Raw genomic sequence first — 45,176 nt, forward strand, 5'->3', positions numbered from 1 at the left:
CCCGCCTCACCGATGCGCAGCGACGCGTACGCGGTGCCGCTGCGGGCGGGGTCGGTGCTCAGCAGGGCGAAGGGGGCGCCGGGGCGCAGGAGCCGGCGGATCTCGGTGAAGACGGCGAGGACCGCCTCCCGCGTGGGCAGCGAGGCCAGGACGTGGTTGCACATGACGGCGTCGGCGCAGCCGTCCGCGAGGGCGGTGACCCGGCCGTCCTCCACGAGGTGGAACTCGGCGACGGCCCGCGCCCCGTCGCGGGCCAGGTCGAGCATCTCGGGCGAGGTGTCGACCCCGATGACGTACGCGCCGAGCCGGCGGGCCGCGCGGTCGGCGACCTTGCCGGGGCCGCAGCCGTAGTCCACGAGGACCGAGCCGGCGCCGATCCGGTCGGACAGGGCCCGGAAGACGAAGGGGTAGCCGAGGAGCCAGTCCGTGGCCGCCTCCACCGCCGCGAAGGCCTGCGCGCCCTCGCTCCCGGACCAGGCCGCGCCGCCGCCGTCACCGGCCGGGCCGGGTCCCTCCGCGCTCTCGCTCACCGCCCCACTATCGGCCCCGGGCGAGGTCGCGGAGGTGTTACGACACGGCGGAACCCGGTGCTCGGGGCGGTGGTGCCGCTGCTCAGGGCAGCGGTACCCCGCGGGCCGTGACCCAGAGCTCGTACCACTCCTCGTGGGTGAGGTCGGGCTCGCGCCGGGCCGCGTCGCGGCAGGCGCGGATGCGGTCCGGGCGGGCGCTGCCGATGACCGGGGCGATGCCGGCGGGGTGCCGCATCAGCCACCACAGCAGGACCGTCTCGGGCGTGGTGCCCTTGCGGTGGGCGAGGTTGGCCAGGAGGTCGGCCGTGGCCCGTTCGGCGGGGGTCTCCTGGCGGCCGGTGAAGCGGCCCTGGGCCAGCGCGCCCCAGGCCTGGAGGCGGATGCCGTGGTCGGCGCAGTGCTCCAGCGTGCCGAAGGGGAAGCCGTTGGCGGCGGCCCGGGGGGTGTTGAGCAGCACCCCGGCCTCGACCCAGTCGCGGCTGTGCAGGCTCATCTCCAGCTGGTTCGCCACGAGCGGCAGGCCGAGCCCCGCCTGGAGCCGGGCGATCTGCGCGGCCCCCATGTTGGACACGCCGAAGGCGCGTACGAGGCCCTGCCGGTGCAGGGACGTCAGGGCCCGCGCGATGTCGTCGGGGTCGGCGAGGGGGTCGGGGCGGTGCAGGAGCAGGACGTCGACCGCGTCGGTCCGCAGCCGGGTCAGGCTCTCCTCGACCCGCCGCGTGATGCTCTCGCCGCGCAGGTCGTAGCGGCCCGGGCCGGTGCCGTCCGCGAGGCGGATCCCGCACTTGGTCTGGAGGGTGATGCGTTCGCGCAGTCCGGGCGTCCGCGCGAGGACCTCGCCGAAGACCGCCTCGGACTTGCCGTGGCGGTAGATGTCGGCGTGGTCGAAGGCCGTGATGCCGCTGTCGAGGGCCGCCTCGACGGCCGCCTCGGCGGCGTCGATGTCCGCGGGCCCGTACGGCGCCGGATCCCAGCTCCCGCCCAGCCCCATGCACCCGTACAGCACCCGGTACCCGCTCGCGCCCGTGTTCGGTTTCGTCACGACGCCACCCTAGGCGGTGTCCCGGCGTGACGTACCGGGCCCCGGATCGTTGAACAGGCGGTCAAGCGAAGTGACCGTACGAGGCCCCGGGGCCGCGACGCCCCGGGGCCTCGTGCTGTTCGGCGGGCGCGGGCCGCGGCGCGAACGGCCGCCGGGGGGGCGGCGGCGGGCGGGTCAGCCCTGGGCCTTGATGTGGTCCACGACCTCGGTGAACTCCCGCGTCGGGGAGAAGTCGACGTACTCACAGTCCTCCAGGGCCACGGGGGCGTGGCCGGCCGGCCAGTAGAAGGCCTGACCCGCCTCGTAGACCTCCTCGCCGTCCTTCGTCACCATCTTCAGCCGGCCCTTGAGCAGGTAGCCCCAGTGCGGGCAGGGGCAGAGGTCGTCCGGCATGCCCTTGAGGGCGGGAGCCATGTCGGTCCCCGCGGGGAACCGCACGAAGGCGACGGACAGGCCGCCGCCGATCTCCCGGGTGCGCAGCTCGACGCCGCCGCCCTCGATCTCCACCGGTGTGTTCTCGCGCGTCGTCGCCGTCATGGATCGTCCCTCGCTCACCTCGGTCAGTGGTGCGTACGTCCCCCTTCCACCCTGGACCCGGCGGGCCCGCGGCGCACCTCCCCGTCCCGTCAGGGCGCGCGGCGGACGCGGGCCAGGACCAGGACCGTGTCGTCGGCGGCCGGGTCGGGCAGCAGGTTGGCCAGGATGCGGTCGGCGGTCGTCTCCAGCGTGTCCTGCGGGCCGCCCGGGCGGCCGAGTTCGGCGCGCAGCGCGTCGAGCCCGGCCTCGATGTCCCGGCCGCGCGCCTCGACGAGTCCGTCGGTGTACAGGGCGAGGACCGCCCGCTCGGGGAGTTCGATCTCCGTCGTGCGGAAGGGGAAGCCTCCGACGCCGAGCGGCACGCCGAGGACCTCGTCGACGGTCCGTACCGTGCCGTCGGGGTGGAGGACCAGGAGCGGGGGGTGGCCGGCGCTGGCGATGCGGGCGCGTCCGGTCGTCGCGTCGTAGACGAGGTAGAGGCAGGTGGCCAGCTCGATGCCGGCCTCCCGCGCGAGCGCGTCGAGCTCGCCGAGCATGGCGGCCGGTTCGACCTCTCGCCGGGCCAGGGCCTTGGTGGTGATGCGGAGCCGGCCCATGGCCGCGGCGGCCGGGACCCCGTGCCCCATCACGTCGCCGACCACCAGGGCGACCCGGTGGCCGGGCAGTTCGATCACGTCGTACCAGTCTCCGCCGACCTCGGTGACGCGGCCGCCGGGGACGTAGCGGTGCGCCACCTCCGCGTAGGGGCTGGTCGCCTGCGCGCTGGGCAGCAGGGCTCGCTGGAGGGTGAGGGAGATGTCCTGGACGCGGCTGTACAGGCGGGCGTTGTCCAGGCAGATCGCGGCGCGGGAGGCCAGCTCCCCGGCCAGGGCGAGGTCGTCCCCGGTGAACGCCGGGCGGCCGCCGGAACGGCCGAACACAGCGATGCCCTGGACGGTGCCCCGGGCGATGAGGGGTGCGACGAGGACGCAGGCCACCCCGCTCTCGGCCATGAGGCGCGCGCGGGACTCGATGGAGACGGTGCGGGTCAGGAAGTCCTCGTCGACGGTGGCGGAGACGGGCCGGCCGGTGCGCAGCATGTCGTGGATGACGGAGCCGGGCGGGCAGCGCACCCGCTCCACTCCGCTGACGAGTTCGGTGGCGGGCGGCGGCAGGACCGTCCCGGAGGCGATGCGGCGGGTGAGGAGCGGGCGGTCGGGGTCGAAGAGCTCGGTCTCGTCCATCCACTCCACGACTTCGACCACGGCGCCGTCGCAGAACTCGGGCATCGCCACGTCGACCAGCTCCTGGGCGGTCCGCCCCACGTCCAGGGTGGTGCCGATGGTGGTGGAGGCGCGGTCCAGCAGGGCGAGGCGGCGGCGTCCCGCGGCCGCTTCCAGGATGGCCCGTTCCCGGTCGGTGACGTCCAGGATCAGTCCGCCGAGCCCGGGCCGCGTGCCGACGGCGCCGCTGAGGGGGAAGAAGCTCACCGAGCGCACCTGGTCACGGTCCGGATGGCCGAGGGGGTGCAGGCCGGTCAGCACCCCGACGGCGGGTGCGCCCTCGTCGGCCACTGCGTGGAGCATGCTCCGGAACTCGTCCCCGTCGGTCACGATCATGACCTCGTCGATGCGGCGGCCGAGGTGTTCCGCGATGGGCAGGCCGTCCATGTCGGCGAGGGCCTGGTTGAGGTGGACGTAGCGGAGGTCCTGGTCGAGCATGACCAGGCCGATGGGGCAGGTTTCGAAGAGCGCGTCGAGGAAGGCCAGGTTGCCCTTGACCCGGTCGAGCTCCTCGCTGCGGCTGGCCAGGCCCATGACCACCGAGCGGCCGCCGGTGCCGGTCACGGGGAAGACCCGGAATCCGCAGGCGAAGGCGGTGCCGTCGCGGTGGCGTGCCGTGAGCCGGCCCCGCCAGTAGCCCTCGGTCCTGGCCCGCTCCACCAGCCGGGAGGCCGCCGCGGGGCCCTCGGCGAGGAGGAGCCCGCCGGGCCGCGCGAGGATCTCGCCCGCGTGGTGGCCGAAGAGGTCGTGGGCGCCGGGGCCCCAGTAGCAGACGAGTCCCTGGTCGTCGATGCCGAAGACGGCCACGGAGACGTGTTCGAGCAGGGTTCCGGGCTCGGACCGGAAGGGGCCCTGAGCCTGCTCGCCCCCCGGTCGCACCGATGGCACGGGACGTCCCCTTCCGCCTGCCGTTCCTCCACTCACTATGCGGACGGCGGACCGTTCCGGCGAGGCGGGGCACCCGCCGTTCGGATGTACGTTCGACAGCCGGCCGGGGTTCAGCGGGCGAGGCGCCACTCCTGGTCCGCCCTGCCCACGCACGGGAGCTGGACGACGGCGGCCGTCGCCTCCGTACTGCCCTCACGGACGGTGCATCATCCGGGCCGGGATCCTTCCGTCGGGGGCGGGACGACGACCAGGGAGGCCGGCGGGTAGGCCGGCCCGGGCGGCAGGCGCAGCGGGCCCCGGCCCGGGGTGAGGGAGCCGAGGATCCGGGGACCGCGGGCGCCGGTGCACGCGGGGGCGTTGCCGGGGAGCCCGTGCAGGGCCAGGAACCCGAGGACGGCGAAGGCGTACGCCTCCTTCGCGCCGGCGGGCAGGCCGAGCACGCCGGAGTCCAGCAGGGCGGTGTCCGCGGGCAGCTCCTCCCGGAGCGCGGCCATGAGCACCGGGTTGCGGGTGCCGCCGCCGGAGGCGAAGACCTCGGTGACGCCGAGCGGGCCCAGCCCGTCGGCGACGGTCCGCGCGGTGAGCCGGGTGAGCGTGGCCATGACGTCCTGCGGCGGCAGGCCGCCGAAGCCCGCGAGGGCCGCGTCCAGGTGTCCGGGGTGGAAGAGCTCCTTGCCGGTGGTCTTGGGTGCGGGCAGCCGGTAGTACGGCTCGGCCAGCAGGCGCCGCAGCAGCGGCGCGTGGACCCGTCCGGTGGCCGCGAGGGCGCCGCCCTCGTCGAACCCCGGCCCGCCGGGGGCGAGTCGGCGCGCGGCCGCGTCCAGCAGGGCGTTGCCGGGCCCGGTGTCGAAGGCCAGCGGCGGTCCGGACGCGGGCAGGGCGGTGACGTTGGCGATCCCGCCGATGTTGAGGGCGGCCGGCGCGCCGGGGCGGCCGCGCAGGAGCATCAGGTCGATCAGGCTGACCAGCGGGGCGCCCTGGCCGCCCGCCGCGACGTCGCCCGGGCGGAAGTCGGCGACGACGGGGCGGCCGGTGGCCTCGGCGATCCAGGCGGGACGGCCGAGCTGGAGCGTCCCGTGCACGGTTCCGCCGGATGCCCAGTGGTAGACGGTCTGCCCGTGCGAGGCGATCAACTCGGCCTGGCTACCGCACAGTTCGCGGTCGGCGCGGACGGCCAGTGCCGCGAAGGCCTGCCCGATGCGGGTGTCGAGCGCGCACACGTCGGCCAGGGTGGTGGCCGTGGGGGGCAGGGCCGCGGCGAGCGCGGTCCGCAGGGTGTCCTCGTAGGGGGCGCTGATCATGCCCAGCGGGACCAGCCGCAGGGCGTCGCCCCCGTCGGTGAACGCGAGGTCCGCGGCGGCGGCGTCGATCGCGTCGTAGGAGGTGCCCGACATCAGGCCGACGACCCTCATCGCAGGGGCCGCAGGTGGTCGTCGCGGCGCAGGCCCGCCAGGGCGAGGGCGCTGAGGGCGCAGGCGCCGGCGGCGTAGTAGGCGGGGACGTCGGTGTCGCCCGTCGCGGCGGTCAGGGCCGTGACGGCGAGGCCCGCGCAGCCGGAGAAGACGGCGTTGGCGAGGGAGTAGGCCAGCCCGAGCCCGGTGCAGCGCACGGACGCGGGGAACATCTCCGCGAGCATGGCGGGCCCGGGGCCGGCGAGCAGGCCGACGGCGGCGCCCGCGCCGAGTACGGCGGCCGCCTTGGCCGTCGCGGAGGCGGCCGGGTCCTGGAGGAGGTGCAGGAGCGGGAGGGCGAAGAGGGTGACGCACAGGGCGCCGCAGAGCATGACGGGGCGGCGGCCGACGCGGTCGCTGAGGATGCCGGCGGGCAGGATCGCGGCGGCGAAGCCGAGGTTGGCGACGGTGGTGGCGATCAGGGCCTCCCGGAAGGTCGCGCCGAGGGTGGACTGGAGGTAGGAGGGGAGCACGACGAGGAAGGTGTACCCGGCCGCCGACCAGCCCATGATCCGGCCGATGCCGAGCGCGACGGCGCGGGCGGTGCCGGGGGCCGCGGGCGCCGCGGCGGCGGGATCCGGCGGGGGCGGCGCGGGGGCCCGGGGCGGGGGCGGTGGCTCCGTCAGGCCGGTGCGCAGCCACAGCGCCACCGCGCCGAGGGGCAGGGCGAGCAGGAACGGGATCCGCCAGCCCCAGTCGTACAGGGCCGCCGAGGAGAGCAGGGAGGCGGCCGTGGCGGCCGTGGCGGCGCCCGCGAGGAGGCCGAGGGCGACGGTGAAGGACTGCCACGCGCCGTAGCGGCCGCGCCGCCCGGCGGGCGCGTACTCGGTCATCAGGGCGACCGCCCCGCCGAACTCCCCTCCCGCGGAGAGGCCTTGGAGGGCGCGCAGCAGGGTGAGCAGCCAGGGGGCGGCGTCGCCGGCCGTGGCCCGGGTGGGCAGCAGGCCGATGAGGGCGGTGGCGGCCGTCATGAGGCAGATGACGAGGACGAGGGTGGGGCGGCGGCCGACGCGGTCCCCGAGCCGGCCGAACAGCAGGGCTCCCGCGGGGCGGAAGAAGAAGGCCACGGCGAAGGAGGCGTAGGTGGCGATGAGCGGTCCGGCGCCGGCCGGGCCCGTCGCGGGGTCCGGGGTGAAGAACCGGGCGGCGATGACCGTGGCGAAGCAGCCGTAGACGCCGAACTCGTACCACTCGACGAAGTTGCCCGCCGCGCCGGCGACCAGGGCCCGGCGCGGGCGGGTGACGGCCTGCGGTGCGGGGCTGCGCAGCTGGAGAGGGGTCACCGGTGGTGGGTGCCCGGTGCGCGGGGCGGGGATGCCTCGGGGCCGTGCGGTTCAGCACATCGGCCCCGGCCCGGCGGGCGCCGGCCGCCCCGGCCGCCCCGGCGGCCGACGGCGGGTCAGGCGGCCGGCGGCGGGTCAGGTCGTCGGGTGGAGGCGGGACGCGCGGAGCGGGGCGGGGTCCCGTGGGGGTGCGGCGGCGAGGGCGCTGCCCGACAGCCAGGTGCGCCAGTCCAGGTTCCAGTCGCCGATGCCGTTGCTGAAGGGGGGCATCTCGTCGCCGCCGCTGTTGACCACCTCCACGATGTCGCCCTCGCGGACCGTCTCGAAGAACCAGGCGGCGTCCTCGGTGCTCATGCCCGTGCAGCCGTGGCTGACGTTCTCCTCGCCCTGCGCCTCGACCGACCAGGGGGCGGCGTGGACGTACTCGCCGCTCCAGGTGACGCGGGTCGCGTAGAGGACGGGCAGGTCGTAGAACTCCTTGGTGCCGCGCTGGATCCCGACGGAGTCGCCGCGCATGCGGACCTTGCGCTCCTTGCCGAGGACGACCTTGATGCCGCTGCGGGTCAGGAAGCCCGCCTTGCCGGTGGTGACGGGGATGGTCCTGATGACCCGTCCGTTGCGGCGTACGGTCATCTCGTGGGCGGCGGAGTCGGTGACGGCCTCGATCCGGTCGCCGACGGTGAACCGGAGGGGCTCGGAGGGCCCCCCGTACCCCTGGTCGCCGAGTTCGACCCCGTCGAGTCCGCTGCTGACGCGGACGACGGTGTGGGCGGGCCAGTAGGTGCGGGGCCGGAAGTGCAGGGTGGAGTCGTCGACCCAGTGCCAGGCGCCCTCGACGTGCGGCTCCGAGGTCACCTGGAGCGCCTGCTCCAGCCGGACGCGGGCTTCGGTGTCGGTCGCGGGCACCGGGCGGCTGAGTTCGGCCGTGACGATCTCGCCCGCGCCGTACGTGCCGGGCAGGGGGCCGAACTCGGCGGTGAGGCGGCCCCCGTCGGCGGGCGGCGAGGTCCTGAAGGCCATGGTCGCGCCGACCGGTGCGCCGGACCCGTCCTGGGCGCCGACCCGCACGGTGTAGCTCTCGCCCGCCCGCAGCGGTTCGGTGTTGCGCCAGCGGCCGGTGCCGGGGAGCAGTTCGCCGGCCAGGTGCCGGCCGTGGGCGTCGTGGACGCTCACGTCGGTGAGGCGGCCCGCGGACTCGGCGGCGATCTCCAGGGGGCCGTCGGGGTCGGTGGGCAGGACGTCCCCCGCGACCGCGTACGGGCCGCGCAGGACGGCTCCGTCGCCCCGGGCGGTCGCCAGCACCCGCTGTTCGCGCCAGGCACCGCACAGGCCGGCCCGGTAGGTCCCCGCGGCGCACCGCACCCCGCCGGACCCGCGGCCGACGTCGAGCGCGCGGGCGACCAGCAGGGTCACGGCCGCCCCGGGGGGCGTACCCGCGCCGCGGCGCGGGACGTCCGCGCCGGGGGCCCGGCCCGGCGCGGCGGCCACGACCAGCACGGCGCCCGTCACCGCGGCCACGACACTCCAGGCCCTCGTCCGTTTCGTCCGCGGCATCGCCACGCAGCCCTCCCAGATATCGCACGGCCGGATGGCAGCATCAAAACGATCGGGAGCCAAAACGATGATCACAAACTCGGCCCTGGGGCCGAACGGGTCCCCGAAGAGAACCCGGACGGAGCACTTCCGCTTGCGGGGGCGGGCCGTTCGCGGCAGCCGGGGCCCCCGCGGCGTCCCGCGCGACGGCGGCCGAACGGCGGGTTCCGGTCCCGTAGGCTCGGCGGATGGCGAAGTACTTCGACGTGCACCCCGAGAATCCTCAGCGGCGCACCATCAGCAGCGTGGCCGACAGCATCCGCTCCGGGGCGCTCATCGCGTACCCGACCGACTCCTGTTTCGCTCTCGGATGCCAGCTGGGCAACCGGGAGGCCCTCGGCCGGATCCGGTCGATCCGCGACCTCGACGACCGGCACCACTTCACCCTCGTGTGCCAGAACTTCGCACAGCTGGGCCAGTTCGCGCACGTGGACAACGACGTGTTCCGCGCGATCAAGGCCGCGACCCCCGGCCCGTACACCTTCATCCTCCGCGCGACCTCCGAGGTGCCGCGCCAGCTGCTGCACCCGAAGAAGAAGACCGTCGGTGTCCGGATTCCCGATCACCTCGTGACGCAGACGCTGCTCGCGGAACTCGGCGAACCGCTGGTTTCCAGCACCCTGCTCCTGCCCGACGAGGAGGAACCGATGACGCAGGGATGGGAGATCAAGGAGCGGCTCGACCACGAAGTGGACGCCGTCCTCGACTCGGGCGACTGCGGTACCCGGCCGACGACCGTCATCGATTTCTCGAGCGGCGAGGCCGAAATCGTTCGCCGGGGCGCGGGCGACACCGCACGGTTCGAGTAACCCGCCCTCCCCCGCCGCCATCAGGGCGGATTCCGGTTGTCGAGGTCGGAATCCGCCGGGCGGAGCGCTGCAATCCGGTCGTGGTGGAGATGCGACGGCGCGGATTTCTCCATTAGGACTCAAGCGATCCGGCCATCGGAACTCGTTTAGCTATGAACAGTCTTGGCGGGTCGACAGTAACTCCGCGAGGCGTCGGGGTGACTGAGAGGAGAAGTCCGAACGGTGGGTTCGAATTGAGCCAGCCGACGACTCGACTTTCACAAGATCCGTTATGTAGTGTTCCAGTCATTCACCGTCCAACGGGGGGCGGCGGGCATCCTCGGGCACTGGTCCGGACTATTTCCGGAGTGTGTCGGGGGCGGGGCTCGGCAGACCACCGCCCCCGTCACGCCCATCTCGACAGTCATGTGACCCGACACGGGGGACCATCATGCGGTTCCAGCTATTGGGGCCCCTGAGCATCGCGCACGGCCCCGAGACCGTAGTTCTCAAACCGTCCAAGCCGACCAGCCTGCTGGCCGCTCTTCTCCTCCATCCCGGCACGGTCGTTTCCACCGACTATCTGCTCCGCGCGGTATGGGACGAGGAACCGCCCGCCACGGCCCGGGCGGCCCTCCAGACGTGCGTGCTGCGACTGCGGAGGCTATTCGCTAAATACGGCATATCCGCGACCACCATCGAGGCCGTGCCGGGCGGATACCGGATGCTCAACGACACCGGGACGCTCGACCTCGTGCTCTTCCGCTTACTCGCGGCCAAGGCGCGGGCCGCCGCCGGTACGGACGAGGAGCTCTACCGGCTCCGCGAGTCCCTCTCGCTCTGGCAGGGCCAGCCGCTGGCCAACGTCGCCTCGCGCATGCTCCAGCGGGACGCGGTCCCCGCGCTCGAACAGGAGCGGCTGCGCGTGCTGGAGCGGGTCTGCGATCTCGAACTCGCCGCCGGGAACTGCCACCAGGTGCTCGTCGACCTCTACGACAGCGGGCGCCGGCACCCCGTCCGGGAACGGTTCACCGAGCAGCTGATCGAGGCGCTCTACCGCACCGGCCGGCAGGCCGAGGCGCTGGCCGAGTACCGCACGGTGCGCGACCGCCTCCGCGACGAGCTCGGGGTCGACCCCGGTCCCGGCCTGCGGCGCCTGGAGCTGGCGATCCTGCGGTCCGAGGAGCTGGGGCCCGCCCGGCCCGGGGAGCAGGCCCCGCCCGCGCCCGCGACGGCGCCCGCGCTGCCCTCCGTACGGCCCGCCGAGCCCGGCGGGATACCGCCCGTGCCCGGCTTCGCCGGGCGCGCGACGGACCTGCGGACCATGGCGCTGCGGCTCGCCGACCCCGACGGGCCCCGGCTGCTCGTCGTCTCCGGAGCCCCCGGGATCGGCAAGTCGGCCCTCGCCCGCCAGTGCGCGCACCAGGTCCAGGACGCCTTCCCCGGCGGGGTGTTCAGCATCGACCTGTCCGGCCCCGACGGCAGCGGCGTGCCGACAGGGGAGGCCCGCGGGCTGCTGCCCGCGCCCGGCGCCGGGCGAAGGCTGCTGATCCTCGACAACGCCGCCGGCGCGGGCCAGGTACTGCCGCTGCTGCCCGCGTCCGGTGACGCGTCGGTGCTCGTGACCAGCCGGCGCGGGCTCGCGGCGGTCGTCGCCACGCACGGCGGCGCGGTCCACCGCCTCGACGTCCTCGGCCCGTCCGAAGCCCACGGGCTGCTCGCCGGGCTCGTCGGCGCCGAACGGATCGCCGCCGAGGAGCGGGCGGCCCGCGAACTGGCCGCCGTCTGCGGGTACTTCCCGCTCGCCCTGCGGATCGCCGCCGGGCGGCTGCTGACCCGGCCGGGGCTGTCCGTCGCGGACTGCGCCGCCTGGCTGTCGCAGGACACCCCCGGGCGGCTCGCGCTGGCCGAGGACCCCCGGCTCTCCGTCCCGGAGGTGTTCGGGCAGGCCCTCAGCGCCCTCGCCCCCGAACTCCGGGAGACCTTCCTGCGGTTCGGCTCCCTGGAGCCGGGCCCCGGCCCCTGCGCCGCGGGCACCGGGCCGGTGCTCGAACAGCTGGTGGAGGCCGGGCTGCTGGAGGACGGCCCGCCCGGCCAGCCGTACCGGATCCACGCCTTCCTCCGGGTCTACGCGCGGTGGCTGGCCCGGGAGCACGACGGCGCGGCCGTGGCACCCCTGGCCCACTGAGCACCCTCCACACCCCTGCCCCGCCCCCGCACACCCTTCACCGGCATTTCCCACCTCACGTCACCGTCCCACCCAGACCGCAATCAGAGGTGTTCCATGTCCCAAGCCAGTTACGAAGCCGTCGCCACCTCCCGGCCCCGGATCCGCCGGGACGTGCTCTTCACGCAGACGCCCGAGGGAGTGCTGTTCCACAACTCCGACGGCGGTTTCCGCCTCAACGCCAAGACGGCGTACCGCTTCGCCACGCTGATCGTGCCGCACCTCACCGGCGAGCACTCCGTGGCCGAGCTCTGTCAGGGGCTGGGCGAACCCCAGCGCGCGATGGTCGGCGAACTCGTCAAGACCCTGTACGAGCGGGACTTCGCGAGATCCGTCGCCGAGCCGGAACCGGCGGCGGGCGCCGCCGCCGCGGACCCCCACGTCGCCCGCCGGTTCTCCCCGCAGATCGCCTACGCCGACCACTACGCCGACGACGCCGAGGCCCGCTTCCTGCGCTTCCGCGGCACCCGGGTCGCCGTCCTCGGCGAGGACCGGGTCGCCCTCTGGTGCGCGCTGAGCCTGGTCCGCAACGGCTGCGCGGAGATCGGCCTGCTGCCAGGACTGGAGCGCGCCGAGGTGCTCGCGGAGGCCGAGGAGGCCCGGGCCGACGGCGCCCCGGTACGGATCCACACCCTGCCCGACCCCGAAGGAGCCCTCGACTGGGGCAAGCTGACGGGCTTCGACTTCGTCGTGGTGACCGGTGGGACGGCCGCTCCCGGCCGGCTCTTCCCGCTGCTGCGCGCCGGGATACCCGAGGGGCGCAGCCTGCTGCCGGCCTGGACGTACGGGAGTGACGCGGTCGTCGGGCCGCTGATGACGCGGGGCACCGCCGGATGCTGGGCCTGCGCGGCGCTGCGCCTCGGTGCGGCCCGCGGCGGCGCCGGGGCCGCCGAGCTGTGGAGCTCCCTGGCGCTGCCGGACGCCGGGCCGGCGGCGGGGCCCGTGCCGGGGCGGCCGCTGGCCGCGATGATCGGCAACCTGCTCGGGTACGAGGTGTTCCGCGCGACATCGGGGGCGCTGCCCGCCGAGACCGCCGGCCGGCTGCTCGTCCAGGACATGGCCTCGCTGGACGTGACGGCCGAGCCGCTGTTCCCGCACCCGCGCTGCCCGTTCTGCGCGGACGCGGAACCGGGCGCGCCGGTCGACCTCGCCGCGGCCGGGACCACGGACACCCCCGCACTGCCGACCCTGGAGACGGCCCGCGACGCGGACGCCCTGGTCGAGGAGCTGAACCGGCGCTCGGCCCTGGTCCGCCCGGCCGCCGGGGTGTTCACCCGGTACGCCGACGAGGAACTGACGCAGCTCCCGCTGAAGCTCGGCGTCGTGGAACTGGGCATCGGGCACGCGGGGCCCCGCTCGGTGGCCGCCTTCGACATCCACCACGTCGCCGGGGCCCGGATGCGCGCCCTGGACGCGGCCGCCCTCGTCTACGCGGAGCACGTCGTGCCCGCGCGCGGGCTGCTGACCGACACCGGGCGGGAAACCCCCGTGGCGCCCTCGGCGCTCGCGACGTCCAGCGGGATCCCCGGCGGAGCCGGTGCGCACCAGCGGGCGTTCTCCCTGCTGACGAAGGAGCCCGTACTGGTTCCGGCGGGCGCGGTGCGGCCGTTCGGCCCGCACAACGCCGAGCGGCTCTTCGAGCGGTCCCGGGCCGGGGCGGGCGCGGGCCCCTCCCCCGCCGACGCCGCCGCGGCGGGCCTGCTGTCCGCGCTCGGGCACGCCGCGCTGCTGCGGGCCGTACGGGGTGCGGCGGCGGCCGCGGTGCCGCTGCCGGCGCCGGACGGCGAGGACGCGGAACTCGGCTTCCTCGTACGGTCGGCGGAGCGGCTCGGCATGCGGCCGGAGCTGCTGGACCTCGGCGAGGGTGCGCGCAGCGGAGCGGCGGTGCTGCTGGCGCGTTCCGGCGGCCGGTGGGCGCTCGGTGCGGGACTGGACCGGCGTACGGCGGCGGTCGCGGCCCTGCGGGAGCTGCTGGGCGCGGCGCAGTACGAGGCGGACGAAGCGGGCGGCGGCGGGCCGGCCGACACCGGGGACCCGCTGCTGGCGGACCTCGACGCGCGGGCGCTGGCCGTGTCGGGTGCGGCCGGGCCGCTGGGCGCGGAGCCGGCGGCCTCGTGGGACGGGGTACTGGAGCGGCTCGCCGCCTCGGGGCTCGACGCGTACGTCGCGGAGACCGGGTCCCGGGAGCTGGCGGGCGCCGGGATCCACACGGTGCGGGTGCTGCTCACGGCGGTCCGGGAGCCGGGCGATGACGCGTAACGGCCTCGCCGCGCCGCTGGTGCGGGCCGGGGCGGCCGTCGCCGACGGACTCGGCGCCGAAGCGGCGCGGCGGTTCGCGGACCTGCTGGAGCGGGCCCTGTCGGTACTCGGCGGGCCGCCGGTGGCCCTGACCGCCCTCGGGCTGCGCGACGCCTTCGCGGCTCCGGCCGAGGAGGCGGGTGCCGGGGCCGTTCCGGTGAGCCTGTACGGGTACCAGGCCGTGGTCGGGCCGGTCGCCGCGGCGGCGGGCGGGGCCGGGTGCGCGCGGTGTCTGGAGCGGCGCTGGCAGGCCGTGCGGTCCGTGGCGCTGCGGGACGCGCTGGAGCTGGGCGGCGGGACGCTGGCGGCGGGCGAGTGGCCGTACGCGCACGCCTTCGCCGCCGACGCGCTGGCCGCGCTGGTCGTGGCGCTGACCGGTCCGGGCGCGCCCGGGGGCGCCGGTGCGGATCGCGGGGTGTTCCCCGAGGTGCGGCTGCTGGACCTGCGCAGCGGCGTGGTGCGGCACTACCCGCTGGTGCCCGACCCGGAGTGCCCGGTGTGCGGTACGCCCACGGTGGACGCGCCGGGCGAGCTCGTGGCCGGGGCGGCGCCCAAGTACCGGCCGGGGAGCTTCCGTACGCGGCCCGTGGAGGCGTACGGCATCGAGGTCGCGGCGTTCGCGAACCCGCTGTGCGGGGCGCTGGGGCCCTCGCTGGTCCAGGACGTCTCCTCCACCTCCACCTCCGCGACCATCGGGTGCTTCTCGATGCGCTCGGGCGAGTACCTGCGCGAGACGTTCTGGGGCGGCCACACGGACACCTTCGACCGCAGCGCGCGGGTCGGGGTGCTGGAGGGGCTGGAGCGGTACGCGGGCATGCGGGCGCGGTCCCGTACGACCAGTGTCACCGGTTCGCTGCGGGAGTTCGGCGACGGGGCCGTCGATCCGCGCCGGGTGGGCCTGTACAGCGAGGCGTTCTACCGGGACAACCCGAGGGTGCGTCCCTTCGACCCGGACCGGACGATCCCGTGGGTGTGGGGGTGGTCGCTGCGCGACCGCGAGCCGCGGCTGGTCCCGGAGGTGCTGACGTACTACCACGCGCCGGGTCTGGAGAACCGGTTCGTGCAGGAGAGCTCCAACGGGTGCGCCTCGGGCGGGAGTCTGGCCGAGGCCTGCTACTTCGGGCTGATGGAGGTCGTCGAGCGCGACGCCTTCCTGCTCGCCTGGTACGGGCGCCAGCCGCTGCCGGAGATCGACCCGGCGACCAGTTCCCGGGCGTCGACGCGGGCCATGGTCGACCGGCTCGCGCTGTACGGGTACCGGGCCCGGTTCTTCGACACCCGGATCAGCTTCCCGGTCCCGGTGGTGACGGGCGTGGCGGAGCGGTTCGACGGCGGGCCGGGGCGGATGTGCTTCGGGGCCGGGGCCGGGCTGGACCCGGAGTCGGCGCTGGACTCGGCGCTGTGCGAGATCGCCACGGACGCCGTGAACCTGCCCGGGCGCACCGAACGGGACGAGGTGCGGCTGCGGGCCATGGCCGCCGACTTCGACCTTGTCACCGCGCTGCACGACCACCCCCTGGTGTACGGGGTGCCGGAGATGGGCCGGCACGCGGACTTCCTGCTGCGCGGCGGTACGGGTGAACCGCTGCGGCCCGTCTCGGCGCTGGCGCCGCCCGGGGGCGTGGCGTCCGACGTCCGCGAGGACCTCGACCGGTGCGTGGAGGCCGTCGCCGCCGAGGGGTTCGACGTGGTCGTGGTCGACCAGACGCTGCCGGAGCAGCGGGCGCTGGGCCTGCACACCGTGAGCGTGCTGGTGCCGGGTCTGCTGCCGATCGACTTCGGCTGGTCGCGGCAGCGGGCGCTCGGGATGCCGCGGCTGCGGACCGCGCTGCGCGAGGCGGGGCTGCGCGAGCGGGATCTGGAGCCCGCCGACCTGAACCCGGCCCCGCACCCCTTCCCCTGACCCGGCAGCCGTCGTGTCCGACATGAACCGAGGAGGACTTGTGGGCTACGCCCATGACTACGCCAGTGCCATCATGCACCGGGGCCGGGTTCCGATGGAGCCCGTGGACTTCGTGCCCGACTGGGCCGACCGCCCCCGCAAGGCCAAGTACTACCCGGAGGCGGAGACCCTGCCGCTGCCGGAGCCCGCCGCGGCGGCGGGCCCGGCGCCGGCCGGCGGGTTCACCCTTCCCCTGCTGTCCGGGATGCTCCAGGACTCGTACGGGCTGACCGGGCGCCGGCTGGGCGTGCAGGCCAACACCGACCTGTCGGCGCTCCCCCACTACACGCAGGCCAACTGGTCGCGGGGCACCGCCTCGGGCGGCGGGCTCTATCCGGTGGGGGTGTACTGGGCGGCCGGGCCGGGCGGGCCGCTGACGCCCGGGGTGTACCACTACGCGCCGCACCAGCACGGGCTGCGCCGGCTGCTGACGGGCGATGTGACCGGTGACGTGCGCGAGGCGCTCGGCGGGGTGGCGGACGGCGCGTCGCAGTACCTGGTGCTCAGCGTCAAGTACTGGCAGAACGCCTTCAAGTACAACAGCTTCTCCTTCCACGCCGTGAGCATGGACATCGGCGCGGTCCTCCAGACCTGGCGGCTGTGGGCGCGGGAGTACGGTCTGCGGATCGCGCCCGTGCTCTGGTTCGACGAGGAGCGGCTGGCCCGGCTGCTCGGCGTGGCCCCCGAGGAGGAGGGCGTCTTCGCGGTCGTCCCGCTGGAGTGGGAGGACGCGGCGCCGGTGGCGCGGGGCGGCGGCCCGGAGGCGCGGGGCGGGGTCCCGGCCGAGCGGCCGCGGGTGCGTCACCGGGACTGCGAACGTTCCCGTGAGGTGCTCGCCTTCGAGACGCTGCGCCGGATCCACGAGGCGACCCTCGGCCGCGCCGCCGACCGTCCGGCTCCCGGCGCCCTGGACGCGGCGGCCGCGCACCCGCCCCGGGGCGCGGACCCGGTGGCCCTGCCCGCGCCGGCCCCGGCCCCGCTGGGCGCGGCGGACGCGCTGCGGGCCCGGCGCAGCAGCTTCGGCCGGTTCGAGGCGAACCGGCCCGTCCCGGCGGAGCAACTGGCGGCCGCCCTCGCCGACTGCGCCGCCACCTCGGTGGGCTGCGAGGCCGAGGGCCCCGACGGGCCGCGGCTCACCTCCCTGTACGCCTTCGTCAACCACGTGGAGGGGATCGCGCCGGGCAGCTACGCCTACGACCCGCGGGCCCACGCGCTGCGGCTCGTGGTTCCCGGTCCGCCCGGGCCCTTCCTCCAGAGCAACTACTTCCTGTCCAACTACAACCTGGAGCAGGCGGGAGCGGTGCTCGTGCCCACCGTGCGGACCACCGCCGTCCTCGACGCCGTCGGCGACCGCGGCTACCGGCTGGTGGGGGCCGCCGTCGGCGCCGTCGCGCAGACCTTCTACACCACCGCCTCCGCCCACGGTCTCGGCGCGGGCGTGGCGCTCGGCTTCGACAACGTCTCGTACCGCGAGCGGCTCGGGCTGACCGGCACCGACGAGGCACCGCTGCTGATCATGCTGCTCGGTCACGAGCGGCCGCGGCCCGCCGACTTCCGCCACGAGATCGCCTGAGCGGGCGACGAGAGAAGCAGGAAGACCAGGATGAACACCACCACTCGATGGCACGCCGGCGACCGTTTCATGCTGCGCGTGGCCGGGCTGCCCCTCTCCGCGGCCGACGCGCTGCGCTGTCCCGACGCCGGCCGCTGGGCGGCCGACGTCCTCGCGGCGGAGGAGGTCCTGCGCACCGACGCGCAGTGGCTGAGCGAGGTACTGCACCGGGCGGTCGGCGCGACCGATCCGGAACCGGGCGGGCCGGGCGCGGCCCTGCGCCGGGACCTGTTGAAGCTGCGCCGCCAGATCCACAACGGCAGGCTGCCGGCCGATCCGGACGCCGCGCTGCGGACGGTCGCGGCCCTGGACGGCCCTGATGCCGCCGGCCGTGCCGGTGACGGTGGCCGTGCCGGTGACGGTGCCCGAGCCCGTGCCGGTGCCGAGGCGGTCGGCGAGCGGCTGGCCGGATGGCTGAACCGGCTGCGCGAACTGGAGAAGCTGCTGGCCGAGGGCGAACCGCTGCTCGCGGCCGACCTGGCACGGGGCCGGGAGGCACTGCGCGGGCTCCTCGGCGACGAACGGCTGCGGCACGGTCTGCTGCTCGCCTCCCCGGTCCTGGAGGGACAGCTCGACGCCTACGCCGCGGCCACCGCCGGGGACCGGGTTCCGGGGGGCCGGGCGCGCAAGGCGGAACGTTCGGTGCTCTCGTACCTCTACCGCACCGCCTGCAAGACCAGCCCCTTCAGCACTTTCACCGGGGTGGCGACGGGCACGTTCGTCGACCCGGACACCGGTGGGGACACCCCCGGCGGGATCCGGGTCGAGGACCGGTGGAACAGTCACGTCCGCCTCAACGTGGTGGTGCTGGCGCGGCTCGCGGAGCTGATCCTCGCCGACCCGGTGCGCCGCCGGGACCTGCCGCTGCGGCCGGCCTCGGGCTGGGGCCGCGAGGACGACCGGATCCGCTACGTGCGCCGCCAGGTCACGGCCGGGGACGACGCCGCCGCGGTCACCTTCGACGCCGTCAAGGACCGGCTGTTCTTCCTGCGCCGCAGCGGCACCCTGGACCGGCTGCTGGCCCTGTTCGCCGAGCGGGCGCAGCGCCCGGGCGGGGGCGACCTGCGCCACCGGGAGCTCGCCGACTGGCTGGCGGCGGAGCACGGCGCGGACCCGGCCGAGTGCGAGGCGTACATCGGCGCCCTGCTCCAGCTCGGCATGGTCCGGGTGCCCTGTCTGGACACCGAGGTGCACGGCGGCGATCCGGTGCGTGCGTTCCAGCGCTCGCTCACGGGGCTGGAGCGGCCCTGGGCCGACCACCTCGCCGGGCTGCTGGAGGAGCCCGCCCGGGTACTGGAGCGGTATCCGGCGGCGGACCGGGACGAGCGCGCACGGCTGCTGGTGGCCCTGCGCGCCGGACTGCGCCGGGTGCAGGCGGAGCTGGGCGCGGCGCCGGACACCCCGCTGCCGCAGACGCTGGTGTACGAGGACGTGAGCGCGGGCCGTGACCTGACGGCCGCCCGCCCCGCGTGGGCGGCTTCGGGAGGCGGTGCGCTGCGCTCGGTGGAGCGGATCCTGCCGGCCTTCGACCTCACCCTCGCCCAGCGGATCACCTTCGAGGGCTTCTTCACGGCCCGGTACGGGCAGGGCGGCCGCTGCGACGACCTGCTGGGTCTGGTCCACGACTTCCACGAGGACTTCTTCGACCAGTACCTGTCGTTCTCGGCGCGGCGCACCCCCTTCGACGCGCAGGGCGAGTACGTGCCGGAGGAGAACTGGCTGGGTCTGCCGGGCATCCGGGCCCTGGACGCGGCGCGGCGGTCCTTCGTCGGCCGGATGCGGGCGCACTGGGCGGCGTACGAGGAACACGGCGGCACCGAACTGCAGCTGGACGAGGCCGACTTGGTGGCCGTGGCCGGTGAACTGGATTCGGTGGTGCCGGGGTTCGCCCCGCGCTGTCACCACCTCCAGTTCGCCCGCGACCCGGAGACCGGCGGGCCGCTGACGGTGCTGAACCGCTCCTACGGCGGGCTGTCCTTCCCCTTCAGCCGCTTCACCCACGTGTACGAGGAACAGGGCGGGCAGGACGCCCTCGACGGGCAGCTGCGGGCCACGGCCGCCGAAGTCACCCCGCCGGGCGCGGTGTTCGCGGAGGTCACCGGAGGTCCGGTCACCACCAACCTGAACCTGCACGGGCGACTGACCGACTACGAGATCGTGTGCCCGGGCGAGAGCGGCACCCTGCCGGAGGACCGGCTGCTGCGGCTCGACGACCTGTACGCGGAGCACGTGCCGGAGACCGGCCGCGTGGTGCTGCGCTCGCGGCGGCTCGGCACGGAGGTGATCCCGGTCTACCTGGGCTACCTGGTGCCCCTGGCGCTGCCCGCGGTACCGCGGACCCTGCTGCTCCTGTCGCCGTCCTCGATGTCCCCGCTCGACGTGTGGGCGGGGGTGCCGGAGGCGGTGTCGCACGGCGGAGTGACGACACGGCCGCGGGTCGTGCACGGGGACCTGGTGCTCAGCCGCCGCAGCTGGACCACGACGGCGGGCGAACTGCCCGCGCGGGGAGCGCAGGAGGCGGCGCACTTCCTGGAGTGGCAGCGCTGGCGGCTGGCGCACGGACTGCCGGAGCGGGTCTTCGCGACGGTGTCGGCGGGCCCGTCCGCGCTCGGCGCCAAACCGCAGTACGTGGACTTCGCGAGCCTGCTGTCACTGGCCGCCCTGGAACCGCTGCTGCGCGAGCCCGGCCACCGGGTCGTGTTCCGCGAGATGCTCCCGGACCCCGGGGGCCTGCACACCCGCTCGGAGCGCGGCGCGCACGTCTCCGAGCTCGCCGTGGAGACCTTCACGACGACCACGAACTCCAACACCCCGAGCCCGGAGGGCGGACCCCGATGTCAGAGATGACCCCGACGCACGGCGCGTGGCAGGCCATGCACGTCTTCTACGCCGCCAACCCGCAGCCGCTGCTGGTCAACTGCGTGCGCCCGCTGATCGCCTCGCTCACCGAGGACGGCCTGCTGGCCGGCCACTTCTTCATCAACTACTGGCTGGAGGGTCCGCACGTACGGCTGCGGCTGCGTCCCGCCGGCCCGGAGGCGGAACCGGAGGTCCGGCGCCGTGCCGAGGAGGCGGTGTCGGCGTTCCTCAAGGCCCGCCCGGCCCTGTACGAGGTGGACTCGGGCTTCCTCAACGAGTTCTACAACACCCTGTTCGACATCGAGTTCCCCGAGGGCGACCGCGCCGCCTTCATGGGCCCCGACGGCAGGATGAACCTGCGGCCCAACAACTCGTACAGCTACGAGCCCTACGAGCCGGAGTACGGCAAGTACGGCGGCCCGGCCGGGATCGAGCTGGCCGAATGGCACTTCACGCACTCCAGCGACCTCGTCATGGAGGCGCTGGCCGGGATGAACCTGCACGTACGGACCGTGCTGCTGGGGACCGCGGCCCAGCTGATGATGGTGACGGCCGGGGTGTTCCTGCCCGACCGGGAGGAGCTGGGCGGCTACCTCGACCGCTATTACCAGTTCTGGCACCAGGCCTTCCCCGGCACCGGGTTCATCGGATCGGCCGAGTACGACCGCACCTACGCGCAGACCGGCCCGGGGCTCGGGCGCCGCTTCGCCGCCGTCCTGGAGGCCGTCGGCTCCGGCGAGACCGGGCGGCTGCCCGGCTTCCTCGCCGGCTGGGCCGAGCACTGCCGGGAGCTGCGCCGGCGCGCCGAGGCCCTCGCGCTCTCGGGCGAGCTGGTCTTCCGGTCCTGGGACGGCACCCGGGACGAGAAGGTGACGGATCCGGCGGTGGCGCTGCCGCTGCTGCTCTCCCCGTACATGCACATGACCAACAACCGGCTGCACGTGACCATCCGCGACGAGGCCTACCTGGCGCACCTGCTCGGCCGGGTCCTGCGCGAGGGCGCGGCCGCCGGAGCGGACCCCGCCGGGGGTACGGCGGCCGGTACGGCCGGGGTGGTCGGGCCGTGACCCCACCCGCGCCGTCCGGGATGCCGGAGCACCGGCCCGCGCTGCGCCCGGGGATCCTGCTGTCGCCGCCCCTGCTGAACGGCGCCGCCGTCGTGCACCTGGTCAAGGACCCCGCGTCGGGGGCCGCGTTCGAGATCGGCCCGAAGGAGTACTTCCTGGTCTCACGGCTGGACGGGTCCCGCAGCCTCGCCGAGATCGGCGAGGCGTACGGGCGGACCTTCGGGCGGCGGCTCGGCGAGCGCAACTGGCAGCAGTTGCTCGGGCTGCTCGGGAGCCGGCGGCTGCTCGCGGGCGGCCCGGCCCCGGAACCCGCGGCCGGGCCGGGGCCGCAGCGCACCGGAACCCTGCTGAAGGGCACCCTGCGGCTGGTCGCGGACGCCGACGCGACCACGGCCCGGCTGCACGCGTTCCTGCGGCCGGTGCTGCGGCCGGCCGTGCTGGGCGTACTGCTGCTGGTGTGCCTGGCCATGGAGGGGCTGCTGGCCGCCTCCGCCGGGCGGCTCCTCGGCGACCTGTGGTGGCTGCTGTCCCGTCCGGTGCCCTTGGTCGCGGTGGCCACGCTGCTGTGGCTGAGCACCGCCCTGCACGAGTTCGCGCACGGGATAGCGGCCCGGCACGTCGGGGGCACAGTCGGGGAGATCGGGCTGCGCTGGCGGCTGCCGGTCGCGATCATGTACTGCACCGTCGACAACTACCGCTACCTGCGGCGCCGTCGGGACCAGCTGGCCGTGGCCGGGGCGGGCGCCTTCGCCAACCTCCTCTTCCTGCTGCCGTTCCTCGGCTGGTGGGCGGCGCTGCCCGAGGGCGACGCCACCGGCCGGGTGCTGGGCGCGCTCCTGCTGCTCGGCAGCGCGCAGGCCCTGGTCAACCTGGTTCCGCTGCCTCCCCTCGACGGGTACTCGATCCTCGGGCACGCGCTGCGCGTGACCCGGCTGGCCCCCGCCAGTTCGGCGTACCTGCGGCTGCGGGTGCGCGACCGGGCCGCGGCGGCCGCGTACCCGGCGCGGGCCCGGCGGCTCTACCTGGGCTACGGGATCGGCTCGGCCGTGCTCGTCCTCCTCCTCGCCGCGGCGGCGGTCACCGCCGTGCTCCTCGCCGTCGGCCGCGCCGGCCCCTGAACCCGTACCCGCCCGCCCGCCCGCCATCGACCCAGACCCCGACCCCGACCCCGACTGCGACCCACCACCTCCCGCCCGAAACACCTTCCGACACCGAGGGAACCGCACCGCCCATGACAACTGACAGCACCCCACCGCCCGAAACCCCCGCCGTCTCCGTCCAGGAGGTACGCAAGCGCTACGGCGACCGCCAGGCCGTGGACGGGATCTCCCTCGACGTTCGCCGCGGCGAGTTCTTCGGCCTGCTCGGCCCCAACGGCGCGGGGAAGACCACCCTCATCGAGATCGTCGAGGGCCTGCGCCAGGCCGACTCCGGCACCGTCCGGGTGCTCGGACAGAGCCCCTGGCCCCGCAACACCGCCCTGCTGCCGCGCATCGGCGTCCAGACCCAGGCCTCGGCGTTCTTCGTCCGGCAGTCGGCGCGCGAGCACCTGGCCACCGTCGCCGGGCTCTACCGCAAGGACTCGGCCGCCGCCGACCGCACGCTGGAGACGGTCGGGCTGACCGAGCAGCGGAACGTCATGGTGGAGAACCTCTCCGGCGGCCAGCGCCAGCGGCTCGCCATCGCCTCGGCCTTGGTCCACGACCCGGAGCTGATCTTCCTCGACGAGCCTACGGCCGCGCTCGACCCGCAGGCCCGCCGCGACCTGTGGGAGGTGCTGCGCGCCCTCAAGGGCGAGGGCCGCACCATCGTCTACACCACCCACCACCTCGACGAGGCCGAGGCGCTGTGCGACCGGGTGGCCATCCTCGTCGCCGGCCGGGTCGCCGCGCTCGACTCGCCGCACCGGCTGGTCACCGCGGCCGGCGCCCCCGCCCGGCTGCTCGTCCCCGCCGGCCGGATCGCGCCGGACGAGGCCGCCGCGCTGCCGGGCGTGGACCGGGTCACCGAGCAGGGCGGCTCGATGGTGCTGGAGACGTCCGCGCCCGGCCGGGTCCTCCAGGCCGTCGACGCGCTCACCGGCCTCGACGGGGTGATGACCCGGACCGCGACCCTGGAGGACGTCTACCTGGAACTCACCGGCCACACCACCGCACACACCACCACGGAGTCCCGGGCATGAGCGCATACACGGCACTGACCGCCGCCGGTTACCGGGCCCAGGTCCGCGACAAGGCCACCCTCTTCTTCACCTTCGCCTTCCCCCTCCTCTTCCTCGTCGTCTTCGGCCTGATCTTCAGCGGTCAGGACGTGGAGGAGAGCGGCCGCCCCTACATCTCGTACATCGCGCCCGGCGTGATGTCCTGGGGCGTCGCCAACGCCGCCGTCTTCGGGATCGCCTTCACCCTGATGCAGTGGCGGCGCGACGACCTGCTGCGGCTGATCCGCCTCACCCCCACCCCGTTGACCACCGTGCTCGCCTCGCGGTACGTACTGGCCCTCGTGGTCGGCGTGGTGCAGGCCGCGGTGTTCGTCGCCGTCGCGATGCTGCCCGGGTTCGGCCTGGAGCTGGACGGGCGCTGGCCGCTGGTGCTGCCCGCGCTGGTGCTCGGCATCACGGCCTTCATGGCGATCGGGGTGATCGTCGGCACCTACGCCAACACGCCGGAGGCCGTCGCCGCGATCGCCAACTGCATGATGGTGCCGATGGCGTTCCTGTCCGGCTCCTTCCTGCCCCTGGACATGATGCCGTCCTGGTTGCAGGGCGTCTCGCGGGTGCTGCCCCTGCGCTACCTCAACGACGCGGCCACCGGGGCGCTCACCGGCTCGGGCTCCCTGTCCACGATCGGCATCGGCTGCGCCGCGCTGTTCGGATTCGCCCTGCTGTTCGGCGGCATCGGACTCAAGACCTTCCGCTGGAGCAACTCGTCATGACGGCGGCCTCCTTGAGGGCCGTACGGGCCCAGGCCCCCGACGGGGCCCCGATGGAGACGGCCCGGCGCCACCTGGAAGGGGCCCTGGCCGGCTCCGGCCAGGGGGCGCCCGTGGTCACCCTGGGCGTGCACGACGCCCTCGGCCCGCCCGGGCGCGACCCCTTCGCCGCGGTGCGCCCGGCCGCCACCGTCCACCTCACGGCCCGGGCCGTACTGATCGGCCCCTGGGGCGGCGACGGCTCGGCGCCCGCCTGCGGGCAGTGCCTGGCCATGCGCTGGCAGCGGCTGCGCAGCCGCAGCGAGCGGGACGCGCTGGAGACCGGCAGCGGCCCGGTCACGGCCGTCGCCGCGGACTGGCCCCGGCTGTCCCCGTACGCGCTGGACGCCACCCTCGCCCTGCACGCCGCCGTCCACGGCGACGCGGCCACCGCCGTCGCCCCCGGCCCGGCGGCCGCCGACCGGGCCCTGCCCCAGGTGTCCCGCCTGGACCTGGAAACCCTCCAGGTGCGGACGTACCCCCTGGCCGCCGATCCGCTGTGCCCGGGCTGCGGGCCGGGCGGCACCGACGGGCCCGCCCCCTTCACCCCCGTCTCCCGGCCCACACCCGTCCCGGGCGCGCAGCGGCTGCGCAAGGCCTCCGCGTACCCGATGCCGCGGACGGCACTGGCCAATCCGGTGACCGGGGTCCTCGGCGGCGGAACCTGGATCAACGTCACCTCGCCGACCACCGCACCGGTCGCGGGCAGCGTCTTCATGCGCGGTTACGCGGGCCTGACGGACGTCACGTGGAGCGGTCAGGCCAACAGCTTCGCGGCCAGCCGCGACCTCGCCTTCCTCGAAGGGCTGGAGCGGTACGCCGGAACCCACCGGCGCACCGGCACCTCGGTGCTCACCGCCTCGTACGCGGAGCTCGGCGACCGGGCCCTGAACCCGGCGGAGTGCGGGTTCTACCCGGACGCGACCTACCGCGACGACCCGCTGGTGTCGCCGTTCGACCCCGAGCGGCCGATCCCCTGGGTGTACGGGCATTCCCTGCGCGACGACCGGCCGGTGCTGGTGCCGGCCCGGCTCGCCTACTACAGCGCCGGGCTCGCCTCCGACAACTTCGTCTTCGAGTGCTCCAACGGCTGCGCGATCGGCAGCTGCCTGGAGGAGGCGCTGCTCGGCGCGCTGCTGGAGCTGATCGAGCGGGACGCCTTCCTGCTCGCCTGGTACGGCGGCCAACGCCTGACGGAGATCGACCTGGCCTCCGTACCGGGGCCGGCGGTGCGGATGATGGTGGACCGGGCGGCCCTCCAGGGGTACGACGTCCACGCCTTCGACAACCGGATCGACCTGGCGGTGCCCGTGGTGACGGGCCTCGCGGTGCGCCGCGACGGCGGCCCCGGCCTGTACTCGTTCGGTGCGGGCGCGGCCCTGGATCCGGGGACGGCGGTGGAGGCGGCGCTGTCGGAGGTGCTGACGTACATTCCGCACCTGCCCGGCCAGGTGGCGGAGCGGCGGGACGAACTGGAGGCGATGAGCCGGGACTTCGGGCTCGTCAGGCACCTCAAGGACCATGCGCAGCTGTACGGGCTGCCGGCGATGGCCCCGCACGTGCGGACGTACCGCGAACCGGTGGCCGTGAAGCCGATGGCGGAGCTCTACCGGGCGTGGGAGAGCGGCGGCCGGCCCGTGAGCGGTGATCTGCGCGACGATCTGCTGTGGTGCGTGCGGGAGCTGACCGGTGCCGGACACGATGTGATCGTCGTCGACCAGACGACGCCGGAGCAGCGCGCGATGGGGCTGCGGACGGTGTGCGCGGTCGTGCCGGGGCTGCTGCCGATCGACTTCGGCTGGTCGCGCCAGCGGGCCCCGTACATGCCCCGGCTGCGGACGGCGGCGCGGCGGGCGGGGCTGCGCGACGGCGATCTGACGCCGGAGGAGATCCGCATGGTGCCGCACCCCTTCCCCTGACGGGGGCCGGTACGCCGGATGCCCCGGACCCCGCGCAGGTGGGGTCCGGGGCATCCGTGTGCGCGCTCGGGTCAGGCGCTGCAGGAGGTGGTGCTGGTGGTGGAGGAGCAGGTCGAGGTGGAGCTGCAGCTCGTGGAACCGGCGAGCACGACCTCGCTGGCGTCCGAGTAGTCCGAGATCTCGAAGGTCTCCGACTCCAGCTCCAGGATCTCGTCGGCGAGCGAGGCCAGCGGCGACTTCTGCATGGGGACTCCTTGGGTTGGGCGGTCGCCGGACGGGTGACCGCTACCGTCGTTCTCTGGTGCTCCTCCAGGAAAGCCGGTCGCGACGTCACATCACCCGCTCATCTCCTGTCATACCGCTGACAGGAAGTGTCAGCGGTATGTCGTACCCGGTCGGAGCCGATGCCCGAGGATGGGCGGCATGACCGTCTCCACCCCGTACCCGGAACTGCCCGCGCTCCTGCGGCCGCTGACCGCCTTCTACCTGGACCTGCACCGCAACCCGGAGCTCTCGGGTGAGGAGGTCCGCACGGCCGGCGCCTTCGCCGGGTGGCTGGAGTCCGCCGGGTACGAGACCACGCGCGGGATCGGCGGCCACGGTGTGGCCGGGGTCCTGCGCCGGGGCGCGGGGCCGACGGTGATGCTGCGCGCCGAACTGGACGCGCTGCCGGTACGGGAGACGACCGGGCTGGCGTACGCGAGCGAGGGCCCGGTCGCGCACGCCTGCGGGCACGACCTGCACCTGGCGGCGGCCGCCGGGACGGCCTCGCTGCTGGCCGGTCCGGACGCGCCGCACTGGCGGGGCACGCTGATCGTGGTCGGGCAGCCCGCGGAGGAGACCCTGGAGGGTGCGCGGGCGATGCTCGCGGACGGGCTGTACGAGCGCGTCGGCCGCCCGGACGCCGTCCTGGCCCAGCACTCCGCCCCGCTGCCGGCGGGCATGGTCGCGCACGCGTACGGGCCGGTGACCGCCGGCAGCGTCACCTTCCGGGTCGTCGTCCACGGCCGCGGCGGGCACGCGGGGGCCCCGCACCTGACGGTGGACCCGGTGGTGACCGCCGCGCACCTGGTGACCCGGCTCCAGACGGTGGTGGCCCGTGAGGCGGCCCCGTCCGAGCAGGTGGCCGTCACCGTGGGCTCGTTCCGGGCGGGCGAGCGCGCCGCGATCGTGCCGGAGCGGGCCGAGCTGGGGATCACGGTACGGGCGGCCGGTGAGGCGGCGCTCGCGCGGGCCGCCGCCGGGGTCGAGCGGATCGTCCGCGCCGAGTGCGCCGCCTCGGGCTGCCCGCGGGAGCCGGAGATCGTCCGTGAGAGCGCCTCTCCCGTCACCCATCCCGATCCGGCGACGACTGCGGCGGTCCGCGACGCCCACACCGCGCGGTTCGGTGCGCAGCGGGTGGCGATGTGGCCGCCGTCGCTCGCGACCGAGGACTTCGCGCTGTTCGGCGACGCCGGGCGGGAGGTGCACGGCGCCGAGGGGGTCCGGCTGGCCTACTGGATGCTGGGCGCGATCGGTCCGGCGGCCTGGGCGGCCGCGCCCGGGGAGGGCGCCGCGGGCAAGCTGGCGTCGCTTCCGGCCAACCACGCCCCGGACTTCGCCCCGGACGTCCGCACGGCGCTCCCGGCCGGGGTCACCGCGCTGACGGAGGCCGCGCTGACCTGCCTGGCCCGGACCTGACGGCCCTGCGGCTCAGCGGCTCAGCCGCCCTGCGGCCTAGGGCCTGTCGTCAAACTCCCGTCTGCCCCGCGACGCCTGGCACGCGCTCTCGCCGCACCGGGCGAAAGCCAAGTACGTCCAGTACGCGGGCTTCCGCCCGGCGCGCCGAGAGCACGCACCAGACGCCGCAGGGCCGCCCTCCGGGCGACGACGGGAGTTTGACGACAGGCCCTAGAAGGGCTTGGTCGGCAGGTACTTGCCGTCGAGGGTGATGACGGCGCGCTCGCCGCCGTCGGGGTCGGCCACCTTCTTGACGTCCAGCCGGAAGTTGATGGCGCTGATGATGCCGTCGCCGAACTCCTCGTGGACGAGGGCCTTGAGGGTGGTCCCGTAGACCTGGAGCATCTCGTGGAAGCGGTAGACGGTCGGGTCGGTGGGGAAGGCGCCGGGGACGCCGCCGCGGGTCGGAACGGTCTGCAGCCACAGCGCGGCGTCGTCGTCCAGGCCGAGGAGTTCGCAGACGGCCCGGGCGGCGGGTTCGGGCAGCGGGTGCTGGCCGAGTACGGCGGCGGTGACGAAGGCCACGGACAGGCCGGTGACGTCGGCGATCTGGCGCCAGGTCAGGTCCTTGCGGATCTTGGCGGCCACGGCGGCGTCGGCGAGCTCGCGGCGGACGGTGGTGTCGAACAGGGCGTGCGGCATGGGAAGGGAATCCTTTCGGAGGGGGACGGGTGGGGGTTCAGGCGGCGAGGGCGGGCGGGCCGTCCGCGGTGTCGAGCTGTTCGACCGCGCCCGTGGGGATGTCGTAGACCCAGCCGCGCAGGGTGAGGGTCCGTTCCGCGAGGGCGCGGGCCACCGAGGGATGGGTGGCGAGGTTCGCCAGCTGGGCCCGGACGTTCTCCCGTACGAGGGAGTCCACTCCCCCGGCGGATCGGGCCAGGGAGGCGTCCGCGTGGCGGAGCCAGCCGGCGACCGCCGGCGCGGCGCTGAGGTCGTGCCGTTCCGCGAGGGCGGTCATCGCGCCGCAGGCGGAGTGCCCGCACACCACGATGTCGGTGACGCCGAGGACGGCGACGGCGTACTCGATGCTGGCCACGACCCCGTCCGGAGCCGGGGTGTGGGCGGGGACGAGGTTGCCCGCCGTGCGGATGACGAACAGCTCGCCCGGTTCGCTCTGGGTGATCAGTTCGGGTACCACCCGGGCGTCGGAGCAGCCGATGAAGAGGGCGGGCGGGCGGTGGTGGTGCTCCAGATCGGCGAAGAGCTTCGCCTTGGCGGGAAAGACGTCGTGCCGGAAACGCGCGACGCCCTCGGTCAGGCCGTGCATGGTCACTCCCCGGTGTTGGGATCCGCCCCGTGGGGCTGACGTGTTCCACCATGCATGAGCTGCGGTCATAGTGTCCAAGACGGAAAATCCATGAGCATCATTGATGGCATCTATAGTTGTTGTCATGGCTCCGGAACTGCGTCACCTGCGCTACCTGCTCGCGGTCGCCGAGCACCACAGCTTCACCCTCGCCGCGCAGGAGCTGCGGATCTCGCAGCCCACCCTCTCCCAGCAGATCAAGCAGCTGGAACGGACCGTGGGGGTACAGCTGCTGGACCGCGGCGGCCGTACGGTGCGCCTCACCGACGCGGGCGAGGCCTACGCCGAGCACGCGCGCCGCGCGCTGCGGGACCTCGCGGCCGCCGAGCGCGCCGTCCACGACGTCGCCGACCTGTCCCGCGGCCACCTGCGGCTGGCGATGACGCCCACCTTCACCGCGTACCTGCTCGGGCCGCTGCTCGCCGCCCTCCACGCCGCCCACCCCGGCGTCACCGTGGACGTGCGGGAACTGGCCCAGGACCGCATCGAGGCCGGGCTGCTGGCCGACGGCCTCGACCTCGGCGTCGCCTTCGACGGCCCCCACCCGCCGGGCATCGCCGCCACCGCGCTCTACACCGAGACCCTCGGCCTCGTCGTCGCCGGCCCGGCCCCCGCCGGGCCGCCGGACCCGCTGCCCGTCGCACGGCTGGCGGAGCTCCGACTGGCGCTGCTGAGCGGGGACTTCGCCACGCGGACCCACATCGACGCCTACCTCGCCGCCCACCGGGTCCGGCCGCGCGTCGCGGTCGAGACGGACTCCGTCCAGGCGCTGACGGAGCTGGTGCGGCGGACGGGGCTGGCCACCGTCCTGCCCGACGCCGTCACGGACGACCATCCCCGGCTGACCCCGGTTCCGCTGGTCCCGGCCCTGCCGCCGCGGACGGTCACCCTGCTCCGGCGCGAGGGCGGCTACCTGAGCGCCGCCGCCCGCGCCTTCACGACACTGGCCCGGGACCTGGTCGTCGCCCGCGGGTACGCCCCGGCGGGCGCACCCTGACGGCGGCCCGTCCCGCGCCCGGGGAGGCCCGCACCCCCGGCGGCGGCGTCAGGAGGGGTTCTCCTCCACGGAGCGGGCCACCACCCGGCGCAGCGGGGCCTGCTGGGCTCCCGTGGCCAGCATGCGGACCTCGCCCCGGTCACTGATCTCGGCGCGCACGATTCCGGTCGCGTCCGTGTACACCGGGTGGCCTCCCGGCCCCTTCGCCTCCGTCCGGTCCACGAGCACGACGTCCTGACCTCGTCCCTCGCTGTCGGGGAACACCAGCTCGTACCGTTCGGCACTCATTCGTCCACTCCCGTCGCAGGCCGCCCTCCCATGGTGAGCCGCCGAGGGCGGCCCCGCACGGCGTGATGGGCCGCGCGGGCGCCGCTCCGGTGGGCCGGCGGTGGTGACGGGCGCCGCTCCCTCTCGCCCGTCAAGGCGCCCGGAGGTCCAGGCCGCGGCGCCGGCGGCTGATGGAGTCCGGGTCCCAGCCCGGGCGGGGTACGGACGCCAGCAGGAGCCGGGTGTACGGGTGCTGGGGGTCGCCGAGCAGGTCGGCTACGGGGCGGTGTTCCATGGTCCGGCCCCGGTACATGACGAGCGCCTCGTCGCAGACGTAGCGGACCACCGCCAGGTCGTGGCTGACGAAGACGAGGCCGATCCCGGTGCCGCGCCTGATGTCGGTGAGCAGGTTCAGCACCTGCGCCTGTACGGACACGTCCAGGGCGGAGACGGCCTCGTCGAGGACGAGGACGGCCGGTTCGACGGCCAGGGCCCGGGCGATGGCGGCGCGCTGGCGCTGGCCGCCCGACAGGTGGCGGGGCAGTGCGGCCGCTTCGCGGTCACCGAGGCCGACCTGGGCGAGCAGGGCGCGGACCCGGTCCGCCCGTGTGGCGGGATCGCGGGATCCGTGCAGGCGCAGGACCCCGTCGAGGGTCGCGCCGATGGTGATCCGGGCGTCGAGGGAGAGGTAGGGGTCCTGGAAGACGATCTGGACGGCCTTGGCGCGGGCCAGCCGGGCGGCCTTCCCGCGTACGGACGGGGCGAGCGGCTCGCCCTGTACGAGGATCCGTCCGGCGTCGGGGCGTTCGAGGCCGATCAGCATCCGGGCCGTGGTGGTCTTGCCGGATCCGGACTCGCCGACGATGCCGAGCGCTCCGCCGGGGGGCAGGGTGAACGACAGGTCGTCGACGGCGACGACGGCCGAGGAACCGGTTCCGTACGTCTTGCGCAGGCCGTTGACCTGGAGCAGGGCGGGAGCGGGCGGGCTGGTCACCTGGTCTCCTGGTGCGCGTGCGGGGTGAGGGTGAGTTCGCCGGCGCGGTGGCAGGCGGCACGGGACGGGCCGTGCGCCTGCAGGGCGGGCACGGACCGGTCGCAACGGCCGGGCTCGGCGAAGGCGCAGCGTGGTGCGAAGGCGCAGCCGGGGGCGGATTCCGTCAGGCCCGTCGGGGCGCCGGGGATGGGGGTGAGGCGGCCGGCCGGGTGGCCGTCGAGGGGTGGCGAGGAGGCGATCAGGCCGGCGGTGTAAGGGTGGCGGGGTGCGGTGAACAGCTCGGTGACGGGGGCGGTTTCGACGATCCGGCCCGCGTACATGACGTAGATCCGGTCGCTGACGGAGGCGGCCAGTTCGACGTCGTGGGTGATGAGGAGCAGTCCGAGGCCGCGTTCTCGCCGGAGGCGGCCCAGGACGGCGAGGATCTCCGCCTGGGTGCTCACGTCGAGGGCGGTGGTCGGTTCGTCGCACAGCAGCAGGCGCGGTTCGGCGGTGAGCGCGGCGGCGATCACCACGCGCTGGAGCATGCCGCCGGACAGCTCGTGCGGGTACTGGCGCAGGTGGCGGGCGGGGTCGGGCAGGCCGACCGCGCCGAGGAGTTCGGCGGCCCGGGTCAGGGCGCGGTCCTTGGTCCAGCCGTGGACGAGGCGCAGCGATTCGGTGAGGAAGTCCCCGACGCGGCGGACCGGGTTGATGGCGGCCCGGGGATCCTGGTAGATCATCGCCGCCTTGGCGGTGCGCACCTCGCGCAGGCGCGCGGTGTCCGCGCCGACCAGGTCGGTGCCGTCGACGAGGACGCGGCCGGTGACCTCGGCGCCGGCGGGGAACAGGCCGAGTGCGGCGCGGGCGGTGACGGACTTGCCGGACCCTGATTCGCCGACCAGGGAGACGGTTTCGCCCGCGCCGACGTGGAGGCTGATGCCGTCGAGGACCGGGCGGGCCGTGCCGGGCAGGGTGACGCGCAGGTCCTCGTACTGGAGCAGGGTCATCGGGAGTCCCTCCCCGCGAGCTGGTCGCCGAGGTTCTCCCCGACGACGTTGAAGGCGACGACCACGACGACGACCGCGACGGCCGGGACGATCGCGGAGAGCGGCTGTCCCTGGAGGACGGCGGCCTGCCCCTGGTTGATCATCGCGCCCCAGTCGGGGGTCGGCGGCTGGACGCCGAGTCCGAGGAAGGAGAGGGCGGCGAGGTCGAGCAGTGCGTAGCCGAAGTTGACGGCCGACTGGGCGAGCAGGGTGGGGGCGATGTTCGGCAGCATCGCGCGGACGGTCACGAAGAGCGCGGAGTGGCCCTGTACGCGGTAGGCCGCGACGTAGGGCCGGGCCTTCTCCTGGAGGGCGAGGCCGCGGACCAGGCGTGCGGTGTACGGCATGTAGGCGAGGGACATGGCCAGGACCGGGGCGGTCGTCCCCTTGCCGAAGAGGGCGACCGCGAGGATCGCCAGCAGCAGCGCGGGGAACGCGAACACGACGTCGAGGACCCGGCCGGCGAGGGCGTCGGCCCAGCCGCCCCGCCACGCGGTGAACAGGCCCACGGCGATGCCCGCGACGGTGGAGAACAGGACGACGGCGAGCGGGCCGACGAGGCTGGTCCGGGCGCCGACGAGGAGCGCCGAGAGGGTGTCGTGGCCGCCCTGCCCGGTGCCCAGCCAGTGGCCCGGGCCGGGGCCGAGGAGCGTGTCGCCGAGGCTGCCGAACTCCGGGTCGTGCGGGGCGATCCAGGGTGCGGCCAGCGCGACCGCGACGAACAGGAGCAGGATCAGCAGGCAGGCCCGCTGGAGCCGGCTGCCGCCGAGGACGCGCAGGCGGGTGAACCGGGGGCGGCGGGCGCCCGCGGCCGGGACGGCCTGCGGCGTGCCGGGGGCGGCGGGCGCGAGGTGCGGGGCGGGTGTCTTCACCGGGCGCTCCCCGCCGCCGTACGCGGATCGATCAGGGGGTGGAGCAGGTCGACGAGGGCGTTGACCACGACGAACGCGGCCACGACCAGCAGCACGATCGCCTGGACGACCTGGAAGTCCAGCTGGTCGACCGACTGCACGAGCAGGGAGCCCACGCCGGACATCCCGAAGGCGGTCTCCACGATCGCGGTGCTCACGAGCATCCCCGAGACCAGGAGCGCGGAGACGGTGACGATCGGTCCGAGCGCGTTGCGCAGGACGTGCCGGCGGATGACGGTCCGGCGGGGCGTCCCCCGGCTGAGGGCGACCTCGACGTGTTCGCGGCGCAGTTCGTCGAGCATGGCGGAGCGCGTCACGCGGGTCACGAGGGCCATGAAGGTCACCGACAGGGCGAGGGCCGGCAGGAGCACATGGTGCAGCCGGTCCCAGGGGCCGGCGCCGTTGCCGATCGTCGGGAACCAGCCCAGGCGCACGCCCAGGACGGAGCGCAGCAGCAGGGCGACGACGAAGGCGGGTGCGGCCGCCCCGACGGTGACCGCCAGCATCAGCGCCCGGTCGGTGCGGGTGCCGCGGCGCAGGGCTCCGACGACGCCCGCACCGACGCCCGCGACGGCGATCATCAGGGCCGCGGTGGACACCAGGAGCAGGGACGCGGGCAGCCGCGACCAGATCACCGCCGCCACGTCCTGGTGGAAGAGGTGGGAGCGGCCGAAGTCCCCGCGCAGGACGCCTTCGAGCCAGTTCCAGTAGCGGACCGGGAAGGGCTCGTCGAAGCCGTACTGGCGGCGGATCTCGGCGAGTTGCTCCGGGCCGGGGCTGCGGCCCCGGACCAGGAAGCTCGCGGGGTCCCCGGGGGCGAGGTAGAGGGAGGAGAACACCAGGAAGGAGGTCACCCACAGGGTGGCGGCCATGCCGGCCAGTTTGCGCAGGACCCGTCCGGCACGGGCCGACACCGCCGCGGCGGCGGCCTTGCCCGTCATCCCCTGGCCCCGATCTCGGCGGCCCACGGGTAGTAGAGGTAGGCGATGGAGGGCTGGACGCCGGTGATGCGCTTGCCGAGGAAGACGCTGACGGGCTGGGTGTAGAGCGGCAGCCAGGGCAGTTCGCGCAGGGCGATCCGCTGGGCCTCGGCGTTGGCGGCCGCGTGTTCGGCCGGGTCGTGGGCGGCGACGGCCCGGTCCACGGCGGCGTCGAAGGCGGGCTCGGACCAGCCGCCGTAGTTGCTGAACGCGCCGGTGCGCAGGGAGCCGTACATGTCGAGCGGGTCGGTGATCGAGGTGTACCAGAAGGTGAGGAACAGGTCGATGCCCTCGCGGGCGGCCGGGTCGGTGAACAGCGTCGAGTACTTCTCGGCGGAGACGCTGTCGATCTGCGGGGTGAGTCCGATGGCCGTGGCGGCCTGGGCGACGGCCTGGGTGATGATGGTCGTCTGGGAGTCGAGCGGGCTGGTCGCGATCACGACCTTCTGCCCGGAGACCCCGGCCTCGGCGGCGAGCGCCTTGGCCCCGGCCGGATCGTAGGGGTATTTTTGCAGGTCCTTCAGGAGGGCCTCGCGGGCCGCGGCGGGCGCCTCGTTCCACATGTTGTCGGTGACGAGGGAGTCGGCGACCTCCCCGGCCCCGCCGGCTCCGGCCTTGACGATGCCCTTGCGGTCGATGGCCATGAGGAGGGCCCGGCGGACGCGGACGTCACCGAGGGGTCCCTTGAGGTTGCCGACCACCTCCTGGGCGACGGTGGTGTTGCGGCCGAAGTAGAGCGTTCCGGCCCGGGTCGAGCCGAGTTGGGCGTACGAGTTCGGCGGGACCATCCAGCCGCCGTCGACCTCGCCGCTCTGGAAGGCGTTGACGCGGGTCGTCGCGTCGGTCAGGAAGACGAACTTGACCTCGCCGGACTTCGCCTTGAGGTCCTGGTTCCAGTAGCCGTCGAAGCGTTTGAGGGTGAGCGACTGGCCGGAGGTCCAGGAGCCGAAGGAGAAGGGGCCGGTGCAGTTCACCCCGGTCCGCGGGTTCCCGTAGTCCTTGCCGGACTTGGCGAGGGTGGCGGCGGACTCCACCGTGCCGGGACTGGCCGCGAGGTACTTGTTGAAGGTGGAGTCCGGCTGGGACAGGGTGACGGTCACCTCCAGGGGGCCGGTCCGGTCGACGGAGGTGACGTTCCTGAAGGGGTAGGCCCAGACGGAGGCGACCTGCGGGTCGAGGTTGCGGCGCAGCGAGGCGACGACGTCGTCCGCGGTGAGCTCGGTCCCGTCGTGGAAACGGACGCCGGGGCGGATCTGGTAGACCCAGGTGGTGGGGGTGGGGTTGGCGTACGAGGTGGCGAGGTTCGGGGAGGTCGTCAGGTCCGGGTTCCAGCGGAGCAGGCTCTCGCAGACGTTGGCGAGGATCTGGTTGGGCGGGTAGTCGAACGAGTAGGCGTAGTCGATGGTCGCCGGTTCGGCGAAGGTCGACCAGGTGAAGGAGTCCACGGCTGCGGTGGCGGCGGGCGTGCGGTCCGTGATCCGGAAGGCGGTGGCGGGTTCCTCCGCGGGGCCCGCGGTGCCGCTGCACGCACTGGTGACGAGTACCGCGGCCGCCGCGAGGCAGGCTGCCGCGGTGTGCCGGATCCGGCTGGGGCGGGTCGCTCTCGGTCGGGCTGATGGCATGGTCTGGCTCCCTGAGGGGTGAGCGTGTGGGGTACGTGTGCACGGCCGGTGGCGGCCCGGCCGGTCCCGCCGGGTGCGCGGGGCGGAGCGGGAGGTTAGGCGGGGGGGGGGCCGGAGGGCGGGGGCTCAGCCGGCGGCCGCGTGGACCTGTTCGCCCTCCAGGTAGGTGCGGCGGACGCGGGTGGCGGCGATCTCCTGGGCGGGGTGCTCGAAGGGGTCCCGGTCGAGGACGGCGAGGTCGGCGTACTTGCCCGCTTCGATGGTGCCGGTGACCCCGTCGAGGTGGTTCACCCAGGCGCTGCCGGCGGTGTAGGCGGTCAGGGCCTGGGCCAGGGTCAGCGCCTGTTCCGGGAAGAAGGGCCTGCCCGGGTCCTGTTCGGGCACCTGCCGGTTGACGGCGACGTGGATGCCCTCCAGGGGGTCGGGGCTGCTCACGGACCAGTCGCTGCCGGCGACGAGGCGTGTGCCGGCGCGGTGCAGGTCGCCGAACGGGTATTGCAGGGCGGCGCGTTCGGGTCCCAGGAAGGGGATCGTCAGCTCGTCCATCTGCGGTTCGTGGGCGGCCCACAGGGCCTGGATGTTGGCGGCCGCGCCGAGCCGGGCGAAGCGGCCGATGTCGTCCGGGTGGACGACCTGGAGGTGGGCGAGGTGGTGGCGGTTGTCGTTGGCGCCGTTGGCCGTGCGGGCCGCTTCGAGGGCGTCCAGCACCTCGCGGACGGCCCGGTCTCCGAGGGCGTGGAAGTGGAGCTGGAACCCGGACCGGTCGAGGAGGCGCACCGCCTCGGTGAGCAGCCTCGGTTCGATGAAGCTGAGCCCGGAGTTCGCGGTGGCGCAGCCGCATCCGTCGAGGTACGGGTCGAGCATGCCGGCGGTGAAGTTCTCGGCGATGCCGTCCTGCATGATCTTCACGCTGGTGGCGCGGAAGCGGCCGGCCCGTCCGGTGCGGCGGCGTTCTTCCAGTTCGGGGATCTGTTCCAGGCCGCGTTCGCGGTCCCACCACAGGGCGCCCACGACGCGGGCCCGCAGGGATCCCTCGCGGGCCGCCCGCAGGTAGACGTCGTGGTTGTCGGGGTTCCCGGGGAAGGCGCCGATCATGGCGTCCTGCCAGCCGGTGACGCCGAGGGAGAAGAGGTGCTCCTGGGCGGCCAGCAGTCCGGCGTGGGACTCGTCGGGGGTGGCGAGGGGCACGTGGCGGGCGACGAGGTCCACCGCGCCCTCCTGGAGGGTGCCGGCCGGGCTTCCGTCGGGTTCCCGCTCGATCCGGCCGTCCGCGGGGTCGGGGGTGTGGCGGTCGACTCCCGCGAGGCGCAGGGCCCGGGTGTTGACCCAGGCTCCGTGGCCGTCGCGGTTGGTGAGCAGGACCGGCCGGTCCGGGACCACCGCGTCGAGCAGGGCGCGGGTGGGGGTGCCGCCGGGGAAGACGTCCATCGACCAGCCGCCGCCGCGGATCCAGGCCGCTTCCGGGTGGCTCCGGGCGTGGTCGGCCACCACCTTCAGGTAGCCGTCGAGTGAGTGCTGCCCGCTGAGGTCGCAGCCGAGCATCTGCACCCCGGCCACCACCGGGTGGACGTGGGCGTCCTGGAACCCCGGGACGAGCAGGCCGCCTTCGAGGTCGACCACCTCGGTGGTCCGGCCGGCGAGGGCGCGGACCCCGCTGTCGTCGGAGACGGCCAGGACGCGGCCTCCCCCGATGGCGACGGCCGCCCTGACGGGGGCGTCGCCGGTCCCGGTGAAGACCTTGCCCCCCACGAAGACGGTGTCGGCCCGCTGGGTGTCGCGCTGCCTGGTGTCGGACATCGGCGCATCCTCCGGCTCGGCGGGCGGGGCCCGCACGGCGTGTTGTTGAGGAGGAGTGAACGGGAGCGCAACATTGTTGTCAACGGTGTTGCGCTGGCTCTGTTCCACATCGTTACACTGGCCGCACCATGCCGAAGTCATCCGACACACCCGCCCGGTCCAAGCGCGCCGGCAGTCAGCTCACGCCCGACGCGATCATCGAAGCGAGCCTGCGCATCGCGGCGCGCGGCAGCCAGGACGCGTTCACCGTCCGGCGTCTCGGCGAGGAGCTGGGCGCCGACCCGACCGCGATCTACCGGCACTTCCGCGACAAGGACGAGCTGCTGCTGTCGGTCGCCGACCGCACGCTCGGCGAGGTGCTCGACAGCATCCCCGAGGGCCTCGGCTGGAAGGACCGGCTGCGCGCGCTCGCCGCGGGCTCCCTGGAGGTCGCCCTCAAGTACCCGGTGGTCGGCTCGACGATGGCCAGCCGCACCACCCGCAGGCCCAACGAGTTCCGGGTCGTCGAGCTCATCCTCGGCGCCGTGCGCGAAGCGGGGCTCGACGGTGCCGAGGCCGCGGTCCACTACCGGATGGTCGGCGACTCCCTCCTCGCGTACGTCGGCCAGCGCGCCGCCTACCTGCTGTTCGACCCGGACGTCCGGGCGGCCGACGAGTCCTCGTGGAGCCGCGAGTACCGCCTGGTCGACGCCCAGGGGTTCCCCCACATCACCCGGCTGAGCACCGAGCTGGCCGAGGTGACGGACGAACAGATCTTCCTGGTGCGCGTCGAGGCCCTGATCACCGCGATCGAGACCCGGGCGCAGGCGCTCCGCGCACGGTAGGCGGAACACCGCTCGACGACAGGGCTGACGACAGGACTGACGACACCGCCTAGCCTGGCGCCATGGACGAGATCGACGGGGTGGACATCATCGCCTTCGCGGACGCCGCGGCGTTCGAGGGCTGGCTGGCGGAGCACTGGACGCGCGCGGAGGGCGTCTGGGTGAAGGTGGGGAAGAAGAGGTCGGGCATCCCCTCGGTCACCGACGACGAGCTGGTCGACATCGGGCTCTGCTACGGCTGGATCTCCGGGCAGCGCCGCTCCCTCGACGAGCGGTGCTACCTCCAGCGGTACGTGCCGCGCCGCCCCCGGAGCCTGTGGTCGAAGGTGAACGTGGACAAGGTCGCCGCGCTCACGGCGGCGGGCCGGATGCGCGAGCCCGGGCTGGCCGAGGTGCGCCGGGCGCAGGCGGACGGCAGGTGGGAGGCGGCGTACGCGTCGCAGAAGACGGCGGAGCCGCCGCCGGACCTGGTGGCCGCGCTCGAAGCGGACCCCCGGGCCCGGGAGGCGTTCGGGGCACTGGACCGGACCGGCCGCTACCAGCTGATCCTGCCGCTGCTCCAGTCCCTCACCCCGCAGGCGCGGAGGGCCCGCCTCGAACGGGTCCTGCGCACGCTGACGGGCGGCGGCGCGGAGTCCCTGTGACCCCGCGCCGGGGCGGCGTCACCCCCGCTCGGGGTCCGTCCCGCTCAGGCCGCGGAGCTTGTCGGGGTTGATCTGGAGGCGGAGGTTGCGGAGCTTGCCGTGCTCCAGGTCGAAGGTGACCGCTCCCATGGGGGTGTCCCCGGCGAGGGCGAGGAGGCCCAGTTCGCCGTTGATGACGGCCGGAACGGTGGTGACGGGGGCCATTTCGGGCTTCTTCAGCACGCCCACCAGCCAGCGCGCCACCTTGTCCGGTCCGTACAGCGGGCGGAGCGCCGCCCTGACCTTGCCGCCGCCGTCCGACCAGGCGGTGACGTCGGGGGCGAGCATCTCCATGACGGCGTTCAGGTCCCCGCCCGCGCACGCGCTGATGAACCGGGCCGTGACCGCCTCGCGCTCCGCGCTGTCGGTGTCGTAGCGGGGGCGGCGGGACTGGACGTGCTTGCGGGCGCGGTGGGAGATCTGCCGGACCGTGGGCTCCGGGCGCTCCAGCACCTCGGCGATCTCCGCGTGCGAGTAGCCGAACACCTCGCGCAGCACGAAGACCGCGCGCTCGACGGGTGCGAGGGTCTCCAGGACGACCAGCATCGCCGTCGACACGCTCTCCGCGACTTCCTGTCCCTGCGCGGCGTCGGGCGCCGTCAGCAGCGGCTCGGGGAGCCAGGGGCCGACGTACTCCTCGCGGGTGGCCCGGGCGGAGGTGAGCCGGTTCAGGGACAGGTTGGTCACCGTGCGCACCAGGTACGCCTTGGGGTGACGGACCTCCGAGCGGTCGGCCTTGTGCCACGTCAGCCAGGCGTCCTGGACGATGTCCTCGGCGTCGGCGACGCTGCCCAGCATGCGGTAGGCGGTGGCGAACAGGAGCCTGCGGTGTTCCGCGAAGGGGTCCTGGTCCGTTTCGGTCTCGGTCACCGGGCGATTCTGCCCGCACCGCCTCCGGCCTGCAAGATCGAACTCGCTACCCGGTGGTCCTCAGGCGCACCAGGGCCGCCCGGGCCGTGGTGCGGACCAGGCCGGTGAGCGGGCCGGTCGCCAGGAGCGCGTCGTACGGCGCCAGTTCGGCGGGCGGGCCCGGCGCGTCGGTGCGGTCGAAGGCCGCCGGGCCGTCGAGGGCGACGAGGAGGACCGTCTCGTCCGGTGCCACGACGAGGTCCAACTCGCCGCGTACGACGGCGGTCCGGGCCTCGGTGCGGTCCCGCCGGTACATCACGTTGAAGTTGACGACGGGGCCGTCCAGGAGCCGGCAGTCGGTGGGCCGGTCCCCGGGGAAGTGCCGGGGTGCGTAGCGTTCGCCGACCAGGCGGCGCTCCCCCGCGACGGTGAGGTCCATGCCCGCCCCCTCGGCGAGGGTGAGCGTACGGTCGACGCCCGGGAACACCGAGAAGGGGCCGTCGGTGTCCACCTCGGCGAGGCTGACGCGCCAGGCGAAGTCGGCCGTGCCGGCGTGCTCGGGCCGTGCCGCGATCTCGCGGGTGACTCCCCCGCCGTTCTTCCAGGGCGTGGCGGTGCGGTCGGCGGCGCGCAGGATCCTGAGGCCGGCGGGGGTGCTCACGAGGGTCTTCCTTCTTTCGGGGTGCGCGTTCAGCGCAGGATGCCGGCCTGTCGGGCGGCGCGCAGCCAGGACGGGAACTCGGACAGCAGCCGGTCGTACAGCTCGGGGTCGGAGACCTGGTCGATGTCGTCGACGGCGAAGAACCCGACGTTGTCGACGCGGCGGCCGGGCATGGTGTCGAAGCGTTCGAGCACACCGAATCCGGCGCGCCCGAGGCCGACGAACTGCCAGAACACCGGTTCCTCCACGGCGGCCCGCAGTTCCCGTTCGATCTCGTCGTTGCGGTAGACGCCGCCGTCGGAGAAGAACAGCACCAGGGTCGGGACGGACGACGACTGGGTGCGGACGAAGTCCCGCACCTCGGCGATGACCTTCTGCTCCTCGTTCTGGAAGCCGACGGCGCGCATGTCGACCTGGCCCGGCTGGAGCCCCTTGGGCGGCTTCTTGCGGCCGAAGAGGCTCATCTGGCCGACGCGCACGTGCAGGCGCAGCCAGTCCGGAAGGTCACCGATCGCGAGGTCGGGCAGTCGGGCCGGGTTCGTGGCGAAGGTCCACGCCTGCATCTCGCCGTCGTCGTCGAGCTGTGCGGCCACGGCCGCCATGCGCTCGACGACGCCCGCCACCGTGCCGCGGGAGTAGAGGGCGCTCATCGAGCCGGAGGCGTCGAGGACGAGGATCACGCGGGCGGTGACCCCGGTGGCGCCGGCCTTGCTCAGGCTCACGGCTACCTGCTGCTTGCGCAGCGAGAGCCGTTTGCGCATGTCGACGGGGAGCCACTCCTCGCCCTTGACCAGCCGTACCGCGGAATCGGCGGGCGGGGCCGCGGGGGTGACGGCCGGTGAGGCGGGAGCGGCCCGCAGGTAGGGGGAGGTGGTTGGGGCGGGGGCTGGGGCGGGGGCGCGGACGGGCGCGGGAGCCGGTACGGGCGCGGCGGCCGTGGTGGGGGGTTCGTCGTCGACGGTGATCCCGAAATCGGTCGCGAGCCCGGCGAGGCCGCTCGCGTAGCCCTGCCCCACCGCCCGGAACTTCCACGCGCCGGCCCGCCGGTAGAGCTCACCGCTGACGAAGGCGGTCTCGGCCCCGGCGGTCATGTCGAAGCGCGCCAGCTCGGCCCCAGAGGCCGAGTCGAGGAGCCGCAGGTGCAGGCCGGGGACCTGCCCGAACGTCCCGCCGTCGGCGGAAGCGCACAGGGCGACGCGTTCGACGTCCGCCCCCAGGGCGGCGAGGTCCACCTCCAGCGCGTCCGCGCCGGGTCGCTTCCCGAGGTGGCGTACGGACCCCGAGGCGTGTCTCGGCTGGTTGTAGAACACGAAGTCACCGTCGGAACGGACCCGGCCGCCGCTGGTCAGCAGCAGCGCCGAGGCGTCCACGTCCGGCACGCCGGGGCCGGCGGACCAGCCGAGGACGGCGCGGACGGAGGGTGCCGCGACGGGCAGGTTGGCGCCTTTGCTCAGTGTCGTCACGACGGACAGTCTGCCCGGAGGTGTGCCGCTCCAGGTAGCGGTTGTGGCTCAGGAGGCCCGTCGGGTGGTGTGCGGGAGCGTGAGCCGGGCCGGACGCTCCAGCTCCTCTCCGGCGCCCTCCGGGGCGTCGGTGTCGAGGGCCCGGACCTCCAGCGGGGAACTTCCCGTGGGGCCGGTGGCGGTGGCGCGCAGCCGGTACCGCTCGGTGCGCACGGCGTCCCGGTCGAGGGGCGAGCCGCCGACGTGGAGGGCGTACGGCTTGAAATCGTTGGCGATGCGCAGCTCGACGGGGTTCCAGCGGCCCGTCGCCGGGTCCCGGCGTTCGAGGACCAGGGAGGCCGCCGGGCCGGGGAGGTCGCCCGGGGCCGGTCCGAAGGACTCCGTCTGGAAGGTGAGCAACAGGTGCCGGTAGGCCCGGGTGTTGCCGTTGCGCAGGGTCAGGGTGAATTCCTGGGCCGGACCGCCCCGCACCAGGCGGAGTGCGCCGCCCCGGGTGCTCACCGACAGGGAGAGGCGGGTGGCGGGGGCCGGGGAGGAACGGAGCGGCGGCGCCGCGGCCGGGTTCGTCGCGGCGGTGGTCACGGGGGCCGCGGTCACCGGCGCCGGGGCCGACGGGGACGCCGCGGTGGGCGTCGCGGCGGGCGTCGCTGCGGTGCTCGCGCCGGACGGGGCCGGGGAGACCGGGGCAGCCGGGGAGGCCGGGGCGGAGAGGGACGACGGGCCCGGCCGCAGGTCCGTGCAGCCCGTCGCCGGCAGGAGCGGCACCAGCAGGACCGCGGTGACGAGGAGACGGGGTCTGACGTGCATGGGCGGCCTCCTGGGGGCTCCGGGTGCCGGAGAACGTAGCAAGGAGGCGGGCCGCCTGCGGAGGGCCGGGCGATGACGCTTCGGTCACGGTGTGGAACGAGCCGGGGCCCGCACCGTCGGTGCGGGCCCCGGCCCTCGTGTACCGCGCGTCCCGAAGGTCAGGCGGGAACGATGTTCTCGGCCTGCGGGCCCTTCTGGCCCTGCGTGACGTCGAAGTTCACCTTCTGGCCTTCCTGAAGCTCACGGAAGCCCTGGGTGGCGATGTTCGAGTAGTGGGCGAACACGTCGGCGCCGCCGCCGTCCTGCTCGATGAAGCCGAAACCCTTTTCCGCGTTGAACCACTTCACGGTGCCGGATGCCATATGGATTCTCCTTCGGGGCTGTACCCGGGGCCGCACTGTGCGGACACCGGAGTCGACGTGATGTTTGACCCGTCCGAAAAGCATCCGGAAATAAAAAGTGCACCCGCCGGGCAATCCGACGGGAGCACTTGAAATATTTGGGAACCACACCCGCAACTGGATCTCACCGTAGCACAGGGAATCCCTTCGGACGCGGAGAGTTACCGCGTCCGGGCGTACGGTTCGCGAGCTCAGCCGCGGAATTCCTCCGGGCGCACCGGGGAGGCCTCGGCCAGCGCCTTGACGACGGCGTCGGTGCCCGCGCGCAGCCCGTAGACGGGGGTGTTCGGCTGCTGCCGCCAGGATTCGTCGATGCCGCCGGCGTCGACGGTGTCGAAGCCGAGCTCGTCGATCAGGTCCCGGACGGTCTTCTTGGCGCGCTCGTCGTCGCCGGCGACGGGGAGGGCGATGCGCTCCGGGTCTCCGGCCGGGCGGGGCCGCGTGAGGATGTCCTCGGCGTAGGTCCCGTTGAAGGCCTTGACCACGGGGTGACCGAGGTGCTGTTCGGTCCAGCGGCTCTCGGTCCGGCCCTCGTCCTCGATGGCGGCGATGCGGCCGTCGCGCTGCTGCGGGTAGTAGTTGCCGGTGTCGATGACGACGAAGCCCTCGGCGGCCCCGTCGAACACCCCGGAGGGCAGGTCGGGCACGTTCTTGAAGGGGATGGTGACCACGACGACCTCCGCGCCGCGGGCCGCTTCGGCGACCGTGACGGGGGTGGCTCCGGTCTCCTCGGCGAGGGCGGTCAGGGTCTGGGGGCCGCGGGAGTTCGCGACGGAGACCTGGTGTCCGAGGGTGGTGAGCCGACGGGTGAGATTGCCGCCGATGTTGCCGGCGCCGATGATGCCGATCTTCATGAGCTCTCCAGTGCGTACGTTCGGATATCGCCTCCGCCCCAACCGCGACGACTCCCCCGGCATTCCGGCGATCCCCCGTACGAACGAATTCCGGCCATTCCCCGGACGGAAAGAACCGGCGGGTGCGGGAGGCCGTCCTCAGGGGCAGTGCCAGTGACCGCAATGGCACGCACTCAGCACGGGGAAAGGTTCCGATCCATGTTCACGTTCTCCAAGCGCACCACCTCCCTCGCCGTCGCCGCCACCGCGGGAGCGGCCGCCCTCGCGTTCGCCGTCGCCTCCGGCACGTCCGCGACCGCCGCGGCTCCCCCGTCCGTCTCGGGCAGCCCCGAGGGTGCGTTCACCCGGATCGCCGACTTCTACGGCTCCTACATCGACGCGGTGTACGAGGGCGACGGCAGGACGGCCGACCAGCTGCGCGCCTTCTACCTCTCCGAGCCCCTCCAGCGGGAGCTGGAGCGGTGGGAGGAGACCAACCACGCCAACGGGGTGCTGCGCGCGCAGAACGTGCCGACGCGGTGGAAGGTGACGTCCACGGGCAGCGGGATGGGCAAGACGAACGCGACGGTCACCCTGACCTGGGGCAGCGACACGACCGAGATCCGCGTCCAGGCCGACCTGAAGACGAAGAAGCTCGTCTCCATCACGGACTGATCCGGTCCGCCGGTGGACGACTGTGGGGCCCGCCGGGGGGGGGGGGCCCCCCCGGGGACCCGGGGCCGGGGCGCCCGGGGGGTTTGGGGCC

The 45,176-nt window shown here is 74.5% G+C and carries 39 protein-coding genes (1 of these 39 only partly in view); 16 read left to right on the forward strand and 23 right to left on the reverse strand.

Annotated elements, in window-relative coordinates:
- The 7 genes from ABZZ17_RS04310 to ABZZ17_RS04340 form a co-directional block, all read right to left on the reverse strand.
- Positions 1–530, reverse strand: the 5' portion of a protein-coding gene (locus ABZZ17_RS04310; RefSeq protein WP_356871817.1) for a class I SAM-dependent methyltransferase. The gene continues 262 nt to the left of window position 1, outside the view; the window shows 530 of its 792 coding nt (coding positions 1–530); the start codon lies at positions 528–530; its stop codon lies off the left edge, out of view.
- 82 nt (positions 531–612) lie between these two features.
- Positions 613–1,572 carry an aldo/keto reductase gene (locus tag ABZZ17_RS04315; protein WP_356871819.1) on the reverse strand — a complete coding sequence of 320 codons (960 nt, stop codon included), beginning with the start codon at positions 1,570–1,572 and terminating at the stop codon, positions 613–615.
- A 174-nt stretch (positions 1,573–1,746) separates the two neighbouring features.
- Positions 1,747–2,109 carry a hypothetical protein gene (locus ABZZ17_RS04320; RefSeq protein WP_356871821.1) on the reverse strand — a complete coding sequence of 121 codons (363 nt, stop codon included), beginning with the start codon at positions 2,107–2,109 and terminating at the stop codon, positions 1,747–1,749.
- An 89-nt stretch (positions 2,110–2,198) separates the two neighbouring features.
- Positions 2,199–4,259 (reverse strand): SpoIIE family protein phosphatase, encoded by a 2,061-nt coding sequence (locus tag ABZZ17_RS04325; RefSeq protein ID WP_356871823.1) that lies wholly within the window; start codon positions 4,257–4,259, stop codon positions 2,199–2,201.
- A 206-nt stretch (positions 4,260–4,465) separates the two neighbouring features.
- Entirely contained in the window at positions 4,466–5,671 is a 1,206-nt protein-coding gene (locus ABZZ17_RS04330) for an anhydro-N-acetylmuramic acid kinase (RefSeq protein WP_356871825.1), read from the reverse strand.
- Complete coding sequence (locus ABZZ17_RS04335; protein ID WP_356871827.1) at positions 5,668–6,993, reverse strand: MFS transporter; 1,326 nt, start codon at positions 6,991–6,993, stop codon at positions 5,668–5,670. Before ABZZ17_RS04335 ends, ABZZ17_RS04330 begins: the two co-directional genes overlap by 4 nt.
- 135 nt (positions 6,994–7,128) lie before the next feature.
- Positions 7,129–8,511, reverse strand: coding sequence for an Ig-like domain-containing protein (locus tag ABZZ17_RS04340; protein ID WP_356871829.1), 1,383 nt, complete (start codon positions 8,509–8,511; stop codon positions 7,129–7,131).
- Between the two features lie 263 nt (positions 8,512–8,774).
- On the opposite strand from ABZZ17_RS04340, the gene ABZZ17_RS04345 reads away from it, so the two are divergent.
- The 11 genes from ABZZ17_RS04345 to ABZZ17_RS04395 all read left to right on the forward strand — a co-directional run bounded on the left by ABZZ17_RS04345 (position 8,775) and on the right by ABZZ17_RS04395 (position 26,268).
- Positions 8,775–9,395: an L-threonylcarbamoyladenylate synthase gene (locus ABZZ17_RS04345; RefSeq protein ID WP_356871831.1), complete on the forward strand. Its 621-nt coding sequence runs from the start codon at positions 8,775–8,777 to the stop codon at positions 9,393–9,395.
- 430 nt (positions 9,396–9,825) lie between these two features.
- On the forward strand, positions 9,826–11,562 hold the full coding sequence (locus ABZZ17_RS04350; protein ID WP_356871833.1) for an AfsR/SARP family transcriptional regulator: 1,737 nt from the start codon (positions 9,826–9,828) through the stop codon (positions 11,560–11,562).
- Between the two features lie 96 nt (positions 11,563–11,658).
- The gene (locus tag ABZZ17_RS04355; RefSeq protein ID WP_356871835.1) at positions 11,659–13,860 is read left to right on the forward strand and encodes a TOMM precursor leader peptide-binding protein; all 2,202 of its coding nucleotides are present in this window, start codon (positions 11,659–11,661) and stop codon (positions 13,858–13,860) included.
- Positions 13,850–15,802 carry a TOMM precursor leader peptide-binding protein gene (locus ABZZ17_RS04360; RefSeq protein ID WP_356871837.1) on the forward strand — a complete coding sequence of 651 codons (1,953 nt, stop codon included), beginning with the start codon at positions 13,850–13,852 and terminating at the stop codon, positions 15,800–15,802. The genes ABZZ17_RS04355 and ABZZ17_RS04360 overlap by 11 nt, the downstream gene beginning before the upstream one ends.
- A 40-nt stretch (positions 15,803–15,842) precedes the next feature.
- The gene (locus tag ABZZ17_RS04365; protein WP_356871839.1) at positions 15,843–17,414 is read left to right on the forward strand and encodes a SagB family peptide dehydrogenase; all 1,572 of its coding nucleotides are present in this window, start codon (positions 15,843–15,845) and stop codon (positions 17,412–17,414) included.
- Positions 17,415–17,444: 30 nt separating this feature from the next.
- Positions 17,445–20,300 (forward strand): lantibiotic dehydratase, encoded by a 2,856-nt coding sequence (locus ABZZ17_RS04370; RefSeq protein ID WP_356871841.1) that lies wholly within the window; start codon positions 17,445–17,447, stop codon positions 20,298–20,300.
- Entirely contained in the window at positions 20,288–21,379 is a 1,092-nt protein-coding gene (locus tag ABZZ17_RS04375) for a lantibiotic dehydratase C-terminal domain-containing protein (RefSeq protein ID WP_356871843.1), read from the forward strand. The genes ABZZ17_RS04370 and ABZZ17_RS04375 overlap by 13 nt, the downstream gene beginning before the upstream one ends.
- A 20-nt stretch (positions 21,380–21,399) precedes the next feature.
- Positions 21,400–22,497, forward strand: a complete 1,098-nt coding sequence (locus ABZZ17_RS04380) for a M50 family metallopeptidase (protein ID WP_356872032.1) — start codon at positions 21,400–21,402, stop codon at positions 22,495–22,497.
- A gap of 113 nt (positions 22,498–22,610) precedes the next feature.
- Positions 22,611–23,561: an ABC transporter ATP-binding protein gene (locus ABZZ17_RS04385; protein ID WP_356871845.1), complete on the forward strand. Its 951-nt coding sequence runs from the start codon at positions 22,611–22,613 to the stop codon at positions 23,559–23,561.
- Positions 23,558–24,313, forward strand: a complete 756-nt coding sequence (locus ABZZ17_RS04390) for an ABC transporter permease (protein WP_356871847.1) — start codon at positions 23,558–23,560, stop codon at positions 24,311–24,313. The genes ABZZ17_RS04385 and ABZZ17_RS04390 overlap by 4 nt, the downstream gene beginning before the upstream one ends.
- Positions 24,310–26,268: a TOMM precursor leader peptide-binding protein gene (locus ABZZ17_RS04395; protein WP_356871849.1), complete on the forward strand. Its 1,959-nt coding sequence runs from the start codon at positions 24,310–24,312 to the stop codon at positions 26,266–26,268. Before ABZZ17_RS04390 ends, ABZZ17_RS04395 begins: the two co-directional genes overlap by 4 nt.
- Before the next feature lie 71 nt (positions 26,269–26,339).
- Here the strand turns inward: ABZZ17_RS04395 and ABZZ17_RS04400 are convergent, their stop codons facing one another.
- Entirely contained in the window at positions 26,340–26,513 is a 174-nt protein-coding gene (locus ABZZ17_RS04400) for a thiazolylpeptide-type bacteriocin (protein ID WP_037917023.1), read from the reverse strand.
- A 178-nt stretch (positions 26,514–26,691) separates the two neighbouring features.
- Here ABZZ17_RS04400 and ABZZ17_RS04405 point away from each other — a divergent pair, with 178 nt between their 5' ends.
- The gene (locus ABZZ17_RS04405) at positions 26,692–27,948 is read left to right on the forward strand and encodes an amidohydrolase (RefSeq protein ID WP_356871852.1); all 1,257 of its coding nucleotides are present in this window, start codon (positions 26,692–26,694) and stop codon (positions 27,946–27,948) included.
- A 210-nt stretch (positions 27,949–28,158) separates the two neighbouring features.
- Here the strand turns inward: ABZZ17_RS04405 and cynS are convergent, their stop codons facing one another.
- Both cynS and ABZZ17_RS04415 read right to left on the reverse strand, forming a co-directional pair.
- Positions 28,159–28,629, reverse strand: coding sequence for a cyanase (cynS, locus tag ABZZ17_RS04410; protein ID WP_356871854.1), 471 nt, complete (start codon positions 28,627–28,629; stop codon positions 28,159–28,161).
- Positions 28,630–28,666: 37 nt separating this feature from the next.
- Positions 28,667–29,254, reverse strand: a complete 588-nt coding sequence (locus ABZZ17_RS04415) for a carbonic anhydrase (protein ID WP_356871856.1) — start codon at positions 29,252–29,254, stop codon at positions 28,667–28,669.
- 124 nt (positions 29,255–29,378) lie between these two features.
- Here ABZZ17_RS04415 and cynR point away from each other — a divergent pair, with 124 nt between their 5' ends.
- Complete coding sequence (gene cynR / locus ABZZ17_RS04420) at positions 29,379–30,290, forward strand: transcriptional regulator CynR (RefSeq protein ID WP_356871859.1); 912 nt, start codon at positions 29,379–29,381, stop codon at positions 30,288–30,290.
- A 48-nt stretch (positions 30,291–30,338) separates the two neighbouring features.
- Here cynR and ABZZ17_RS04425 read toward each other — a convergent pair whose 3' ends face one another.
- The 7 genes from ABZZ17_RS04425 to ABZZ17_RS04455 form a co-directional block, all read right to left on the reverse strand.
- On the reverse strand, positions 30,339–30,578 hold the full coding sequence (locus tag ABZZ17_RS04425; protein ID WP_356871861.1) for a DUF6296 family protein: 240 nt from the start codon (positions 30,576–30,578) through the stop codon (positions 30,339–30,341).
- A 130-nt stretch (positions 30,579–30,708) separates the two neighbouring features.
- Positions 30,709–31,551, reverse strand: a complete 843-nt coding sequence (locus ABZZ17_RS04430; RefSeq protein WP_356871863.1) for an ATP-binding cassette domain-containing protein — start codon at positions 31,549–31,551, stop codon at positions 30,709–30,711.
- Positions 31,548–32,540 (reverse strand): ABC transporter ATP-binding protein, encoded by a 993-nt coding sequence (locus tag ABZZ17_RS04435; RefSeq protein ID WP_356871865.1) that lies wholly within the window; start codon positions 32,538–32,540, stop codon positions 31,548–31,550. Before ABZZ17_RS04435 ends, ABZZ17_RS04430 begins: the two co-directional genes overlap by 4 nt.
- Positions 32,537–33,451: an ABC transporter permease gene (locus ABZZ17_RS04440; RefSeq protein ID WP_356871867.1), complete on the reverse strand. Its 915-nt coding sequence runs from the start codon at positions 33,449–33,451 to the stop codon at positions 32,537–32,539. The genes ABZZ17_RS04435 and ABZZ17_RS04440 overlap by 4 nt, the downstream gene beginning before the upstream one ends.
- Positions 33,448–34,431, reverse strand: coding sequence for an ABC transporter permease (locus ABZZ17_RS04445; protein WP_356871869.1), 984 nt, complete (start codon positions 34,429–34,431; stop codon positions 33,448–33,450). Before ABZZ17_RS04445 ends, ABZZ17_RS04440 begins: the two co-directional genes overlap by 4 nt.
- On the reverse strand, positions 34,428–36,092 hold the full coding sequence (locus ABZZ17_RS04450) for an ABC transporter substrate-binding protein (RefSeq protein WP_356871871.1): 1,665 nt from the start codon (positions 36,090–36,092) through the stop codon (positions 34,428–34,430). Before ABZZ17_RS04450 ends, ABZZ17_RS04445 begins: the two co-directional genes overlap by 4 nt.
- Before the next feature lie 126 nt (positions 36,093–36,218).
- Positions 36,219–37,889, reverse strand: a complete 1,671-nt coding sequence (locus tag ABZZ17_RS04455) for an amidohydrolase (protein ID WP_356871873.1) — start codon at positions 37,887–37,889, stop codon at positions 36,219–36,221.
- Between the two features lie 128 nt (positions 37,890–38,017).
- Between ABZZ17_RS04455 and ABZZ17_RS04460 the strand changes: the two genes are divergently transcribed.
- Both ABZZ17_RS04460 and ABZZ17_RS04465 read left to right on the forward strand, forming a co-directional pair.
- Complete coding sequence (locus ABZZ17_RS04460; protein WP_356871875.1) at positions 38,018–38,713, forward strand: helix-turn-helix domain-containing protein; 696 nt, start codon at positions 38,018–38,020, stop codon at positions 38,711–38,713.
- 62 nt (positions 38,714–38,775) lie between these two features.
- Positions 38,776–39,357: a YdeI/OmpD-associated family protein gene (locus ABZZ17_RS04465; protein ID WP_356871877.1), complete on the forward strand. Its 582-nt coding sequence runs from the start codon at positions 38,776–38,778 to the stop codon at positions 39,355–39,357.
- Between the two features lie 18 nt (positions 39,358–39,375).
- Here ABZZ17_RS04465 and ABZZ17_RS04470 read toward each other — a convergent pair whose 3' ends face one another.
- The 6 genes from ABZZ17_RS04470 to ABZZ17_RS04495 all read right to left on the reverse strand — a co-directional run bounded on the left by ABZZ17_RS04470 (position 39,376) and on the right by ABZZ17_RS04495 (position 44,494).
- Entirely contained in the window at positions 39,376–40,266 is an 891-nt protein-coding gene (locus ABZZ17_RS04470; RefSeq protein WP_356871879.1) for an RNA polymerase sigma-70 factor, read from the reverse strand.
- 46 nt (positions 40,267–40,312) lie between these two features.
- Positions 40,313–40,906 (reverse strand): HutD family protein, encoded by a 594-nt coding sequence (locus ABZZ17_RS04475; protein ID WP_356871881.1) that lies wholly within the window; start codon positions 40,904–40,906, stop codon positions 40,313–40,315.
- A gap of 29 nt (positions 40,907–40,935) precedes the next feature.
- Positions 40,936–42,369 (reverse strand): VWA domain-containing protein, encoded by a 1,434-nt coding sequence (locus ABZZ17_RS04480; RefSeq protein ID WP_356871883.1) that lies wholly within the window; start codon positions 42,367–42,369, stop codon positions 40,936–40,938.
- Between the two features lie 48 nt (positions 42,370–42,417).
- Positions 42,418–43,176, reverse strand: a complete 759-nt coding sequence (locus ABZZ17_RS04485; protein WP_356871885.1) for a hypothetical protein — start codon at positions 43,174–43,176, stop codon at positions 42,418–42,420.
- A 158-nt stretch (positions 43,177–43,334) separates the two neighbouring features.
- Positions 43,335–43,538, reverse strand: coding sequence for a cold-shock protein (locus ABZZ17_RS04490; protein ID WP_030228921.1), 204 nt, complete (start codon positions 43,536–43,538; stop codon positions 43,335–43,337).
- A 230-nt stretch (positions 43,539–43,768) separates the two neighbouring features.
- Entirely contained in the window at positions 43,769–44,494 is a 726-nt protein-coding gene (locus ABZZ17_RS04495; protein WP_356871887.1) for an NAD(P)-binding domain-containing protein, read from the reverse strand.
- A gap of 135 nt (positions 44,495–44,629) precedes the next feature.
- Here ABZZ17_RS04495 and ABZZ17_RS04500 point away from each other — a divergent pair, with 135 nt between their 5' ends.
- Positions 44,630–45,085: a hypothetical protein gene (locus ABZZ17_RS04500; RefSeq protein ID WP_356871889.1), complete on the forward strand. Its 456-nt coding sequence runs from the start codon at positions 44,630–44,632 to the stop codon at positions 45,083–45,085.
- Positions 45,086–45,176: the final 91 nt, after the last annotated feature.

It is taken from the genome of Streptomyces sp. NPDC006512 (assembly GCF_040611935.1).
Taxonomy (GTDB): domain Bacteria; phylum Actinomycetota; class Actinomycetes; order Streptomycetales; family Streptomycetaceae; genus Streptomyces.

Excerpts from the sequence above, each read along its gene's own strand:
- ABZZ17_RS04450 (WP_356871871.1), bottom strand. The coding sequence starts at position 36,092 with ATGCCATCAGCCCGACCGAGAGCGACCCGCCCCAGCCGGATCCGGCAC.
- ABZZ17_RS04435 (WP_356871865.1), bottom strand. The coding sequence starts at position 32,540 with ATGACCCTGCTCCAGTACGAGGACCTGCGCGTCACCCTGCCCGGCACG.
- ABZZ17_RS04350 (WP_356871833.1), top strand. The coding sequence starts at position 9,826 with ATGCGGTTCCAGCTATTGGGGCCCCTGAGCATCGCGCACGGCCCCGAG.
- ABZZ17_RS04400 (WP_037917023.1), bottom strand. The coding sequence starts at position 26,513 with ATGCAGAAGTCGCCGCTGGCCTCGCTCGCCGACGAGATCCTGGAGCTG.
- ABZZ17_RS04485 (WP_356871885.1), bottom strand. The coding sequence starts at position 43,176 with ATGCACGTCAGACCCCGTCTCCTCGTCACCGCGGTCCTGCTGGTGCCG.
- ABZZ17_RS04345 (WP_356871831.1), top strand. The coding sequence starts at position 8,775 with ATGGCGAAGTACTTCGACGTGCACCCCGAGAATCCTCAGCGGCGCACC.
- ABZZ17_RS04385 (WP_356871845.1), top strand. The coding sequence starts at position 22,611 with ATGACAACTGACAGCACCCCACCGCCCGAAACCCCCGCCGTCTCCGTC.
- ABZZ17_RS04360 (WP_356871837.1), top strand. The coding sequence starts at position 13,850 with ATGACGCGTAACGGCCTCGCCGCGCCGCTGGTGCGGGCCGGGGCGGCC.
- ABZZ17_RS04375 (WP_356871843.1), top strand. The coding sequence starts at position 20,288 with ATGTCAGAGATGACCCCGACGCACGGCGCGTGGCAGGCCATGCACGTC.
- ABZZ17_RS04370 (WP_356871841.1), top strand. The coding sequence starts at position 17,445 with ATGAACACCACCACTCGATGGCACGCCGGCGACCGTTTCATGCTGCGC.
- ABZZ17_RS04425 (WP_356871861.1), bottom strand. The coding sequence starts at position 30,578 with ATGAGTGCCGAACGGTACGAGCTGGTGTTCCCCGACAGCGAGGGACGA.
- ABZZ17_RS04405 (WP_356871852.1), top strand. The coding sequence starts at position 26,692 with ATGACCGTCTCCACCCCGTACCCGGAACTGCCCGCGCTCCTGCGGCCG.
- ABZZ17_RS04460 (WP_356871875.1), top strand. The coding sequence starts at position 38,018 with ATGCCGAAGTCATCCGACACACCCGCCCGGTCCAAGCGCGCCGGCAGT.
- ABZZ17_RS04355 (WP_356871835.1), top strand. The coding sequence starts at position 11,659 with ATGTCCCAAGCCAGTTACGAAGCCGTCGCCACCTCCCGGCCCCGGATC.
- ABZZ17_RS04455 (WP_356871873.1), bottom strand. The coding sequence starts at position 37,889 with ATGTCCGACACCAGGCAGCGCGACACCCAGCGGGCCGACACCGTCTTC.
- ABZZ17_RS04330 (WP_356871825.1), bottom strand. The coding sequence starts at position 5,671 with ATGAGGGTCGTCGGCCTGATGTCGGGCACCTCCTACGACGCGATCGAC.
- cynS (WP_356871854.1), bottom strand. The coding sequence starts at position 28,629 with ATGCCGCACGCCCTGTTCGACACCACCGTCCGCCGCGAGCTCGCCGAC.
- ABZZ17_RS04415 (WP_356871856.1), bottom strand. The coding sequence starts at position 29,254 with ATGCACGGCCTGACCGAGGGCGTCGCGCGTTTCCGGCACGACGTCTTT.
- cynR (WP_356871859.1), top strand. The coding sequence starts at position 29,379 with ATGGCTCCGGAACTGCGTCACCTGCGCTACCTGCTCGCGGTCGCCGAG.
- ABZZ17_RS04495 (WP_356871887.1), bottom strand. The coding sequence starts at position 44,494 with ATGCCGGGGGAGTCGTCGCGGTTGGGGCGGAGGCGATATCCGAACGTA.
- ABZZ17_RS04445 (WP_356871869.1), bottom strand. The coding sequence starts at position 34,431 with ATGACGGGCAAGGCCGCCGCCGCGGCGGTGTCGGCCCGTGCCGGACGG.
- ABZZ17_RS04395 (WP_356871849.1), top strand. The coding sequence starts at position 24,310 with ATGACGGCGGCCTCCTTGAGGGCCGTACGGGCCCAGGCCCCCGACGGG.
- ABZZ17_RS04320 (WP_356871821.1), bottom strand. The coding sequence starts at position 2,109 with ATGACGGCGACGACGCGCGAGAACACACCGGTGGAGATCGAGGGCGGC.
- ABZZ17_RS04465 (WP_356871877.1), top strand. The coding sequence starts at position 38,776 with ATGGACGAGATCGACGGGGTGGACATCATCGCCTTCGCGGACGCCGCG.
- ABZZ17_RS04380 (WP_356872032.1), top strand. The coding sequence starts at position 21,400 with ATGCCGGAGCACCGGCCCGCGCTGCGCCCGGGGATCCTGCTGTCGCCG.
- ABZZ17_RS04390 (WP_356871847.1), top strand. The coding sequence starts at position 23,558 with ATGAGCGCATACACGGCACTGACCGCCGCCGGTTACCGGGCCCAGGTC.
- ABZZ17_RS04500 (WP_356871889.1), top strand. The coding sequence starts at position 44,630 with ATGTTCACGTTCTCCAAGCGCACCACCTCCCTCGCCGTCGCCGCCACC.
- ABZZ17_RS04490 (WP_030228921.1), bottom strand. The coding sequence starts at position 43,538 with ATGGCATCCGGCACCGTGAAGTGGTTCAACGCGGAAAAGGGTTTCGGC.